The following is a 57671-nucleotide window of genomic DNA, read 5'->3' as shown; positions in this document are numbered from 1 at the left end:
TCGTGACCGGCGTGCCGATGACGGTGGTCATGTCCGGCAACGTGCCCAACCCGGACGTCGGCTTCGTCGAGCTCGATCAGGAGCTGGGCGCGCGGCTCGCCGTACGGCATCTGGTGGAGCTGGGGCACCGCCACATCGTCCACCTGACCGGCGCGCTGCGCACCTTCGACGCCCGAGCCCGCGTCGAGGGCTGGCGGGCCGCGCTGGAAGAGGCGCCGGAGGCCGGCGGCGAGTTCTTCGAGGGCGACTTCACCGGCAACAGCGGCTACCGGCTGGCCCACTACCTCGTCACCCGCCGCACCGGCGAGCGGCCGACGGCGATCTTCGCCGGCAACGACCAGATGGCCATGGGGGTGCTGGCGGCCTTCGCCGAGCTCGGCGTGAAGGTGCCCGGCGACGTCTCGCTCGTCGGTTTCGACGACATCGCGGGAGCGGCCTATCAGGTGCCCGCGCTGACCACGGTCCGCCAGGACTTCGTCGCTCTCGGCGCGCGCTCCATCGAGCAGGTGCTGCGCATGATGCAGGGTGAGTCGGCCTCGTGCGAGCGGATCGCTCCCGAGCTCGTGATCCGGCGCAGCACGGCACCGCCCAAGCCGCCCCGCCAGGCGCAGCCGCCCCGCTAGCCGGCCGTTTCGGGGTCGGGTTGGTATTCGAACCAGTGGACCCGCGCCCGTCCGGCGCTCGCCTGGCCGTTGCCGGTGGCGTACAGACCCAGATAGACCCCGACGAAACCGCCCGCGCGCTCGGTGCTGAAGAAGGACCGTTCGATCGTGGCCAGGCTGATCCACTGCGCCGCGGTGAGGTCCCTGACGCGGAAGGTGTAGCCGGCCTCGTCGCCGTCGACCGCCAGCAGCACCTCGCCGGTCGAGACCGGGACCGAGGCCCGGCGGGTGCTCGTGCCCGCCTCCCGGACCGTCAGCACGACCTGCGCCTGCCCGTCGCCGTCCACGGTGAGGGCGAGCGTGGCGTGGTGGTCCTGGTGCTGGAAGACGGTCAGCCCGGCCTCCTCCGACGGGCGGGCCGCGGCGAAGCTGATCCGGGTCCGCACGCCGAAGCGGACGTGCTGCTGGCGCCGGCCCAGGAAGGCCGGCACGCCGGTGGAGCCGAGGGCCTCGGGGGCGAGGCCGAGGTCGAGCCCGGACCCGTCGGCCGTGGGCCTGACGCGGTCGCCGGCGGGACCGCGCAGGCTGTTCCACTCCAGCCCGCCGAAGTGCGCCCGGCCGGCCGGAACAGCGGTGTCGCCGTCCGGTACGGCGGTGTCGCCGTCCGGTTGTCCGGCCGGTACGGCGGCGTCGCCGTCCGATTGTCCAGCCAGAACGGCGGCGTCGCCGTCCGGTCGGCCGGAGGCGATCGACGGGAGCCGCTCCGACAGTTGCACGGCTCCCGACTCAGGGGCGAAGACGGGCCCGTGGGCGGTCCAGGTCACGGGCACGAGGAAGACCTCCCTGCCCAGCGTGTGGGTGCCCGCGATCGGCCGCACGCCGAGCGTCACCGCCCACCACTCGCCGACGGGGGTGTCCACCAGGTCGGCGTGGCCGACGTTGTGGATGGGCTCGCCCGGGCCGCGGTGCCGGTGGGTCAGCAGGGGGCTGCGCGGGTCGGTGACGTAGGGTCCGGTGACGGTGCCGGAACGCGCCGCGGTGACGCTGTGGTTGCTCTCGGTGCCGCCTTCCGCGGCGATCAGGTGGTACACCCCGTTGCGTTTGTACAGGTGCGGCGCCTCCACCCACGCCCCGCGCACCGCGCCCTGCCACAGCACGTGCGTGGGGCCGACGAGCTTGAGCCGTTCCAGGTCGAGTTCGCGCATCCACAGCTCACCGGGACCGCCCTGGACCGCGTCGCGGCAGGCGGTGAGCCAGCACCGGCCGTCGTCGTCGAAGAACAGCGACGGGTCGATGCCCTCGGCCTCCAGCGGCACGGGGTCCGACCACGGCCCGGCGGGGTCGTCGGCGGTCACGACGAAGGTGAGGCTGCCCTGCCGGTTCACGGCCAGCGTGGAGACCACGTAGAAGGTGCCCTCGTGGTGGCGGATGGTCGGTGCCCAGACGCCGTCGGAGACGTCCAGGCCCTCCAGCGCGAGCAGCCCGGGCCGGTCCAGCACATGCGTGAGCTGACGCCAATGCACCAGGTCACGGCTGTGGAAGAGGGGCAGTCCTGGAAAATAGGTGAATGACGAGGTGACCAGGTAGAAGTCCTCGCCGACCCGGCAGATCGACGCGTCCGGATAGCACCCGGGCAGGACCGGGTTGCGGAAAGCAGGCACGGGGGGGCTCCGAGAGATCTCACAAAGAGGGGGCTTGACAGGATGACAACGTTAACATCAGGTTAGATCCCAACGCACGACCCGGCATTCCCGCCGAGGCGCACCACCCCTCGCCCTGGAGATCGTCATGACCCCACCGACCCCGCCCCGACGCCGCCGACCCCGGACGAAGCTCGGCGCCGCGGCGCTGGCGCTCGCCCTGGCGGCGTCGCTGGCCGCCTGCTCGTCCGCCGACACCCCCTCCTCGGAGACGGCGAGCGCAGGCGGGCCGGTCACGCTGGAGTTCTGGACCTGGAGCCTGAAAGGCAGCGATCCGGCGGCCAAGGCGATCGTCGACAAGTACCACCAGGAGCACCCCAACGTCACGATCAAGCTTTCGGAGGTCGGCGGAACCGCCGACACCGCCTCCAAGCTGCTGGCCGCGGACAAGGCCGGCGACACCCCCGACGTGGTGCAGCTGGAGTACCGCGGCCTGCCCGCCCTGGTCGTGGCCGGAGCCGTCAAGGACATCACCGCCGACGTGGCCGGCGCCAAATCCGGCATCGACCCCAACGTCTGGGCCTTGACCACCTTCAACAAGCAGGTCTACGGCGTGCCGCAGGACATCGGGCCGATGATGCTCACCTACCGCAAGGACCTGTTCGACAAGTACGGCGTCAAGGTCCCCACCACCTGGGCCGAGTACGCGAAGGCCGCCGAGCAGATCCACAAGAAGGACCCCGACGCCTACATCGCCGCCTTCGCCGCCACCCAGTTCGAGTTCTTCGCCGCCCAGGCCGCCCAGGCAGGCGCCCAGTGGTGGAGCACCGACGGCAACGCCTGGACGGTCGGCATCGACGGCGAGCCGTCCCTGAAGACCGCCGACTTCTGGGAGGACCTCGTGAAGCGGGACCTGGTCAAGGTCGAGCCGCTGCTCACTCCGGAGTGGAACGCCCAGGTCAACAAGGGCAAGATCCTCAGCTGGGCAGCCGCCTCGTGGGCGCCCAGCGTCATCAACTCCGTGGCACCCGACACCGCCGGCAAGTGGGAGTCCGCGCCGCTGCCGCAGTGGACGCCGGGCCAGACCGCCGTCCCGTTCCTGGGCGGGTCCGCCTACCTGGTGCCGTCCAAGTCCAAGCACGCCAAGGAGGCCGCGGCCTTCGCCGCCTGGCTCGGGGCCTCCGACGAGGGCTCCAAGCTGCTCCTCAGCCTTGACATCTTCCCCGGCGGCAACGCGGGCCGCCAGGCGACGCTGACCCACGAGCCGCCTAAGCTGATGCCGCAGCAGAAGGACTTCTACCAGGTCACCGACCAGGTGATCAAGAACACCACCATCCCGGTGACCTGGGGACCCAACGTGAACGTCGCCCAGAGCGCCTTCGGTGACGCGCTCAACAAGGCCGCGCTCGACAAGACCTCGTTCCGCGCGGTCTTCCAGTCCACGCAGCAGGCCGTCGTCGCCGACCTGCAGAAGTCCGGCTACACCGTCACCAAGTAAGACGCCGAGGGCCCGGCCGGGCCCTCGGTTCGACCCCTCCCTGGACATCTCATGCCCGCCAGCTCCACCGGGCGACGCCTGCGCGTCCGCGCCGTCGCCACCCCGTGGCTGTTCGCCATGCCCGCGATCGTCTTCTTCGCCCTGTTCCTGATCATCCCGATCTGCTACGCCGTCTACCTGAGCTTCCGCGGCTTCCGCATCGAAGGCGGCGGCGCGTTCGGGCGGCGGGTGGAAGCCTTCATCGGGTTCGACAACTACGCCGCCGCGCTCTCCGACCCCGAGTACGTCGCCGGGCTCGGCCGGGTCCTGCTCTACGGCGTCATCGCCGTCCCCAGCGTGCTGGGCCTGGCCCTGCTGTTCGCGCTGCTGCTCGACACCCCCAGGGTGCGGGCGCGCGGCTTCACCCGCACCGCGATCTTCCTGCCGTACGCGGTGCCCGGCGTGATCGCCAGCCTCCTGTGGGGTTTCCTGTACCTGCCCAGCACCAGCCCGCTCACCTACATCGCCAGGCAACTGCAGGCCGGGCCGCTGGACTTCTTCGGCTTCCCCGCCCTGTACTTCTCGCTGGCCAACATCGCGCTGTGGTCCGGCGTCGGCTTCAATATGATCATCATCTTCACGTCGCTACGCGCCATCCCCACCTCCATCTACGAGGCGGCCCGCATCGACGGGGCGAGCGAGTGGCAGATCGCCTGGCGCATCAAGATCCCGCTGGTCGCCCCCGCGCTCGTGCTCACCGGCCTGTTCTCCGTGATCGGCACCCTGCAGCTCTACAGCGAACCCGCCACGCTGCGGCCGATGACGACCACGATCAGCGCCACCTGGGTGCCGCTGATGAAGATCTACCAGGAGGCGTTCATGAACGACAACCTCGGCGGAGCCGCCGCCGCCTCCGTCGTGCTGGCCCTGGGCATCCTCGCCATCTCGCTGCTCCTGCTGCGCTTCTTCCAGCGCCGGACCTTCGGGGACAACGCATGACCGCCGTACCCCGTACCGGTGACCGCCAGTTTCACCGCCGCCGCCCGGGTGCGGCGCGGCGGCCACGCCTCCCGCTGGTCGTGCTGCTGCTCGGCGCGCTGTACTGCCTGACCCCGGTGGCCTGGGTGGTCATCGCCTCCTCCAAGACGCCGCGCGAGCTGTTCACCACCTTCTCCTTCGCGCCAGGCACCGGCATCCTCGACAACCTGGCCAACCTGAGCGCCTACGGCGACGGCCAGTTCTGGAAGTGGGGGCTCAACTCGCTGCTCTACGCCGGCGTCGGCGCGATCCTGTCGACGATGGTGTCGGCCATGGCCGGCTACGCGCTGGCCAAGTTCCGCTTCCGCGGGCGTGAGTTCCTGTTCTCGGTGATCCTCGCCGGCGTGCTCGTGCCCGGCATCGTGCTGGCCGTCCCGCAGTATCTGCTCATGGCCGCCGTCGGTCTGGCCGGGACCCACTGGTCGGTGCTGCTGCCGGTCATCATCAACCCGTTCGGCATCTTCCTGTGCCGGGTCTTCGCCGCCGCCTCCGTCCCGCAGAGCACGCTGGAGGCCGCGCGCCTGGACGGCGCCGGGGAGACCCGGATCTTCGGCGCCATCGTGCTGCCCATGATGGCGCCCGGGCTCGTCACGGTGCTCCTGCTGCAGTTCGTCGGCATCTGGAACAACTTCCTGCTGCCCTTCATCATGCTCTCCGACCAGGACAAATACCCGATCACCCTGGGCCTGTACACGTTCCTGGGCAAGGGCGCCGGGGACAGCGACCTGTACCCGCTGGTCATCATGGGCTCGGCCGTCTCCGTCATCCCGCTGATCGCCCTCGTTCTGGTGCTGCAGCGGTTCTGGCGCGCCGACCTGCTGGCCGGCGGATTGAAGGGATGACCTGCCGATGAAGTTCACCGACGGGCTCTGGCAGCTGCGCCCCGGCGTCACCGCGCTGTACGCGGCCGAGGCGTACGACATCTCCACCGAGGAGGGCGCGTTCACCGTCACCGCGCCCACCACCGTGATCAACCGCCGGGGCGACACCCTCAACCGGCCGGTCCTCTCGCTGCGGCTGTCGTCACCCCTGGAGAACGTGATCCGCGTCCGCGTCGAGCACCACCTGAGCGACGACCGCGGCTTCGACCTCGTCGGCGCCGAGGACGGCCACGGCATCGTCAAAACGGACGGCGCCACGACGCTCACCAGCGGCGCGCTCAGCGCGACCATGGCGCCAGGGGCCCCCTGGAACCTGTCCTTCCACGCCGACGGGCGCCCGCTGACCTCCAGCGGCCCCAAATCGATCGGCCACTTCCGGCTCGCCGGGGACGCGCAGGTCGATCCGGCGCCGGTCGGCGGCGCCCGTGCCTCCGTCCACCTCGCCCAGCAGCTCGCGCTGGACGTGGGCGAGGTGGTCTACGGGCTGGGGGAGCGCTTCGGACCGCTGGTCAAGAACGGCCAGACGGTGGAGATCTGGAACGCCGACGGCGGGACCTCCTCGGAGCAGGCCTACAAGAACGTGCCGTTCTACCTCACCAACCGCGGATACGGCGTCTTCGTGAACCACCCGGGGCACGTCTCGTACGAGATCGGGTCGGAGACGGTGCAACGCGTGCAGTTCTCGGTCGCGGGGGAGAGTCTCGAATACTTCGTGATCTACGGGCCCACCCCCAAGCAGATCCTGGAACGCTACACCGCGCTCACCGGCCGCCCCGCGCGCCTGCCCGCCTGGTCCTACGGTCTGTGGCTGTCGACCTCGTTCACCACCGACTACGACGAGCAGACGGTGACCTCGTTCATCGACGGCATGGCCGAGCGCGACCTGCCGCTGTCGGTCTTCCACTTCGACTGCTTCTGGATGCGCGAGTTCAACTGGTGCGACTTCCAGTGGGACCCGCGGGTCTTCCCCGACCCCGAGGGCATGCTGGCCCGCCTGCACGCCAAGGACCTGCGCGTCTGCGTGTGGATCAATCCGTACATCGCCCAGCGCTCACCGCTGTTCGCCGAGGCCGCCGGGCAGGGTTTCCTCCTGAAGCGCCCGGACGGGTCGGTCTGGCAGTGGGACCTGTGGCAGGCCGGGATGGGACTCGTCGACTTCACCAACCCCGCCGCGACCGGCTGGTTCCAGTCGAAGCTGCGCGCGCTGCAGGACCAGGGGGTCGACGCGTTCAAGACCGACTTCGGGGAGCGCATCCCGCTCGACGTCGCCTACTTCGACGGCTCCACCCCCGAACGCATGCACAACCTCTACACGCACCTCTACAACACGGCGGTGTTCGAGGTGCTCGAAGAGCGCCGGGGCCGGGGCGAGGCGGTGCTGTTCGCGCGGTCGGCGACCGCGGGCGGCCAGCGGCTGCCGGTGCACTGGGGCGGCGACTCGGGATCGACGTACGGGTCCATGGCGGAGAGCCTGCGCGGCGGCCTCTCGCTCGCGTTCTCCGGGTTCTCCTTCTGGAGCCACGACATCGGCGGCTTCGAGGGCACTCCCGACCCCGGCGTGTTCAAGCGCTGGGTCGCCTTCGGGCTCATGTCCTCCCATTCGCGGCTGCACGGCTCCACCTCCTACCGCGTTCCGTGGGCCTTCGACGAGGAGGCCGTGGAGGTGACCCGGCTGTTCACGAAGCTCAAGCTGCGCCTGATGCCGTACCTGTTCCAGGCGGGCGTCCAGGCGCACGAGAGCGGGACACCCGTGATGCGGCCCATGGCGATGGAGTTCCCCGGCGACCGCAACGCCGCCCACCTCGACACCCAGTACATGCTCGGCCCGGACCTGCTCGTCGCGCCCGTCTTCACCCCCGACGGGACGGTGGAGCTCTACCTGCCCGACGGCACGTGGACGAACTACCTGACGGGGGAGCGCGTCGAGGGCGGGCGCTGGCGCACCGAGCGGCACGGCTTCACCTCGATGCCGATCTACGTGCGCGAAGGCGCCGTCCTGCCCGTCGGCGCCAGGGACGACCGGCCGGACTACGACTATCTCGACGGCCTGACCCTGCGCGTCTACCCGGGGCCGGACGGGGAGGCCGCCCTCACCGTCACCGATCACGCCTCCGGCGAGCCCGCCCGGTTCACCGTCACCCGCTCCGGTGGCGAGGCGCGGGTCTCCTCCTCCCTCGCCTCCGGCTGGACGTACGAACTCGCCTGACGGCGCGGTCAGCGCACGGGGAGGAGCACCGCCGACGGGTGTTGCGGGTCGTGGAAGACCTGCTGGTCGGCGGTGCGGAGGGCGGTGGCGGTGGCCCGGGGCTCGCCGGTGCCGGGGTTGCGGTTGTAGCGGGGGAAGGCGCCGCTGGAGACCTGGACGCGGATGCGGTGGCCGCGCTTGAAGCGGTACGCGGTCGGCCACAGGGTCACCGTGGCGGGGGTGATCTCGTCGGCGCCGGTGAGGCTGATCAGGCCGTCGCAGACGTTGGTGGAGCGGCCGTCGGCGTCGACGTCGCACAGCCGGACGAAGACGTCGGCGTGGGGGAGGCTGGAGCGGAAGAAGATCTCGGCGCTCACCTCGCCGACGACCTCGGCGTCCTCCTCCAGCACGGACGTCGTGTACGTGAGGACGTCGGGCCGGGCCTCCAGGGCGGCGTTGTCGACGCGGCCGGCCTTCTCGCCGAAGGCCATGCGGACGCCGCCGAGGGCCGGGGTGGGGTCGGCCGGGTCGTAGCGGTAGCCGTCGGGGGACGAGCCGGCGGGAGCCTCGGTGGACAGGGCGCCGCCCGGCTGGAGATGGAAGCGCCGGGGCTCGTATCCCGGCGGCGGCCAGGACGGGAAGTCGCGCCACTTCTCCTCGCCCATGACGAACAGGCGTACCGGGGCGCGCTCGGCCGGCTCCTCGCCCCGGGCCAGCGCCAGGCCGAAGTCGAGGGCCTCGGCGGCGGCCGTCTGCCCGACGCCCATGGAGACGTGGGCCCAGGGGCCGACGGTGAGGCGGGCGAGGGGGTGTCCGGCGTCCTGCAGGGCCCGGTGGTCGCGGATCTGGCCGGGCAGGAAGATGTCGTACCAGCCGCCGACGCTGCTCACCGGCACCCGGATGTCCGAGACCCGGTGCCGGTGGTCCAGGCCCTGCCAGAACGGGCTGCCGGCGTCGTGGGCGAGGATGTTCTGGATGTAGTCGTCGTGGTGGCCCAGGGCGGCGGTGTCGGCCTGGGCCAGTGGCAGCGTGCGCAGGGCAAGCTGGACCTTCTTGGCCCGGAGCAGCTGGCGCGGCATCGCGAGCGGGCGTTCCTGGCCGGCGACCTGGACGCCCCAGACGAACGGGGTCTCCAGGGAGAAGGCGTCCCCGCGCAGGAAGTCCAGGGTGAGGGCCGATTCGGAGACCCCGGGGATCATGGCCTTGACCTGGGGCGGTAGGGCGTCGGCGACCGCCCACTGGACGAAGCCGAGGTAGCTGGAGCCGTACAGGATCATCGACTCGCCGAACCACGGCTGCCGGATCACCCAGTCGAGGGTGTCGAGCCCGTCCTCGCGCTCGCGGCGCAGCGGGTCGAAGGGGCCCTCGGAGCCGAAGGTCCCGCGGGTGCTCTGGATCAGCACCTGGAAACCCCGTTCGGCCAGCGGGCGGGCCATCGGGTCCGCGGTCATGCCGGCCCGGCCGTAGGGGACGCGGATGAGCGCGGTCGGCAGGCCGTCGCCGCCGGACTTGGGCGCCCAGCGGTCGGCCAGCAGGACGGCTCCGTCGCGCATCGGCACGCGCAGGTCGCGCTCGATCGTCAGGTCCCTGGTGAGGGGCGGGGGCAGGCGCAGCAGGCGCTGGACGAGATGGCTGTTCAGGTTCATCGCGGGCGACCTCCTGGGGTGCGGGCGAGGGTGGTCGAGAGGCGCAGCAGGCGGTCGGCCAGTTCGTCGGGGTCGAGAGGGTCGTCGGCGTCGATCAGCCAGTCGTTGACGATCGTGCCGGTCCCGCCCGCGATCAGCGCGGCCAGGTCCTGCGCGGTGGCGTCGTCGAGGTCGCCGAACACCTCGCGCAGGCCCGTCACGGTGATGAGCGAGCCGAACAGCCTGTTCAGGTCCCGGGTCATCGGGAACGCGCAGGATCCGGTGAGCATCGCGCGGTAGAAGGGCCGGTGCCGGGCGAAGTGCCGGGCCATCGCCAGCATGCGCGCGCGAGGCGGCGCGCCCTCGTCCCCGGCCTCGGGGAGGAGCTCCCGTTCGACCAGGTCGGTCGCGGCCGCAACGAGGAGCGCGTCACGGTCCCCGAACTGCAGGTACACCAGTTGCCGGCTGACGTCCGCGGCGTCGGAGAGCTCGCCCACGGGAAGGGCCGTGGTGCCGCGCTCGGAGACCAGGCGTACGGCGGCGGCCATGAGGGCGGCACGGGAGCGGCGCACCCGGCGGTCTTGTCGATCCTGCACGCCCGCAACTCTAGACATGTGTTAAAAAATGGACAACAGTTAAATCAGTCGATTTAGGCAAAGGAGCCGCCATGTCCGCAGCCGAGGAGCCCGAGGTCCGTACCGCCGCCGGCGTGGTGCGCGGCCGCACGGAGGACGGCCTGGCTGTCTTCCGCGGCATCCCGTACGCCGAGCCCCCGATCGGCGCGGCCCGCTTCCAGGCGCCGCGGCGCGTGCGCGGCTGGGACGGCGTACGGGAGGCGTTCACCTTCGGCCCGCCCGCTCCGCAGGACGCGAGCATGGCCGGCCGCGGCGGCGGTGACCTCTTCAAGGGCACGGGCGACGACTGGCTGACGGTCAACGTCTGGACGCCCGACCCCGACCCGGCGGCCCGCCGCCCGGTGATGGTGTGGATCCACGGCGGCGCCTACAAGCACGGCTTCTCCGGCAGCCCCGGCTACGACGCCCGGCACATCGCCCGCGACGGCGACGTGGTCTTCGTGTCGCTGAACTACCGCCTCGGCGTCGAGGGCTTCGCCCATATCGACGGCGCGCCCGCCAACCGGGCCCTGCTCGACCAGGTCGCCGCCCTGGAATGGGTGCGGGAGAACATCACGGCGTTCGGCGGCGACCCCGGCCAGGTGACCGTTCTCGGTGATTCGGCCGGCGCCGGGTCCATCGCCGCGCTGATGGTCATGCCGAGCGCGGCGGGCCTGTTCCGGCGCGCCGTCGGGCAGAGCCTGCCGGGCACGTACTTCTCCGACGCCCTGGCCCGGGACGTCGCGGCGGCGATCGCCGCCGAGGCGGGCCTGCGCCCGACGGCCGGGGACCTGTCGGGCGTGGATCCGCGGGAGCTGCCGGCGATCGGGCACGCCCTGGAGTCGAAGATGCGGCAGTACGAGGACCGCTGGGGCTCGTTCGCGCACACGCTCACCGCCTTCTCGCCCGTGGTCGACGGCGAGGTGCTGCCGGCCGCGCCCTGGCAGGCGCTGGCGGGCGGTGCGGGACGGGACGTGGAGCTGATCATCGGCCATACCCGCGACGAGTTCCGTACGTTCCTCCTCTTCTCCGGACAGCTCGGCAAGATCACCGAGGAGCAGGCAGGGGAGACGCTGCGCCGCTTCGGCCCCGGCGAGGACGGCGAGCGCGCCTACCGCGCGGCGTTCCCCGGCGCGTCCGCCGAGGAGCTCTACGAACTCGTGCAGACCGACTGGCTGTTCCGCATGCCGACGCTGCGCCTGGCCGAGGCGCAGGCGGCCGGGGGCGGCAGGGCCTACTTGTACGAGCTGGCCTGGCAGTCCCCGGGCAACGGCGGGGTGATGCGCGCCTGCCACGGGCTGGACGGCCCGCTGCTGTTCGGCACCTACGACGCCCACCTGGGCCCGGCGGCCATCGGCCCCGAGCACATCGCCGAGGCCCGCGAGCTGACGGCGCAGATCCGCACGGCCTGGACGTCCTTCGCGACCTCAGGCGACCCGGGCTGGCCCGCGTACGGCTCCGGGCAGCGCCTGACCCGGGTCTTCGACACGGTGCCGTCGGTCGCGGCGTACCCCGAGGAGACCTCGCGCCGCCTGTGGCAGGACCACGTCTTCGAGGCGCTTCCCCTGCTGACAGCCTGAGAGACCGGGCGTTCCCGCCCGGTCTCTCAGGGGTCACCTGGCGAGGGGCGTCAGTGCGATCCTGTCCACGATGGGGGCGTACTTCGATCGGAGCAGGATGTCGGGGAACGTGCCGGAGCTGTAGGAGTCGCCGTCGAAGTCCGGCAGCTCCTGCGAGGCGAAGGCGATCGTGTTGGCTCCCTTCGTGAGCTGGACCGGGATGGTCAGCTCCCAGAAGTTGCCGGCGTGGAAGGAGTGGGGGAACCAGGCGCGCCGCGGCTGGGCGCCGTTGACGGAGACGTCGGCGTGGCGGGCCAGCGGGTCGGGATTGTAGTGGGAGGCGGGAGACTGCTCGGGGTTGGAGTAGCGGACGGTCATGGCGTAGGCCCCGTTCCTGGGGGCGGTGACGTCGAAGGTGAGGGTGTTGGCGTTGCCGGGGGCGCCGCCGACGTCGGTGACGGCCCTGCCGCCGCCGGCCAGCGGGTAGGCGGCGACCTTGGCGGTGCCGGCGAGCCGGGCGGCCTCGGCCTCGTACCAGGTGGGCTTGAGCGTGCCGTCGGTGTTGGCGACGCGGAGGCGGTCGAGGCGGAGCGTGCCGGACTGGCCGGTGAGCGTGATCTTGTTGATGCCGCCGGACAGGAACGCCTTGACCTTGGTGTCGGCGTTGACGCCGGTGAGGCGTCGGCCGTTCACGTCGAGCCAGGCTCGGCCGCCGCCGAGGGTGTCGACGGCGAGGGTGGATTCGCCCTCGTCGGGGGAGTAGACCCAGAAGGTCGCGGTCTGGTCCTTGCCGATGGCGGCGTGGCCGGTCTTGCGCGTGTAGCCGGCGCGGGCGCCCGTGAGGGTGGCGTACTCGGCCTCGTAGATCGTCTCGGCCGCCGCGGGGTTGGCGAGGGAGAGGTCGATCTTGTCGACGAGCGCGTCGCCCTTGGTGGCGCGGGTGCCGTCGAGGCTCCTGGCGGCCAGGGTGAGGACGTGCTCGCCCTTGGTCAGCCTGACCTCGGTGTCGGCGTGGTCCCAGACCAGCCAGCGGTAGCCGAGGGGCAGGTGCAGCTCCTGCTCGGCCGCGCCGTCGACCCGGAGGAAGACGTTGGTGGGGCCCTGCTCCTTGACGGCGTCGGCGGTGTTCATGGAGTTGGCGAAGACGGACAGGTCGTAGGCGCCGTCCCGCGGCACCGAGATCTTGAAGTCCAGGGTGAGGTCGGAGCCGGTGCGCAGGCCGCCGACGTCATGGCCGCCGGAGGTGTAGTACTGGCCGACGTTGGACGGCGAGCCCTGCGGGCCCTCGCGGCGGTAGGCGCTGCCGGTGTGGGCGGCGTCCTCGGCCTCGTACGTGGCCTGCCAGAGCCTGGTCGGCGCGGCGGGGGAGGAGGCGTCGCGGCCGGGGCTGAGGATGATCTGGTACGCCGACGACTCCTTGAGTCTGGGCAGCGCCTGGCCGAAGTCGAAGGCCACGGAGCCGCCCTCGACCCGCCGGTCGATCTCGGCGAGGACCTCGGGCTGGGCGGAGTCGCCGAGCTGGCCGGTCCACGGGATCTCCTGGACCAGCGCGTGCACGGTGCCGCCGAACAGCGCGGTGTCCACGTTGTCGAACCGGATGCCGGCCTTGCCCGACGTGCCGCCGAACAGGACGCGGGCCTGCGCCTTGGCCCTGTCGAGGGTGGCGACACCCTGGAGGGTGTAGCTCACATCGGGGCGCGGCGGCGTGACCTTGACCGTGTCGCCGGTCATCTGGCCGTAGGCGTTGAGCAGCCACCACTGGCCGTTGCCGCGGCCCGCCTGCACGGCCGAGTCGGACAGGTTGCCGTCGATGTTCCAGTACGCGATGTCGGCGTCGACCTTCGACTCCTCGATGGCCGAGGCCCACTGGATCATCTGGCCGGGCACCGAGGTGTGGTAGTTGTGCGCGTACTCGTTGAGGTTGATCGGCAGCCGCTTGTCGCCGAGGATGGCGCGCTCCCAGCCGCGGTACCTGGCGACGTTCGTGCGGATGGCGGCCGGGTTGCTCAGCTCGTGCCAGGTGACGACCTCGGGGAGGGTGCCCGCCTGCGAGGTGTGCCGCAGGAAGTCCTGGACCCTGTCGTAGAGCACGCTGGTGTTGGGGCCGGCGATCCTGGCGTGCGGCATCTTGCCCTTGATCAGGGCGTGGACCTCGTCCCACGCCTTGAAGTAGGCACGGGGGTCGCTGAGCCAGCTCACCCGGTCGTAGCTCCACTCGCCCGTGCCGAACATGTTGCCCTCGGGCTCGTTGAACGGAACGAAGACGATGTTGTCCTGATATTTCGGGTCGAGCTTGAGGACCTGGTCGACCTGCTTGGCGATCTTGGCCTTGAAGTCGTTCAGCCTGGCCTCGGGGGTGCCGCCGGGCCACTGGTAAGGGAAGCCGCGGTAGATGTCGGTCATGTAGATGTACACGTCGCCGCCGGTGCTGTCGGCCAGCGGCTTGACCACTTCCAGGGCGTCGGCGCCCGGGTGTTGCGGGCCGTCCTGTGCCTTGGTCGAGACCGTGCGCAGGTTCATGCCTTCGAGGAGGTTGCGGGCTGGGACGCCGTCGCCGTAGACCCCGTACAGGGTGCCGGACGCGCCGCCGTGGAAGGCGCCGGTCTCGGCACCGAGGTCGACGGTGAGGTTGTTGCCGATCACCTTGACCGTGGCCTGGACGGCGGTGCCGTGCGCGGTGCCCTTGACGGTGAACTGGCCGGGCTCGGCATACCGGGCCGGATCGACGGCCTCCCAGGTGATGGGGACGCCGCGGCGGATGCCGTCGGAGAAGTCGGCGCTCGCGGTCTTCGGCAGTTCCGGCGCGATCTCGGAGTACGTCGTGACCTCGAAGGAGGTCTGCTCGATCTTCGTGATCGTGGCCAGGTGGTCGCCGGCCAGGTCGGCGACCTGGCCGGCGTCCATGGCGGCGTCGTACACGCGGAAGTCGTCCAGCTCGCCGTCCAGGAACGGGTGGCCGCCCCAGAACGGCTTGCCCAGGAAGCCGGAGGTGGTGTTGCCGTCGGCGTGCATCACCTTGGCCAGGTCGATCTCCGCCGTGGTGCTGCCGACGGCGGCGCCGTTGACGTAGTAGGTCAGGGTCTTGCCGTCGATCGTGGTGACGAGATTGACCCACTGCCCGGTCGGCAGTTTCTGCGTGCCGGGCACGCCCACCTCGGTGTTGCCGTTGACCGGCTTGATGGACGAGCGGGTGGTCGCGTCGCCGGCGAAGGAGGGGGTGACGAAGGTGGCGGTCCCGGCGTCCTTGCCGAGGTTGTAGACCCACTGGAAGTCAGGGCCGCCCGACCACTTCAGCCAGGTCGAGATCGTCATGGCGTGGCGGTCGCGGAACAGGCCGCCCGGGATCGTCACATAGGGGGCGGTGGTGGCGCCGGTCGCCCCGCCGGGCAGGGACAACGCCTTGGTGCCGTCGGGGCCCTCGGCGGTGGTGGCAGCGCCGGGGTTGGCCAGGGTGCCGTCGAGGCCGGAGGGAGAACGGTCCGTGACGGTGCCGCCGGACAGGTCCCCTTCGAAGTCGTAGTGCAGGACGAGGTTCGGGGCCGCCGCCTGTGCGGCGCCGAGCGCCGGTAAGGCGGCCGCCGGGATCGCGGTCAGCGCGAGCGTGGCGACGAGGACGGCGGTGCGTGCCCGCCGGGATGAGGGTTGAGCCATGCGTCTTTCCCGTTCGGGGAGTGTCGGGGATGAGGTCGAATCGATTCGACTGGACCATAAGCGTCTCCCGGCACGGCGGTCAAGAGCCGGAAACGTGGACGACATGCCGCCGTCACGCGGACGGCGGCTCTGGACCGATCAGTCGCGCGGCCGGGCGGGGCCGGTGGTGCCGCGCAGCGAGATGGGCGGGGCCACCAGCAGGTGGCGCTGCGGGGTGCCGGGGTCGGCGACGCGCTGGATGAGCAGCTCGACGGCGCGGGCGCCCAGCTCGTCGGCCGGGACGTCGGCGGCGGTGAGCGGCGGGTGCAGGTTCTCGGCCCAGTGCTGGGCCGCGACACCGGCGATGGAGAAGTCGCCGGGCACGCTCAGGCCCGCTTCGGCCAGCCCCCGGTACATGCCGGACACCGCCGCCTCGTTGATGGTGGCGACGGCGGTCAGCCCCGGGTGCTCGGCGAGGAGCTGCTGCAGGCAGGCCTGTCCGGCCTGGGCGTCGTCGGCGCAGCAGACCCGCACGCCGCGCAGGCCGCGTTCGGCGATGGCGCGGTCGAAGCCGGCCTGCGCCCGGTGGCCGGGGCCGTAGCCGGCGGCGACCAGCTCGGCGTTGCGGTTGACCAGCGCCAGCTCCCGGTGGCCGAGGTCGGCCAGGTGGTGGACGCACTTGGCGATCAGCGTCTCGTAGTCGATGTCCACCCAGGACATGTCCTCCGGGTGCCGGGTGCGGCCGATGCCGACGAACGGCAGGCCGAGCTCCTGCAGCCGGGCGACCCGGTCGTCCTCCAGCCGGATCTCCATGAGGATGACGCCGTCCACGCGCCGGCCGGTGACGACGCGCTCGAAGGAGCGGTCGTGCTCGCCGCCGGAAGGCGACAGCAGGACGTCCAGGTCGGCGCGGGCGGCGGCGTCGACCACGCTGGCCACGAAGCCGAGCTGCATGTCGGTCAGCCGCTGGCTGGCCGGCGGGATGACCAGGCCGATCGTGCGGGTGCGGCCCTCCTTCAGCGCCCTGGCCGAGGCGTTGGGCCGGTAGCCCAGCTCGTCGATGACCGTCAGGATGCGGCGCTTGGTCTCCTCCGACACCGGGCGCTTGCCGGTGAGCGCGTACGAGACGGTGCTGCGCGACACGCCCGCCCGCTTGGCGATCTCTCCGATGTTCACCCGTGCTCCTCGTCCGATTCCGCCGGTCGGCGACCATCGTAGGTCGAACCGGTTCATGACGTGGCACTCCGTCGCGACATCCCGCCCATTGACGCCTACGCCGGAGCGGGCCTATCTTCGGTCGAACCGATTCGGCGAATCGATTCGACTTCGTTCCGAAACAACCTCGTCACGCGTGTCAGCGGAGGTCAGCTCAATGAGATCAGCGGCAAGGAGCCGGCGTGCGGCCGGCGCGAGTCTGGCGGTCCTGGCCGCCGTGGGCGGGCTGGTCGCCTGCTCGTCATCGTCCGACGGCGGCCCGGCGACCGCCGGTCAGGCCACCGGGGGCGGGACGTACACGATCTGGGACCCGTACCCGCAGTACGACAAGAGCTCGGAGTGGGTGAAGCTGCTGGACAAGTGCGGCACCGACGCCGGGGTCAAGGTCGAGCGCACCGGCTACGACACCAGCGACCTGACGAACAAGGCGCTGCTGGCGGCCCAGCAGGGCAACGCGCCGGACGTGCTGATCGTGGACAACCCGGTGGTCTCGACGCTGGCCGAGGCCGGCGTCCTGACGACCACCGAGCAGAACAAGATCGACGTCTCCGCGATCGCGCCGAACCTGCTGGCCGCAGGTCAGAGCGGCGGCAAGACCTACGGCGTCCCGATCGGCGCCAACACCCTCGCCCTCTACTACAACAAGGACGTCCTGAAGAAGGCCGGGGTGGACATCGCCGCGGTGAAGGACTGGCCCTCGCTGACGGCGGCGCTGGAGAAGGTGAAGGCGGCCGGGAAGAAGGGCATCACCTTCTCGGCGATCGGCACCGAGGAGGGCAGCTTCCAGTTCCTGCCCTGGTTCTGGGGCTCCGGCGCCGCTCTCACCAAGCTCGACTCGCCCGAGGGCGTCTCGGCCGTGGCGCTGTGGAGCGACTGGCTGAAGAAGGGGTACGCCCCCAACTCGGTCATCAACAACACCCAGACGACGAGCTGGCAGGAGTTCGCCACCGGCGACTTCGCCTTCGCCGAGAACGGCACCTGGCAGCTCGCCAACGCCAAGAAGACCGGCTTCGAGTACGGCATCATCCCGGTCCCCGGCAAGGCAGGCGGCACCGCGCCCGCGCCCACCGGCGGCGAGTTCGTCAGCGTCCCGGTCCAGTCCGACACCGGCCGCTACGCCACCTCGCAGAAGCTCGTGACCTGCCTGACCAGCACCGACAACTCGCTCGCCACGACCACCACCCTGTCCTACATCGCGCCCACCGACGCGGTGCAGGCCAAGCAGGTGGCGGCCGACCCCGAGCTGAAGGTGTGGGTGGACGCGGTCAAGGCGGCCAAGGGCCGCACCAGCGACGACCTGGGCACCAAGTACCCGAAGATCTCGGAGCCGATGTGGGGCGCGGTGCAGGCGGCGCTGAGCGGGTCCAAGTCCCCGCAGGAGGCGATGACGGCGGCCCAGGCGGCCGCGGCGAGCGCGACCCGGTAGCCGGCATGAGCCGAGTCATACAGGAACCCGTGCGTTCCGCCCGGACGACGGCCCACGGTCACCGGGGGGCACGCGCGCGGTCGGGCCAGTGGGCGGCCTGGGCCTTCCTCGCCCCGGTCGTGCTCTACCTGCTGGCCTTCTGCGCCTATCCGCTCTACCGCAACGCCGAGCTGAGCCTGCGTAATTACACGGTGCGCTCGTTCGTGCAGGGCGACGCCCCGTTCGCCGGGTTCGCCAACTACGCCAAGGTCTTCGCGGACGCGACCTTCGCTCCCGCGCTGTGGCACACGGTGGTGTTCACGCTGGTCTCGCTGGCCTTCCAGTTCGTCATCGGGCTCGCGCTGGCGCTGTTCTTCCTGAAGAACTTCCGGCTGTCCGCCACGCTCAGGGGGCTGTTCCTGGTGCCGTGGCTGCTGCCGCTGATCGTGTCGGCCTCGACGTGGTCGTGGATGCTCAACAGCGACTCCGGCGTGGTCAACGCCGTCCTGGACTGGTTCGGGATCGGGCCGGTCAACTGGCTGACCTCGCCGGACTGGTCGCTCTGGTCGGTCATCATCGCCAACATCTGGATCGGCATCCCGTTCAACCTCGTCGTCCTCTACTCCGGGCTGCAGGCGATCCCGCCGGCCATCTACGAGGCCGCCGCGCTGGACGGGGCGGGCGGGTGGCAGCGGTTCTGGAAGGTGACGTTCCCGCTGCTGCGGCCGGTGTCGGCGATCACGCTGCTGCTCGGCCTGGTCTACACGCTGAAGGTGTTCGACATCATCTGGATCATGACCAAGGGCGGGCCGAGCGGGGCCTCGACCACGTTCGCGACCTGGTCCTACCGGCTCGGGTTCGGCAACCTGGTGCCCGCCTTCGGACCCGGCGCCGCCGTGGGCAACCTGCTCATCCTGACGGCGCTGGTCTTCGGGCTGGTCTACATCCGCGCGCAGCGCAGGCAGGCCCTGGCATGAGGCGCCTCAAGACCGCGATCGGGCTGGTGCTGACCGCCGTGATGCTGTTCCCGGTCTACTGGATGATCAACGTGTCGTTCACCCGTGACCAGGACATGCGCAAGAGCCCGCCGAACTGGTTCCCGGTCGACGGCACCCTGGACGGCTACCGGACGGTGCTGGACCGGCAGCTGCCCTATCTGGGGGTGAGCCTGGTCGTCGGGCTGGGGACGGTGGCGCTGACCCTGCTGCTCGCGGCGCCGGCGGCGTACTCGCTGGCCAAGCTGCGCCCGCGCGGCGGCGGAGCGCTGAGCTTCGTGCTGCTCGTCGCGCAGATGATCCCCGGGATCATCATGGCGATGGGCTTCTACGCCGTCTTCCTGTCCACCGGCGTGCTCAACACCGTTCCCGGGCTGATCGTGGCCGACTCCACCCTCGCCGTGCCGTTCGCGGTGCTGATCCTGACCACGTTCATGTCCGGCATCCCCGAGGAGCTGCTGCAGGCCGCCCGCACCGACGGCGCCGGGGTGATGCGTACGTTCGTCTCGATCGTGCTGCCCGTCAGCCGCAACTCGCTCATCACGGTGTCGCTGTTCGCCTTCCTGTGGGCGTGGTCGGACTTCATCTTCGCCTCCACCCTCGACCAGGGTGGCGACCACCAGCCCATCACCCTCGGCATCTACCACTACATCGGCAACAACAACCAGGAGTGGAACGCCATCATGGCCACCGCCGTGATCGCCTCCGTCCCGGCCACGATCCTGCTCGTCGTCGCCCAGCGCTACGTCGCCGCCGGCGTCACCGCGGGCGCCGTCAAAGATTGAGAAGGGACCCTCGCTTCATGACCGTCGCCGCTTCAGGCCCGGTGTTCTCCCTGCGGGAAATCCCGTTCAGCTACCGCGGATCCTGGTTCGGCTTCTCGCCCGTGGTGGCGGAGAAGACCTACGCCGAGGACGTGCACCTGGTCTCGCACCAGACCGGCATGCACGCGATCCTGCGGCTGATCCCCACCGCCGAGGCCGCCGTCACCGCCACCCCGCACCAGCTCACCTGGAGCGGTGGCGGCGGCCGGATCGACCTCGCCTACGAGAACGCCGACACCGTACGCGTGCGCGGCCGCGGCCTCGGGCTCCGCCTGCTGGCCGCCGACCCGGTCCTGACGCCGTTCAGCGGCCCGTACTTCTACCGGGACCCCGTCGACGGATCGTACGTCTTCACCGTCTACCAGACCGGCCGCCGCTACCGGATCACCCTCCTCGGCGGGCAGGCCGAACACCTCGGCGCGCAGACGCTGGGCAGCGCCGAACGCGGTCTCGTCCTCGGCGGCGAATGGGAGATCGCCATCGAGGAGTACGAGACCGCCCGCGCCCCCTACCTGAGCGGCCACGCCTTCGAGCAGGTGGTGAAGGCCGCGCGGGCCGAGTTCGACGCGTTCGCCGCGGCGGTCGCGCCCTGGCGCGGCGATCGCACGCCCGCCGCCGAACTGGCCGCCTACGTGCTGTGGTCGGCCACCGTACGCCCCGCCGGGTTCGTCACCCGGCCCGCCGTGCTCATGTCCAAGCACTGGATGGACAAGGTCTGGAGCTGGGACCACTGCTTCAACGCCATCGCCCTCGGCGAAGGGTTGCCCGACCTGGCCTGGGACCAGTACCACCTGCCCTTCGACCACCAGGACGCCGCCGGCGCGCTGCCCGACTCCGTCACCCACTCCGAGATCCTCTACAACTTCGTCAAGCCCCCCATCCACGGCTGGGCCCTGCGCCACCTCCCTCTGCCTCCCGACCCGGCCGAGACCTACCGGCTGCTGGAACGCTGGACCACGTTCTGGCTCGACGCCCGGCGCGCCCCGGGCCGGACGCTGCCGCACTACCAGCACGGCAACGACAGCGGCTGGGACAACGCCACCACCTTCGACCCCGAGCGCGTCGTCGAGACCGCCGACCTGGCCGCGTTCCTCGTGCTGCAGCTGCGCGAGCTGGCCCGCCTGGCCCCCGATCCGGGCACGTCCGCCCGGTGGAGTACGCAGGCCGACCGGATGCGCGACGCGCTCCTGGCCGAGCTGTGGGACGGCGAGAAGTTCGTCGCCCGGGGCGCGCTCTCGGGGCGTACCTGGTCCAGCTCCAGCCTGCTCGACCTCATGCCGATCGTGCTGGGGGAGGAGCTGCCGCACCCCGTCCGGGCGGCGCTGGCCGCCCGGATCGAGCGGCACCTGACCGCGTTCGGGCCCGCCACCGAGCTGCCCGGCTCGCCGCGCTACCTGGACGACGGCTACTGGCGGGGCCCCATCTGGGCGCCCTCGACCGTACTGATCGAGGACGGGCTGCGCCGCGCCGGTTACCCGGACCTGGCCGACGAGATCAGCGCCCGCTTCCGCGCGCTGTGCGAGGCGTCGGGGTTCGCCGAGAACTTCGACGCCCGCACCGGCGAGGGACTGCGCGATCGCGCCTACACCTGGACGGCCAGTGCCTACCTCCACCTGGCCGCCGCCCACGAGAGGCGCAGGACGTGACGCTCAGCGGCCCCAGAGCCGCCAGGTCTGGTTGAGCGGACCGGCCTGGCCGGCCGGGTTGCAGGTCCACTGGTGGACGGGAGCCCTGGGCGCGGTCGAGATGGTGCTGACGTCGACGCACTTGCCGCTGTGGCGGGCGACGAGCTGGTGGTCCCGGGGATCGTTGCCCGCGTAGGTGACCCTGCGCAAGGTGAACTGCTGGTTCGGCGCTCCGCCCGCGCACGTCCACTGACGCACCGGCGCGCCGTCGGCCGTGGCGGACGCGCTCACGTCGAGGCACTTCCCGCTCTGCTGGTTGACCAGCGTGTAGGTGTTCGCCACGCCGGCGACCGGCCGGAAGTTCCACAGCTGCTGGTCGCCGCCTTCGCAGTAGAACTGCTGCTGCACGTTGCCGTCGGCCGTGCCGAGGTCGGTGTTGTCCAGGCACTGCTGGGAGTGCTGCGCGACGGCGACGGACTGGAAGCCGGCGTCCGACGGCGGCAGCAGGGTGACGGTGAACGTGTCGTCGGCGTTGGTGTGCGGCAGGTTCAGCGTGGCGGCGTTGCCGGACAGCGTCAGGACCGTGTCCTGAACGGTGATCGGCCCCTGGACCGCGCCGCCGCCGTTGAACGGGATGCGCTGGACGACCGCGCGGAGCTGGTTGTTCTGCACGATGCCGCTGGTGGCGTCGAGCCGCCGGAGACCGACGGCGACGTTGCCGGTCGTCCCGCCGCCGCCCACGAGGACCTTGGCCGCGCCGGTCGTCCTGGTGGCGAAGGCGTCGTAGGACGTGCTCGGGGTCACCGAGACGATCTGGCCGGTCTGGGAGCCGTAGAAGCGGTAGACCCACCATTCGCCCTTGGGCAGGTGCTGGCCCGCGCTGTTGCGGACGAGCAGGCTCGCCAGATCGTTGTGCAGGTTGCCGGCGCTGGCCCAGTTCGCGCGCAGCCCGTCGGCGCCCGCCCGCTCCAGCCGGGCGATGTACCACGCGCCGTCTCCCGGGTTCTGCTCGTTGGCCGCGGCGTACTCGTTGATCTGGTACGGACGCGGATGCGGGATGCCGCGCGCGTCGAGCGTGGCGTTGGCGGCCGCCACGTTGGCCACCGGGTCGCCGGGCAGGGAGTGCCAGCTGACGATGTCGGGGACGACGTTGTTGGCGCGGACGAAGTCGAGGTAGGCGTTCCAGAAGGGGTGCGTGGTGGAGGGCACGCAGGCGCAGCTGGGGCCGACGATCAGGTGGCCGGGGAAGGCGGCGCGGATGCGCTGGTAGCTGCGGCGCCACAGCTCGAAGTACTGGGCCTGCGGGCGGTTCCAGAACAGGGAGAGGTTGGGCTCGTTCCAGATGTCCCACTGCACGGTGATCCCGGCGGCCCGCACGTCGTTGATCAGGCGGGTGAGGAAGGCGTCGTAGTCGGACCAGTCGCCGTTGTCGCCGGGGAAGCGCGAGATCGGATACCCGTCGGCTCCCCACAGGTCGTGCGGGAGGATGATGAACTGGCCGCCGAGCGCGATCGTCCGGCGGGCCTGGGCCAGCGTCGCGTTCCACCTGCGGTCGTAGGCGCCCGAGACCCAGCCGCCCGGCGAGCCGAGTTGCGCGCCGCCGGCCCGCATGTACCGGAACTTCACGTCGCGGAAGAAGTGGTCCGCCGGTCCTGACGCGTTCTCCGTCATGCCGTAGATCCAGCCGGACGCGCGGTAGGCCGGGGCGCCGCCGGCTACAGAGAAGTCGACGCTGATGGATTCGTCCGCGGCCTGCGCCGGCGCCGGGACGGCCTGGAGGGTGACGGCGATGAGCATCGCGGCCAATGCGCGGCGTGGGGTGGTCTTCATCTTGGGTGGCTCCTTCGAGGGATGGGGGGAGGGCCACGAAGGGAATCGATTCGGCATACCGGGGTGCAGGTATAACCAGGTGTTTCTAGGGATGTTAGCGAATCGATTCGATGAGATCGTAGATCTCCTTTCGGAGACGTGTCAACGGCGGCGGGCGCGGCGGTTCAGGCGGAGGTGCGGTTCACCAGGACGCGGGCCAGGACGAACGTGACGGCGCCGGCCAGGACGACGGAGAGCAGGCCGACGCGCAGGCTGGTGAGGTCGGCGACGAACCCGACGAGGGGAGGCGACAGCAGGAACCCTCCGCGCAGCAGCCAGCTGACGATGGTCAGTCCGGCGCCGGCGGGCAGGCCGGGCAGTTCGTCGGCGGTGTGCATGGCGGCCGGGACGAGGGTGGCGACGCCGAGCCCGGCGAGGGCGAAGCCGGCCAGCGCGGTCGGAACCGACGGCATGGCCAGGGCGGCGCCCATGCCGACCGCGGCCAGCGCCCCTCCGGAACGCACGACCGTACGCTGCCCGAAGCGGTCCACGACGCGGTCGCCGGTGAGGCGGCCGACGGTCATGGCGACCTGCAGGGCCACGACGGCCAGACCGGCGGTGGCGGCGTCGGTGCGCAGGTCGCCGCTGAGATAAAGGGCGCCCCAGGACGCGCCGGCGTCCTCGACGAGGGTGCCGCACGCGGCCAGTACGCCGAGCGCGGCAAGCATCCGTACGGCGGCGCCGGTGAACGAGCGCCGGCCGGCACGGCGGGCCGGCCGGCCGTCCTGGGGCTCGGCCCGGGCCGGGTGGCCGTCCTGGGCCTCGGCAGGGCGTTCGGCGTCTTCCGGGCCGGGGAGCAGGAACCGGTAGGCGACGAGGGCGGTCACGCTGAACAGCGTCGCGGAGATGCCCAGGTGGACCGCGAGGGGCATGTCGAGGCCGGCGGCGGCCGAGCCCATCAGGCCGCCCAGGACCGCGCCGATGCTCCACACGCCGTGCAGCGAGTTGACGATGGACCGGCCGTAAAGGCGTTGCACGCGCAGGCCGTGGGCGTTCTGCGCGACGTCGACGACCGCGTCGAGGGCGCCCACGACGAACAGCACGCCGCCGAACGCCACCCAGTTCGGCACAAGGGGGATGAACAGCGTCGCGACAGTGGTCACCACGATCCCCAGCGACGCCACGCGCGCGGAGCGGAAGCGGCGGATGGCGGCTCCGGCGAGCAGCCCGGCCAGCAACGCGCCGATCGGGTGCGCGGCCAGCGCGGTGCCGAAGACGGCGTTGCTCAGGCCGAGCTCGGCCTTGATCTGCGGGTATCGCGGGACGATGTTGAAGAACACGGCGCCGTTCGTGAGGAACAGCGCGGCGACGGCGGCGCGGGCCAGGCGGGCCTGGCGGGTGGGCGTGGTGGGAGGGGCAGCGGACATCGGCTTTCCGATCGCGTAGGCGCGTCGCGTAGGCGCGGCGGAGGGGATCAGCGCAGGTACCGGTGGATGGCGTGGCGGATCTGCTCGGGCGTCATCGGGTGGGTCGACAGGGCGCTGTGCAGCACGAGCCCTTCGATGAGCGCGTCGAGCTCGCGGGCGGTGGTGGCGTCGAAGTGGCGCTCCAGCGCCCGGCGGCTGCGCGCCATCCAGGCCTGGGTGACGACCCGCAGGGCCGGGTTGCGCGCCGCGGCCACGTACAGCTCCACGGTGAGGACGAGGTCGTGCCGCGAGCCGAGCAGGTCGTCCGAGACCAGCGTGATGACGGCCTCGGCCGCCGCGTCGCGGTCCCTTGCGGCGCTCAGGCGCTCGTCGAAGACGCGGGCCACCGAGTCGGCGTGCCGGGTGAACGCCTCGGCGAGCACCTCGTCCAGTGACGTGAAGTGGTAGGTCATCGAGCCCAGCGGCACGTCCGCGGCGCGGGCGATCTCCCGGTGCGTCGTCCCGGCGACGCCGCGCTCGGCGATGACGGTGAGCGCCGCGTCGATCAGCCGGTCCCGCCGCCCGGGGTCGTGCCGGCGAGGCCGCCGCGGGGTGGCGGGGCCGCTCACGGCGTGGCCGGCTCGATCGTGCGGATCACGCGCGCGGGATTGCCCACCGCGACGACGTTCGCGGGGAGATCCCGGGTGACCACCGCGCCGGCGCCGACCACGGTGTTCTCCCCGATCGTGACGCCGCCCAGGACGATCGCCCCGCTGCCCAGCCACACGTTGTCGCCGATGGTGATCGGCTCGGCGGCCTCCCACTTCGCCCGGCGGAGCTCCGGGTCGAGCGGGTGCGTCGGTGTCATGAGCTGCACGTAGGAGCCGATCTGCACGTCGTCGCCGATGACGATCGGCGCGACGTCCAGGGCGACGAGGCCGAAGTTGGCGAACGACCGGGCGCCGATGCGGAGGTGGCTGCCGTAGTCGACCCGCAGCGGCGGCCGGATCTCCGTGCCCTCGCCGATCGCGCCCAGCAGCTCGGTGAGCAGCCGGCGCCGCTCCCGCGGATCGCGGGCCGACGTCGCGTTGTACGCGTCCATCAGGTCCATGGCGCGCAGGTTGTGCTCGGCCAGCTCGGGGTCGTCGGCGATGTAGAGGTCGCCGGCGAGCATCCGTTCGCGCATCGAGCGGTCATCGAAGTCGGACATCATACGTACAAGCGTACACATCCAATGTACGCACGTACATATCGGCCCACATCGCCGTCCAAGGCCTTCCCGTCGATCCGGACGAGATCGACCGCCTGCTCGCCCCCGACGCCGTCGCTCCCGTCCAGCTCGTCCGCGCCGGGTGATCACGCGTGGCTTGTGCGTCTATTCCCTCTCGGATGGTCGGCTACGAGCCTGGCCCGCCCTGTTCTTCCTGCCCCTCTCGGTGCGCCGGCATCGGAGACCCGGCCGTTGGCGGGAGGGCCGCGGCGATGCAGTCGAGGACGCGCTGGAGCCCGTACCGGAGCTGGTCGTCGCGGCTCAGGTGCGGCTGGCGCGCCTCCATCACGATCTTGGTGAAGATCGGGTACTCCCCGCTCTTCACCAGCCGGTCGATGTACGGGTAGCTCCGCGCCATCCACTCCGACTCGCTGAGCCCGCTGCGGCGGAATTCCCTGGCCGAGCTGATCTCCTCGCGGACGGTGCCCTCGATGTAGCCGTTCAGCATGGCGATGAGGCCGAGGTTCTCGTCGATGGAGACGAAGGCGTCGAGCACTCCCATCAGCCGTTCGATCAAGAGCAGCTGGTTGGGGCCGAAGCTGGGGAGCGACCGCTGCACGGTGGAGATCCACGGGTGCCTCAGCCACATGGCCCGCAGCCCGTCGGCGTAGCGGGTCAGGTCGGCGCGCCAGTCGCCCGAGGGCATGCCCGTGACGTCGATCTCGCCCATCACCTGGTCGGCCATGAGCTCGACCAGGTCGTCGCGGCTCGGGACGTACCGGTAGAGGGACATCGCGCCGGCGCCGATCTCGGCGGCGATCCGCCGCATGGTGGCGGCCTCCAGCCCTTCGGCGTCGGCGATCCGGACGGCCGCCTCGGTGATCTGCGCGCGGCTGTAGACCGGTTTCGGCCCGCGGGCGGGGCGCTCGGGCCGCATCCAGATGCTCACGTACTCGGCGTCGGTCACCGTTCAACCTCCTTGTTGCGTACATAGTACCCAGTGGTTTAGCGTGACCGCCGTAACCGCGTACAAAGTACCCAGTGGAGAGGTCATGCCTGATCCGATCGTGGTCGCCGAAGGGCTGCACAAGTCCTTCGGCGACGCCCATGCCCTGCGGGGTTTGAACCTGAGCGTCCCGAGAGGAACGGTCTGCGGCGTGCTGGGGCCGAACGGCGCCGGGAAGACGACCGCGGTGCGCATCCTGGCGACCTTGTCCGATCCCGATGCCGGGCACGCCCGCATCGCCGGATACGACGTGGTCCGCGAGGCAGGCAAGGTGCGCGCCAGGATCGGGCTCGCGGGCCAGTACGCCGCCGTGGACGAGAAGCTCACCGGCCGTGGCAACCTGCGCATGTTCGGGCGCCTGTCCCACCTGTCCCGGCGCGAGGCGCACCGGCGGGCCGACGAGCTGCTCGAACGCTTCGGTCTGATGGACGCCGCCGATCGGCAGGTCGCCGGCTACTCCGGCGGCATGCGGCGCCGCCTCGACCTGATCACCAGCCTCATCCTGCGCCCCGAGGTGCTCTTCCTGGACGAGCCGACCACCGGCCTGGACCCGCGCAGCCGCGGCGAGATCTGGGACAACGTCCGCGAGCTGGTGGCGGACGGCACCACGGTGCTGCTCACCACGCAGTACCTGGACGAGGCCGACCAGCTGGCCGACGACATCGCCGTCGTCGACCACGGACAGGTGATCGCCACGGGCACTCCGGACGAGCTGAAGGCCACGATCGGCGACCGCCTCGACGTCACCCTCGAGGACCCCGCCGTGATGCCCGCGGCGATGACCGTCCTGAACACCCTCACCGGCACCGATCCCACGACGACGGGCGCCGATCGGCTCAGCGTCGCCCTGCCCGGCGGCGGCCTCCGGCTCGCCGACATCGTGCGCGAACTCGACCGCGCCGGAGTCGCCGCCGCCGACGTGAGCCTGCGCCGTCCCACCCTCGACGAGGTGTTCCTGCGCCTCACCGACCGCAAGGAGCCCGTCCGATGACCGCCCTCACCTCACCACTCGGTCGCCTGCGCTGGACCTTTCTCGACGGGCTGACCCTGGTCGGCCGCGAGCTGGGACGGCTGCGGCAAGAACCCGGACAGATCATCGCCGCGCTGGTCTTCCCGGTCATCATGGTGGTGCTGTTCGGGTACGTCTTCGGCAGCGCGATCCAGGTGCCGGACGGCGGCGACTACCGCGAGTACCTCATGCCCGGCCTGTTCGCGATGGTGACCTTCTCCGCGTGGTTGGGGGTCATGACGCGGATGGCCGGCGACGCCTCCCGCGGTGTGATGGACCGGTTCCGCTCCATGCCGATGGCGCGCTTGGCGGTGCCGTTCGGGCAGACCGGCGCCGACCTGCTGACCGGCCTGCTGATGCTGGCCATCATGGTAGGGACGGGCCTGCTGGTGGGCTGGCAGCCGCACCGCGGCCTGATCCCCACGGCCCAGGCGTTCCTGCTGATGATCGTGCTGCGGTACGCGCTGAGCTGGGTGGGCGTCTATGTGGGCCTGGCGGTGAAGAACGACCAGGTCGCCGACGCGATGGTGCCGCTGGGCCTGCCGTTCACGATGCTGTCGAACGCGTTCGTCCCGACCGACGGCATGCCGGGCTGGCTGCGCTTCCTGTCCGACTGGAACCCGGTGAGCGCGCTCACCGCCGCCTCACGGGAGCTGTTCGGCAACCCGGGCGCCCCGTCCGGAAACGTGGCCTGGCCACTCGCGCATCCCGTGACCGCCGTCCTGCTCTGGTCGGCCGCGCTGCTGGTGATCTTCGTCCCGCTGTCGCTCCGCGCCTACATGCGCAGAGGACGCTGAACGCTCCGCGTGTCCGAGCTGGAAGTGAGGACGCCCGTCGATCGCGGTCCCGGCCGGGCGTGGGTGGCGGGCCCGGCACGCGAGGCCACGGACGGCGGCGGAAGCCCATTCCAGAAGGGCTTCCGCCGCCGTTGCCGAACGCTATTTCTTGAAGGCGTCCTTCGCCTTCTCCTTTGCCTGCCGCAGATTGGCCTTGGCCTTCTCTGCCTTGCCCCTGGCCTGCAGAGACTCGTTGCCGGTGAGATCGCCGACACGCTCCTTGGCCATGCCCTTGATCTCCTCGGCCTTGCCCTTGGCTTTTTCCTTCCGGGACATATTCATCTCCTCCTGTGCGTACGAACGCACACGGTTTTCCGCTATCCAGGAACGAGTTCTTCCACTGCCCGGGCGTCAGGCGAATACACGCTTCGCGGGCCCAGGCCCCGCAGGCTCCCTGGCAGGGGAAATCGGACCTCCGTCGCAGACCGAAATCGGTCCTGTCACTCCGTCCAATCCGCCAGCAGCATGGTCAACGCACGCGATGCCCCTGAGAGAGGAAGAGACCGTGGGACGGACCTTCGCGGACATCAGCCCGCCGCCGGCCGGCTACGGCGTCGGTGTGGAGTCGCCCTTGAGCCTGGCCGGCCAGCGGCTGATCTCCTGGAACGGCGCCACCACGTCGGGTGGTGAGCACTGATGCCGACGGCGATCCTGCTCGCCCTGGCCGCCGCCGCCCTGTACGGCGCCTCGGACTTTCTCGGCGGGCTGCTGTCGCGCCGCAGCCACTACGCGCTGGTCGGGCTTGTCGGGCAGTCCGCCGCCGCGATCGGCGGGCTGGCCGCCGCGCTTGCTGTCAGCGTCCGCCCCGATATGGGCACGATCGAATGGGGGACCGGCGGGGCGATCGGATGGGGGATCGGCGCCGGACTCGGTGGGGCGGTCGGCACGCTGGCTCTCTACCGCGGGCTGTCCCGGGGGCGGATGAACGTGGCCGGGCCGCTGTCGGCCGTCGGCGCGGCCGGTCTGCCCATCCCGGTCGACCTGCTGTCCGGCGGTGAGTTCACCTCGCTCTCGGTTGTCGGCGTCGGCCTGGCCATCCCCGGGATCTGGCTGGTCGCCGCGCAGCCGGGCCGGCGCGGCGGCGGTGGGGTGGTCGAAGGGCTGCTGGCCGGGCTCGGGTTCGCCGCCCTGTTCGTCTGCCTCGACCGGGCCGGGGACACCGCAGGACTGTGGCCGGTGGCCGCGAGCCAGCTGTCCGCCGTCGCCGTCCTGGCCGTCTTCGTGCTGGCCGGCCGCCGGAGCGCAGCCCGAACCGCCGAAGCCGGCCGGACCGTCGACGTCGGCCGGACCGTTGACGTCGACCGGCCCGCCGGGGCGGCGCGGGTGCCGTGGGCGGCGGTCTGGCCGGGCGTCCTGGGCGTGTGTTCGACCGTGCTGTACGCCTTGTCCACCCGCGAGGCGACACTCGCCGTCTCGGCCGTGATCACCTCCCTCTACCCCGCCTTCACGGTCGCCCTGGCCGCCCTGGTGCTGCGGGAGCGGACCAGCCTGACGCACGCCGCCGGGCTGCTGTTGTGCGCGGCCTCCGTCGGTGCCTTCGCCGCCGGTTGAGCCTCGCTACGCTGCGACGGGTGAGCACGGTGAACTCGACCCTGGCGCACGATCTGCTGGTGGAGCTCGACCGGACCGGCGCCACGCCGCTGCACCGGCAGATCGAGGCGGTCCTGCGCGACGGCATCCGCACGGGCCGCCTGCGCCACGGTGCCTCGCTACCCTCTTCGCGCCGGCTCGCCACCGAGATCGGCGTCTCCCGCGGCGTCGTGGTCGAGGCCTACAACCAGCTCCTCGCCGAGGGCTACCTCACCAGCACCCCCGGCTCCTACACGCGGGTGGCCGCCGTACGCGGGCAGGCCGCCGCCGCGACCCCGCCGCCGCGGAGCGCCGGCCCGTACATCGACTTCGGGTACGGTCGCATCGACCCGGCCGGCTTCCCCCGCGAGGCCTGGCTGCGCTCGCTCAGGCGGGTGCTGACCAGCGCGCCGCACAGCCGGCTCAACTACCTCGACGGGTACGGTCTGCCCGAACTGCGCACAGCTGTGGCCGACTACCTCAACCGCGTCCGCGGCACTTCCGCCGATCCCTCCCAGGTGCTCATCACCAGCGGATACGGGCAGGCGGCCGCGCTGATCATCGGCGTGCTCGCCGGCCGCGGCGCGCGCCGGATCGCCGTGGAGGACCCGTCGACCGACGACATCCGGCTGCTCGCGGGCCTGCCCGGGCTCGACGTCGTCCCCCTGCCGGTGACCGGCGAGGGCATCGAACCGGCCGCTCTGGAGCGCGCGGACGCCGATCTCGTCGTCCTCACCCCTTCGCACCAGTGGCCGCTCGGCGGCGTCCTGCTCACCCGGCTCGCCGAGTCTCTTCCCGGCTTCGAACCCACCGGGGTGGCGGCCGGGCTGCACCTCGTGGTCTGGCTCCCGGACGGCATGGGGGAGGACGACGTGGTGGCGGCCGCCGCCGATCACGGCGTACGCGTCGCCGGCGTCGGGCCGTACCGGCTGGCCGGACCGGGACGCCAGGGACTGATCCTCGGCTACGGCGACCTGACCGAAGGCCGGATCGCCGAAGGGGTGGAGGCACTGGCGGCCGCGGTACGCAGCCTCGGGCAGGCGCAATGTCGCTCGCGGTCTCTTGACGAGCCCGATGAGGTCGTTAACACTCCCGAAATGTGGGCCTGGAAAGAAGCGCGACGCCTTCGACCTGAGCCGACGTAACAGTCCCCATCGACTACGCGGACCAGCTCCAGAGGCGTAAATGTTAGCGCTACCATTCCGCGGCCCACATGCCCTCCCCCATCGGATCCCGAGCGACGAAGAGGACAGTGCGATGTCAGAAATGGTGCCCAGGCGCGAGGCCCTTCGACTGGCGGTGTTAGCGGTCGCCACCCCGTCCGCGCTCGCGTTGGCGACGTCCACCGGAACGGCCCGGGCCGCGGCCCGCATGGTGGCCCCGCTGCAGCAGAACGACCCCCCGGTGCCCGGCAGCTGGATCGTGAAGCCGTTCGCGAACGGCCAGGTCACGCTGGGCGCGAGCCTGTTCACCGCCAACCGGGATCGGATCCTGACCTTCCTGCGGTCCTATTCGGCCGACCGGATGCTGGCCAATTTCCGGGCCAACGCCGGTCTGGACACGCTGGGCGCGCAGCCGCCCGGCGGCTGGGACGACGCGACCGGTAATCTGCGCGGTCACTACAGCGGGCACTTCCTCAGCGCCCTCGCTCTGGCCTACGCGGGCTCCGGCGACGCCTTCTACAAGAACAAGGTCGACTACATGGTCACCGCGCTGGGCGAGTGCCAGAACGCGCTGGCCGCGAAGGTCGGGCAACCCGGCGGGCCGAGCCACCCCGGCTTCCTGGCCGCCTATCCCGAGACGCAGTTCATCCAGCTGGAGCAGTACGCGACCTATCCCACGATCTGGGCGCCGTACTACACCTGTCACATGATCATGAGAGGGCTGCTCGACGCCTACCAGTACGCCGGCAACGAGCAGGCGCTCGAGATCGTGCTCAAGATGGGCGACTGGGTCCACAGCAGGCTGGGCAACCTTCCGCGGGCCCAGCTCGACCGGATGTGGGGCATCTACATCGCCGGCGAGTACAACGGCATGAACATCGTGATGGCCGACCTCCACGCCCTCAGCGGCAAGGCGGAGTATCTCGCGACGGCCAAGTGCTTCGACAACACCGCCCTCCTCGCGGCCACCGTCGACAAGCAGGACACGCTCAACCGGAAACACGCCAACCAGCACATCCCCCAGTTCATCGGATACCTGTCCGTCTTCGACCAGAACCAGGAACGCCGCTACTTCGACGCGGCCGCGAACTTCTGGGACATGGTCGTCCCGCACCGCACGTTCACCGACGGCGGCCTGGCCGGTCCGTCCGACAACGGCGAGCTCTTCGGCGCACGCGACGTCATCGTCGGCACCCTGGGCGCCAACAACGCCGAGACCTGCTGCAACTACAACATGCTCAAGCTGAGCCGGGCCCTGTTCTTCCACACCGCCGACCCGAAATACATGCAGTATTACGAACGGGCACTCTACGGCCAGATCCTCGCCTCCCGCCGCAACACCGACAGCACCACCAATCCGCTGCTGACCTACTTCATCCCGATGCGGGCGGGTTCGGCGCGCAGTTACGGCAACCTCGGCACCTGCTGCGGCGGCACCGGGCTGGAGAGCCACACCAAGTTCCAGGACTCGATCTACTTCCGGTCCGCCGACGATTCGACGCTCTACGTGAACCTCTACATGGCCTCGGAGCTCAACTGGGCGGAGAAGGGCTTCGTGATCAGGCAGGTCACGAACTATCCGGCCGACCCCGCTGGGGTGACGACGCTGACGGTTACGGGCAACGGCCGGCTGGTGGTGAAGCTGCGGGTGCCGTACTGGGTGGAAAAGGGCTTCACGGTGCTGGTCAACGCGACCGACCAGCAGCTGGACGCCAAGCCCGGCGAGTACGTCACGCTCGACCGGCAGTGGCGGAGCGGCGACACGGTGAGGATCACGATGCCGTTCTCGCTGCGGATCGAGAAGGCGCTGGACATCCCGACCATCCAGAGCATCGCCTACGGGCCGGTGCCGATGGTCGCCAAGAGCAACCAGACCACCTACCGCCAATTCTCGTTCTACCGGGACTTCACCCTGTCCGGGGACCTCGCGCGCGCCGTCACGTCCACCGGGCCGATGAGCTTCACGGCGAACGGCCTGCCGCTCGTCCCCCTCTACATCAACAACACCGACCGCTACCACGCCTACTTCCGGCGCGTCGAGCCGACCGTCGTCTTCGGCAGGATCGACTCCGGCGTGCCCAACCGCGAGCGGGCGGATTCGGTGACGTTCCTCGACGCGGTCTGGAAGAACGCGCCGTTCGCGAGCCAGGGAGCGTTCGTGTCCACCGTGACCCGCACCGCGGAGGAGTGGGTCACGGCCGGCCTGATGACCTCGGCCCAGAAGGACACGGTGGTCTCCACTGCCACCCAGGCCAGGCTCCCCAGCTAGCGGTCGCGGGCGAGCCGTCGATCTGACAGCGGCGATCAGAATCTCCTGACTGAAATGCCAAAAAATCTCTTCTCCGCGGCTCCGGAATGGCCTATACCCGTGAGTACGGATGATCGGAGGTCCCCATGCGGCTGCTCGGCCGGCTCTTCCTCGTGTTCACCGCGACCGCGGTCTGCCTACCCGCGGCCGGTGCGGAGCCGGCGGCGGCCGCCGTGGCCCCGACGGCCGTGATTCGCGCCGACTTCCCCGATCCGGACGTGATCCAAGTCGGCTCCACCTTCTACGCCTACTCCACCAGCAGTTCGGCCGGGCGCATCCAGGTCGCCAGCGCCTCGTCGGCCACCGGCCCGTGGACCGTGCGCGGGGACGCGCTGCCCGCCAAACCGTCCTGGGCGGGGAACGGCGGGTTCTGGGCACCCGACGTCTCCCAGCTTCCCGACGGCCGCTACCTGATGTACTTCACCGGCCCCAGCACCGCTACCGGGCGCATGTGCATCGGCGCCGCGACCTCGGCGAACCCCCTCGGCCCCTTCCAGCCGACCAGCGGCTCACCGCTCGTCTGCAACGCGGGCGAGGGCGGCGACATCGACCCGTCGAGCTTCGTCGACACCGACGGCAAGCGGTACCTCGTCTACAAGAACGACGGCAACGCCGTCGGCCGGCCCACCGTTCTGTGGCTGCAGCAGGTCGGCGCGGACGGCGTCACCTTCGTCGGCGGCCGCACCGAGCTCATCCGCAACGACCGTCCCGAGGAAGCCGGGGTGATCGAGGCTCCCGTGCTCGTCAAGCGGCCCTCCCAGTACGTGCTCTTCTACTCGGCCGGCTCCTACGCGGGAAACAGCTATTTCACCGGCTACGCCGTTTCCTCGACTCTCACCGGGCCCTACACCAAGGCGTACCGGCCGCTGATGACGACGGCCACCTTCGACGGCGCCGTTCAGGGCCCCGGCGGGACCGACGTGCTCGGGAGCCGGGTCTTCTTCCACGGCTGGGTGGGCAACGCGCGCCACATGTACACCGCGGAGCTGGGCTGGGCCAACGACTACCCGGTCGTGCGCGGCAGCCGGGTACGGTACGAGGCCGAGCGCGGCACGCTCAACCATGCGGAGGTGCGTACCGGCGCGGCCGGGGCGTCACAGGGGGCCGTCGTGGCAAAGATCGACTATGCGGACAGCTGGGTCGACGTCCAGGTGTTCGCGCCGGTCGCCGGGGCCTACACCGCGTACGTGGCCTATGCCGCCGGATACGGCGACGCGCAGCACCTGGTGACGGTGAACGGGGGAACGCGGTTCACGCTGAGCTATCCCGACCGCGGCTGGGACAACTGGACGCAGGTGCCTGCCCAGCTCACGCTGAACGCCGGATGGAACACCCTGCGCTTCCAGTACCAGGCGCGTTGGGCGGAGCTGGACCACATCGAGATCGCCTGATCCATCCGGCCATCCGCTCATGGCTCCGCTCAGCAGTCGGCGCCCATTACCGGCACATGCACCGGTAATGGGCGCCGGGATCGTCGACCAGCGTTGCCGCGGCTTCCGAGCGGTGTTCTCGAGGGGCCATGACGCGATCGGCACCCGATCTACTGGGGATCTTGACCGGCTTCGGGGGCGCCTTCGAGGGTTTCCGGCGTGATCAGCTCTACCCCGTTCTCCGTCAGCGCGTCCAAAAGGTCAGGCGGCGGCGTGGAGTCTGTGACGAGGAAGTCGGCGCCCCCGAGCTCGGACACCTGGGCGAAGAGCCGGCGATCGAACTTGGACGAGTCGGCCAGGATCGCCACGCGCGCCGCCCGCGAGATCATCTCTCGCATCATTGCCGCCTCGGCGAGGTTGCTCGTCGTGTATCCGGCCGCCGAAACGGCGCCGACCCCGATCAACGCCAGGTCGCAGCTGATGTCCAGCTCGCTTCCGTCGGATGCCCGGAAGCTGACGGGGCCGATGGTGGCCAGCGTGAGAGTGCGGACCGCGCCGCCGAAGACGTACACGTCGCGGACGGCTGAGGGCGGCAGCGCCGGGGGTACGAGCAGACTGTTCGTCACCACGGTCAGGTCCCGATGGTTGCGCAGGTTCCGGGCCACGGCGAGAGTGGTCGTACCGCCGTTGATCATGATGATCGACCCATCTTTGACCAGTGACGCGGCAAGTACCGCGATCTTCTCCTTCTCGCGTTCTTCCATCTTGAGCCGCACGTCCACGGCCCGGTCGACCCGAGATAGAGTGGCCTGACTGACCGCTCCGCCATAGGTGCGGACCAGGACACCGTCGGCGCTGAGCTGGTCCAGGTCCCGCCGGATCGTGTCGATGGAGACGCCGAAGCGCTCTGCGAGTGCGCTGACCGTGACCTGCCCGGCCTCCGCGACGTATGCAGCCAGCTGGGCCTTACGTCCTGCAGGTAGACGACGCTGCCGGTCGTCTTCGTCAAGGGTCACTGACCCTCCCATCTCTGCGGTAGTTGCGTTACTGATCAACGCAACAGAGGGGTGATACAGGCCTAGAACTGCAGACTACCGCATAACACTGCCCCTTTCGGGCGAGATGCCGCCTACTTCGAGGGTCCCGGCGCTCAGAGTCTCGTGATCGAGCACGACTCTTCCGCATGAATGCCGGACTGTGCGGTTCCTAGCGGGTTTTTGCGTTACTAGGTCTTGTGGGCTAGCGACACGCGTTGTTAATGTGGCGGAAACCGGCAAAGACCGGTAACACCTGTACAGCAAGGAGGTCGCGATGACCGGAGGCAGCACCCGGTTGCAGGGCCGGACGAGGCGACTACTCGGGGTGATGGCGGTGGCGATGATCGGCGCCACGGCCGTGGGGTGTGGTTCCGGCTCAGGAGCAAGCGCGGGATCGAGCGGCGACGGGACCGTCACTCTGGAGTTTGCGCAGTGGTGGGCGCCGGAGCTGCCGGCGGGATCGTTCGACAAGCTTATGTCGGAATTCACGGCGCAGAACCCGAACATCAAGGTCAAGCTGTTGAGCGGCCCGTACGCGTCCACGAAGCAGCAGTTGGTGGCCGGCGCGGCGTCGAGGACGCTGCCTGACGTCGTCGGCCTCGACGGCGCATGGGTGAGTGACTTCGCCAAGCAGGGCGCCATCGCTGACCTCTCCGCGCTCATGACGACCGCGAAGTACGACTCGAGCCAGCTCGCGAGCCAGATCCAGATCAAGGGGAAGACCTACATGATCCCCGTGGTCAACTTCGTCTACCCCCTGTTCGTCAACAATGATCTGCTCGCGAAGGCGGGGGTCAAGACGCCTCCGAGCACGCGCACGGAGTTCTTGGAGGCGGCCAAGAAGGTCAGCGCGCTCGGCGGCAACGTCAAGGGCTGGGCCCTGCCGCTCGACACCGCCGTTCCCAACGGCGTCCAGAATGACGTGATGTCATGGCTGTGGGCATCGGGCGGCAGCATGCTCACCAAGGACGGGAAGCCCGACCTGACCGGCCCCGGCGTCAAGAGCACCGTCGAATACGTCAAGAGCCTGAACGACGCGGGCGTCATCGCGCCCGGAGCGCTGACCATGAAAGAGCAGGACAAGGTCGAGAAGTTCTCCACCGGCCAGGTCGGCATGGTGATCGATTCCTTGGCGCACATCGGGCTGATCAAGAAGAACAATCCGAAGCTCGACTTCACGGTGGTGCCGATCCCGGCCGAGGACGCCTACACCGGCAAGCGCGGCATCCCGTACGCGTCCTGGGGCATCGGCGTCGCCGAGTCCTCGGAGCACAAGGCCGAGGCGTTCAAACTGGTCCAGTTCTTGATGGACAAGAAGGCGAATGCGCAGCTGAGCACGTTGGCGAACGGCTTCCCCGGCAACAAGACGGCCGAGCCTGACTTCAGCACGAGTGACCCGCTGTTCAAGACGGCCTTCGACATCTACAAGGCGGGCTATCCCGCCAACGAGTTCGTGGGGCTGCCGAAGTCCGAAGACCTCATGCGCAGCTTCGATGAGCAGCTGCAGCTCGCGCTCACCGGCAAGCAAAGTGTCGACGACGCGCTCAACAAGGCGCAACAGGCCTGGGCACCGGTGCTCTGACCTTCCGTACTTCGTGGGCCGCGCCGACCGTGCGGCGCGGCCCCCGAACCAAGGAGACATCGATGGAAACCGCGAAACTCGATCCGGCGGCCTCCCCGGGAGCCGCAAAATCGGCATCGGAATCCTCTGCGGGCCGACGGAGAAGGACGCGGCCTTTCCCCGTGCAGGGTGTCGTCCCGTACGGCTATCTCTCGCCGACGCTGATATTGATCTTTGTACTGATGATCATCCCCATCGCGATGGTGGTCAGCTACTCGTTCAAGGACAACGTGATCGTCGAGCAGAATCCGGTCTTCGCCGGGCTCGCCAACTACGCCACGGTGCTCACCGATCCCGACTTCCTGGCAGCGCTGAAGAACACGTTCATCTTCATCACCGTGAGCACCGTCGCTCACCTCGGCCTGGGGCTGGCCTTCGCGACGATGCTCAACACCCCATTGCTGGGCGGAGTGACGAAAGCCATCTTCCGCATCGTCTACATCCTGCCCTGGCTGTTCACGGTCGCCGTGATCGCGGTCATCTGGCGGCTCATGCTGGACCCGTCCGGGGTGGTCAACTACATCCTGACCACGATCGGCGTGATGCGCGAGGAAGTGACCTGGCTCTCCGAGCCGAACACGGCGCTCTGGGCGTTGACATTCATCAACATCTGGGCCGGCTTCCCCTTCTTCATGATCAGCATCCTCGCCGGGTTGCAGGGAATCTCGCCCGTTCTGTACGAGGCGGCCTCCGTCGACGGCGCAAGCACTTTCCGCCAGTTTCGCAACGTGACGCTTCCACAGCTGAAACCGGTGCTCCTCAGCATGGCCGTGCTCGATCTCATCTGGACCTCCCAGCAGTTCGCCCTCATCTGGATGACCACCGGTGGTGGCCCGCTGAATGCCACCGAGATGCTCAGCACGTACACCTACAAGCAGGCCTTCAGCAGTTACGAGTTCGCCACCGCGTCCGCCGCCGCCGTCATAGTCCTGCTGCTCACGATGATTCTGGCCTTCTTCTACGTTCGCCTGCAAAAGGAGAGGTGATCACCGTGCTCACCCGCAAAAGGCGGCGCCTCGGCGCGAAGATCGCCGTGCTCGCAGGCCTGTGCGTCGGCGCGGCCTTCGCCGGCCTTCCGGTCGTGTGGATGCTGTCGACGTCGTTCAAGACCAACGGGGAAGTCTTCCAGGTTCCGCCGCGGCTGATCACCGAGAACTTCTCGTTCGACGCCTACAAAGTGATCCTGGCCGACGCGACCCAGTTGAGGTTTTTCATCAACAGTTACATCGTCGCGCTGTCGGTGACCGTGCTGACATTGTTCGTGGCGATTCTCGCGGCGTATGGATTCAGCCGCTACAACTTCCCGCTGAAGCGATCCGTCAACGCCGTGATCGTCACCGTCCAGGCTGTGCCGCCAATCACACTCGTCATTCCCTATTTCGGTCTCGTGGTGGCGCTCGGCCTGTACAATACTTATCCGGGGCTCATCCTCACGCATATGGTGTTCACCTTGCCCTATGCGATTATCATGATGACCGCGTACTTCAACACCCTGCCGCGAGAACTGGATGAATCCGTCAAGGTGGACGGGGCGTCGAGCTGGACGGCTCTCTGGCGGATCCTGGTGCCCATTTCGGTGCCCGGGCTGGTCGCCGTCGGCGTCTACACCTTCATGATCTCGTGGAACGAATACCTGTTCGCGCTGACCCTCACGCGTACCGATGACATGCGAACCGTTCCCATCGGCATCCAGCTCCTGATGGGCCAGCACTCCTACGAGTGGAACCAGATGATGGCCATGAGCATCCTGGGGTCCATCCCGGTGCTCGTGTTGTTCCTCCTCTTCCAGCGGCGATTCATCGGCGGCCTCACCTCCGGCGCGGTCAAATCCTGAAACGTCGTCCCCGTCCCGAGTGACAATCAACTGATCAGAAGGAGAAATACAGCAATGCTGACGACCGGCAAGGTGCTCTTGGCTGTCGCGAATGAAAGAAACTTCGCCGTGCCCGCCTTCAACATCAGTGACTACGCCATGTTCAACGGCATCGTGGACATCAGCGAGGAGAAGAACGCGCCGCTTTTCATCGGGATCCACCCCGACGAGGTGCGGCACATCGGAGTGGACGTGATCGCCGCGATGACCCAGCGGGCCCATCGCTCGTCCGTGCCGATCGCGATTCACTGGGACCACGGCGCGACCTATCAGGAGATGCTGACCGCGATCCGGATCGGCTTCACCTCGGTGATGATCGATGCCTCGATGAAGTCGTTCGAGGAGAACATCGCGATCTCCAAGAAGGTCACGGAAACCGCGCACGCGGTCGGCCTGTCGGTCGAGGCGGAGCTGGGGACGATCGGCAAGACCGACAGCGAGGCCGAAGACGGCAGCGACGCGATCATCTACACCGACCCGGCGGACGCCGTGACCTTCGTGCAGGCGACGGGGGTGGACAGCCTCGCCGTGGCCATCGGCACCTATCACGGCCTCTACCCGAAGAACCTGAAGCCGGAGCTGAAGCTCGACCTGCTGAAGGAGATCAAGGACCGGGTCAAGATCCCCCTGGTGCTGCACGGCGGCTCGGGCAATCCCGACGACGAGATCGCGGAGTCGGTCAAGCTCGGCATCAACAAGATCAATATCTCCAGTGACATCAAGGCCGCCTACCACATGAAGATGCGCGAGGTCCTGGCCGATGAGGGCCTGCGTGAGCCGAACTCCATCCAGCCGCCGTGCATCGAGGCGATGAAGGTGGTGGCCGGGCAGAAGATCGACCTCTTCGAAGCGGCCGGCAAGGCATCTCTCTACTGACATGACCAGCCGTGTAGTCCTGGGCTTGGGGGGATGCGTCGACTACGAACTCAAGCTGTCCTCGTCGATCTTGGAGCAACTGGTCGGCGAGTATCAGATCCGCGATGCCGAGCTGACTTCGTCGGTCACCGTGACCAACGAGCGTGAGCTGGTCATCTCGATTCTCACCTACCTCAAAAAGGGCGGAGGAGGCGAGCACTTCGTCGCCTCCTCCGAATGCCTGGACGCATTCGCCGGGCGGTTCCCCAAACGAACGACTCTGGGCGGGACCTCCGTTCGGGCGGCGATGGAGATGAGCCGGCTCGGCGTACCGTCCACCCTGCACCTGGTCAGCCTCAACGACATCGTCCGCCGCCTGCTGCCGGCAAGCTGCGACTACATCTGTAGCGGCGACCAGGACACCCTCTATCCGCACCTGATCGTGCAGTACGACCAGGGCATGCGGGTTCGAGCAGGTGACATCGACATCGACACGCCGTTTCCGAACAGACTGATCTACGTCAACGACCCGGACAACGAGTCCATGCTGCTGAGTGATGAGCTGGGCTCGTTGCTCGGCGACGCACGGGTCTTTCTGATCTCGGGATTCAACGCGATACGGGACCGGCGAACACTCGACCGGCGTCTTTCCGCGCTGCGAAGGCACATGCGACAACTGCCGGCCGAGGCGGTCGTCTACTACGAGGATGCCGGATTCCACGAGCCGGGCCTCAGCCAACGGGTCCGCGACGCGCTTCTGGAAGTCATCGACGTCTACGGGCTGAACGAAGACGAGATGCAGTCGCATCTGGGCTACGCCGTCAACCTGCTCTCCGTGACGGAGGTGGCACGTGCCCTCGAATCGCTGCAGGCCCTGATCCCCGTGGAGACCCTGGTGGTGCACACCAAGTACTGGTCGGCGGCATTCGGCGAAAGAGCCGGCGAGTACGCGGAGCCACTGAACGAGGGCATCGTGATCGCCAGCACCCGCTACTGCCACGGCGATGCGTACACGGACCACCAGTACGAACTCATGCAGAACCGGCCGAGGCGAACGGAGGCGGTGGAGTTCGCCGCGGCTCTGGAACGCCGAATGGGCGAGGTTGTTCGTTGCCTGCCCGGCTTCGAGCTTGACGTCGCCGCGCCCACGACCATCGGGCTCGGCGACGCGTTCGTCGGCGGTTTCCTCGCCGCGGTCTCCCAGGCCGGTTCAAGCGGTCAGAGCATCACGTGAGCTGATCCGCGCCCGCGTCTCCCGGTCGTACGGGCAGGGCGCGGTGAGCACCAGGCCCGCGGCCCCGTAGATCTCCGCCGTGCCGGGCGTCAGGCGTCCGGCGGGCGTCGGAAGGTCGCCGCCTGGCCCACGAGCAGGCCGTCGCCGTCCACCAAGTTCCACATTGTCACGTCCTCGATCCAGAACCGGCCGCCGGACTTGGCGATGCGCTGTCCCCGATAACCGGTCGCGAAGCCGTCCCGACGCACGGCGTCCAGGAGCGCCCGGCGGTCCTCCCGCCGGTCCGGCTCCGCCGAGAGCCGGGAGGGCAGGCCGACGAACTCCGCCAAGCCGTACTCGAATTAACGAAGGTGGGCAGGGGTCGGATGTCGTGGCAGCGCGTGCTTGCGGGCGCGACGGCGGCAGGGGCGGTAGCCGTGGTGTTCGCCGGCTCGGTGATCGCCACCCCCGCGGCCGCCGCGTCCCAGACCATCAGGGCGACCGCGCACGGCCACACGACCAGCTCGCCCAAGTACTACTTCGCCGCCGGGCTCCTCGGCCGGAACGAGGTGCCCGAACGGGGCAAGAAGGTCAACGACTCCAACGGCGCGGCCGTCGCCAAGTTCCGCATCAGCGGCGACCGCTTCTATTTCTTCGTGCAGTGGAGGAACACCGGAAGGCCGACCGCCTTCCACATCCACCGGGGCAAGGCGGGCGTGAACGGCCCCGTCGTCATCGACCTGCTGTCCAACGGCCGCATTCGCGGCAACACCGCTTCCGGCTCCGTTCGCGTCAAGAGCAGCCTGCTCAGGGACATCAAGAACAAGCCCAAGAACTGGTACGCCAACCTGCACACTTCCCAGTTCCCCGATGGCGCGGTCCGTGGCCAGCTCCATAAGGGCGGCCGCTGGTAGACCGATCTCTGCGAGGTGAAGCCCCGTGTGGGCCGGCGTCCTGAGGACTCGGGAAGGCCGGCTCGCACCCACGGGAGATGTGGTCGAGACCGGTGTGGACCTCGTCGAACTCCTCGTCCTGGTTGGCCTCGTGGTGATGCAGCCCGATGGCCAGTCCGGTACGGGGTTCGATGACCAGATTCGCGTATCCGGTCCATTCACGGCCGTAGTGCGGCAGGTCGCCGTCCACCAACGTGGCCTGGAAGACCTTCTGGTACCAGGCGATGCTCGCCTCGAGATCCCGCACGGTCAAGGCGAAGTGGTGCAGCCCGCTGATGGGCGGTGTGGTCGGTTTCCCCTCCTGGAAGCCCCCGGCTGACTGTTCTCGCATGCTTCAGAGCGAAGGTCGGCAGGGCCACTTGACGATGACTGGATACGCGTGCGCGGGAAACGGGGGGCGGTGATCCGCCTCGGACCGGCTCGAGAACGGATCCAGTGATCCTTCACTCTTCATCAAGTGATCCTGCGTAACTTCACGGGAACAGCGCTGATCCGCTATGACGAGGCGCGCGAGGGGCCACGGAGCCTGACCGACCTGTGACATATCGCCGCACGGAACCACCACACTCGCCCGAAAGGAGGCTCCCTTTGCTCAACAGTGCCTATCGAGCGCAGTGCGACGCCGAGGAAGCGCGCCACACGCCGGACTGCGCCACCAGGAACACGAAGCTCACTCTGCTCGCTCTCGCGCTCGGCACCTTCGCCATCGGCACGGGTGAATTCGGCAGCAACGGCATCATCCAGCTCTTCGCCGCGGACATGGGCATCTCGATCCCGCAGGCGACGTACGCCGTGACCGCCTACGCGGTCGGCGTCATGATCGGGTCCCCTGTCATCACGATCGTGGCCGCCCGGCTGAACCGCAAGCAGTTACTCCTGGCACTCATCCTTCTCTTCATCGTCGGGAACCTGCTGTCGGCGCTGTCCGCGAACGTCGGCATGCTGATCGCGGCCCGGTTCATCACCGGCACGGTGCAAGGCGCCTACTTCGGTGCCGGCGCCGTCGTCGCCGCCTACGTCTACGGTCCGGGCAAGGGCGGAAAGGCGTTCGCAACCGTCATGGCCGGCCTGACCATCGCGACGATCGTCGGCTCGCCCCTCGGCACCTTCGTCGGACAGCAGGCCGGCTGGCAGGCGCTGTACGTCGTGGTCGCGGTGATCGGCCTGGCCGCCGGTGCCGCCATTCTCCTCTGGGTGCCCGCCACCTCCGACCTCGACGGCGGGCCCATCGCGCAAGAGCTGGGCGCCCTGCGCCGCCCGATGGTCTGGGTGATCATGGTCGTCGCCGCGCTCGGCATTTCCAGCATCTTCGCCGTCTACACCTTCATCGGTCCCTATGTCACGGACGCGGCACGGGCCGATGAATCGCTGATCCCCGTGGCACTCGCCGTGTTCGGCGTCGGCATGGCGGTGGGTAACCAAGTCGGTGGCCGCCTTGCTGACCGCTATGCGTACCGGGGTCTCGTCCTGGGCTACGGGAGCGTCCTGCTGTTCCTCATCGCGATCGCCGCAACAGGCGAAACGATCTGGCTGCTCATGCCCGCCCTTTTCGGAGTCGGCGCGACCATGATGCTCGCCATCCCGACGATTCAGGTGCTGCTCACCAAGAACGCCCCCGAGGCGCCCACATTGATGGGGGCGCTCAACCTGGCATCGCTCAACCTGGCCAACGCGCTGGGAGCCGTCGGTGGCTCGATCACGCTCGGCGCGGGCCTCGGCACCCTCTCGACGGCATGGGCGGGCCTGGTGCTGACGGTCGCCGGTCTCCTTCTGTTCGCCATCACTGTCCGTCATGCGGTGCCGCCGCGGCGCGTCGAGACGACAGCGGCGGCGGCTTGAACCGCTCGAACGTGATCGTGTGCCGAGATTGGAGGAGTTCGAGAGGCTCGGCCACATTCGCTACGCGGCGACCGAGCTCGACGCGCGCGATGGCGAGTCGCAGTCCGTCACCGTGGTCGGAGGTGCCAACTCACCTGATCCGGCGGCACGACCTATGCCACGGAGTAGTCAGTGTTGGCGTTGCGTACCGAACTCAAGGTGATGCAGCGCACGCTGAGGCATGACGGCGTCGTGCTGACCGCCGACACCTACGTCTCGGTACTGCCGCACCTATATCACGACAGTGTCCGGATGACCGCGCGGCTGGTGCTGAAGGCGGTGCGGGTGATCTCCCGGAAGGTCGGCAAGGCGCGGGCGGGGGTCGGAGTGGTAGGGCGCGCCCGGGGCTCAAACCCGGAACCTACGGATCAAAAGAGTCGACACGCGGGTGTCGGGTCGCCGACTACCTCGAACTCAACGCCTACGCCGTGACCGCACTTCGACGCGTCGTTCACGCCTGACATGCGGATGTGTGCGCCACGGGAGGGGACATCTCAGGGACGGTGATGTCTGTCGCTGTCCCTGATCAGCAGGACGCCGTCATCGGCCCTGCAGTACTCTCTCAGCGTTTGATCTTGAGGGTAGGCGCGAGCGCTGTCTACAGCGGCGACGGCCGGCGGTCGAGTGCGGCCAAGGCTGTTCAAAACCTGGAGGAGAACAGGAATGCGAAGAACCTGGCCAGTGGCGTTGGTGGCCCTAGCCACGGTTGTCATGGGCGGCGCGACGTCGGCGAGTGGCGACGCGGTCGATTCGGCAGCCGATTCGACGACGGCAACGGCAACGGCAGCGGTCTGCGGCAGCTCGTCGCTGAACGGCCCGACCACACCGCCCTCCGGCGCGGTCGTGGTCCCTGCGGGCGACAACAGCGGCGTGAACTTACGCCAGGCGAACACCACGTACTACTTCGAGACCGGCACACACACGCTGGGCACGGACCAGTACGCCCAGATCATGCCCGGCAACGGCGCGACGTTCATCGGCGCGCCCGGCGCGGTACTGGACGGGCAGCGGCTGAACCGGTACGCGTTCACCCAGCAGGCGACCGGCGTCACGATCCGGTACCTGACCATCACCGGATTCGTCGCGCCGCGCGATCAGGGTGTGGTCAACCACGACTCCGGCGACGGCTGGGTCGTGGAGCACAACACGATCCGCAACAACTCCGGCGCGGGGCTGATGGCCGGGGCCACGAACAAGATCCGTGGCAACTGCCTCAAGGACAACGGGCAGTACGGCCTGAACGCGTACAAGGCCGGCAACACCATCACCGGCCTGGTTGTGGCGGACAACGAGTTCACCGGCAACAACACCGACGACTGGGAGCACCAGGAACCTGGGTGCGGATGTACCGGTGGCATGAAGTTCTGGGCGGTGAACGGTGCCGACGTGACCGGCAACTGGATCCACGGCAACCACGGACCGGGGGTCTGGGCGGACACCAACAACAACGACTTCCTCATCGAGGACAACCTCATCGAGGACAACGAGTCGCTCGCGATCTTCTACGAGATCAGTTACAACGTCGTGATCCGGAACAACACCATCCGCCGCAACGCCTGGGCCTCCGGCGCCGAGCGGGCAGCGAAGGGCGACCCGTTCCCCGAAGCGGCGATCTACCTGTCCGAGGCGGATGGTGAGCCCCGCGTGCCAGCGCGGACCAGCAAGATCGAGATCACCGGCAACCGGCTCGAGAACAACTGGGGCGGGATCACCGCATGGGCGAACGCCGACCGGTTCTGCAACAGCCCGGCCTCGACGACCGGCGACTGCACGCTGATCGTCGGACCGACCAACACCTCACAGTGCTCGGCTCCTGCCATCGCCAGTGAGCCGCTCTACACCAACTGCCGCTGGTGGACGAAGAACGTCGACATCCACCACAACACGTTCGCCTTCGACCCCAGCGCCGTCAACGGCGGCTGCCCGACGCAGTACTGCGGGCACATGGCCCTGCTGTCCAACTGGGGTACGTACCCGGACTGGTCCCCGTACAAGGGCGCCGTGATCCAGCAGTCGATCGTCCACGACTCGCACAACTCCTGGCACGACAACACCTACACAGGACCGTGGCAGTTCAGGGTCACCGACATGGGCAATCGCATCGTGCCCGGGCTGTGGGTCGGCCCCCAGTACGGCCAGGACGCCGGTAGCACGTTCGACGGTGGCACGCCCGTCCCGCCGGCGATCGCCGAGCAGGACTTCGAGTCCGGCTCGACGGTCGCGCCCTACGCCCCGTGGTACGGGGCCAGCCTGGCGCACCAGACCGGCGGCGCGCATGGTGGCACAGGCTCGCTGCAGATGACCAGCGCCCAGGCGTCCGGCAGCGCGGTGGCGCTTGACAACTTCCCCGGATACAGCGGTGTGGTCGCCGGTACGAGCTACCAGGTGTCGCTGTGGTACCGGGAGGCCGTGGCGACCATGCCTGCCGTCACGTGGAATGTGCGGTGGCGCGACGAGTCCGGCACGGTGCTGCGTACCGACGCCATCTCCCTGGCCCAGAAGACCGCCTGGACCGAAGCAGCCGGCACGTTCACGGCGCCCGCAGGCGCGACCCGCGTCGACTGGACCTTTGTCTGGAACGCGAGCACCGCCGGACCCGCGTTCCAGATCGATGACGTGGCAATCCGTCCCGGGAAGCTTTAGCAAAGGACCTGAAGAACATGAGCCCGGTGACGGCGCTCCGCCCGCCTTCCTGGGAAAGAGCGGCTGTAACACGGAACCCCGTGTTGCAGCCGCTCTGATGGGAGCATCAACCCCCGAGAAGGCGCGCGAAGCACCCGTTCCGAAGGCCGGCGCTACGAGCGGGTTCTGGCACCGGACAGGCGCCGTCGATCTGCTCGTGGAGGATGCCGGCATGGCCGGGACCGACCTTCGCACGGGCCACCGGCCTCGACGACCGCGCGTTGACCCGCTACCGGGTCAACGCGCGGCGACGGGTTCAGTCCAGCCAGCGGCCGACGCCACGCACGGTGACCTCAAGCAGTTCTGCCGGATTCGCCGGATCAGGGTAGTAGATGATCATGGTCGTGCCGGCCGGAAGCAACATCTTGATGGCTTGGACGCACCCGGCCACGACCTGTCGCTGCTGGTCGGGCGCGGTGCCGTTGATCGGCACCGCGTCACAGACACCGCCACGGTTGTTCATGACCAGCCGGAGCGTGTTCTCGCGTAGCTTCACCTCCCGCGTGGCGACGCGATAGGCGAGCTGTGTCTCGAGGTGCCATGCCGGGGGCGCCATGGGCAGCCCGAACTCCTGCCTGTACAGCAGGCCGAGACGGTCTTCGAGGGCCGCCAGGTCGTCGTGCAGCCCGCTTTCGACCGTATAGTTCGCCCATTTCTCGAGATCATCGATCTGTGGCAGGCTCGCGATCGGCAGTCCGCTCGCATCGAGCACCCGCCCGGACTCGTCGACGATATAGCCCTGGTTGTTCAGCAGCTTGATCGACTCGCTCACGTTCCTGAGCTGTTGCGCGGTAGCCGCGTACGGGCACTGCCCGCCGTCCTGAACGCATCCGATCGGAAGGATGCGCAGGAGTGATGTCGCCAGGTCGGACTCGTGAATCGCCGAGAGAATGGTCCGGTCCGACAGGTGCTCGCGCAGGTACATCGTTCCCCATTCCGAGTTGTACTCGGCGAACCGCAGCTCCTCCGGGACGAGCGACTCCACGAAGGTGCCCTTCCACTGGCTCGAATACTTGTCCCAGTCGGGATCTTCGGACAGGTCCAGGGCGCCGGTGATGCAGTCCGAGAACTTCTTCCCCCCGGTCACGACGCCTCCCTTGACGGCGTTCTTGCACTTGTTCGCCAACGACCATTGGGAGGCGCCGTTGAGCAGGTCCAGTCCGGTCAGGGCCATGTACTCCTCGGCGAGGCGATGGGTTTCGGTCTCCCGGTCGGAGATCCCCCTTGCCGCGAAGGTGAAGAGCGGGCTCAGGACGACGGACATGCAGGCGTCCAGGGCCTTGCCGACGAACTGGTTCCTGCAGTGCTGGATCCGTTCCTGGGCGTAGCCGTCCGGGTCGTGGAGTGGCCCCTTGGGATCGTTGAGAATCTTTTCGACGTAGGCATTGCAGTCGTTGTATCCGGGCAGGCCGTCCTCGGGCCCCCACTTGCAGTGTCCGTACCACTCGGCCTTGAGTTCGCTCAGCCGGGCCTTGGCCTCTTCCCGATAGTCTTCGAAGACCTCGGCAGCGATGCGGGCCGCTTCTGACGCGCTCTGGCCGGCCAGGATCTGCGCCTTGTACGCGGTGTCGTAGGCGGCGAAGGCGCTTGCCGCGTCCTTTGCCGCCGAAGCAGCCGAGGCGCGTGCCCAGCGGGCCGAGAGGGACGCCTTCCCGGCCGACTGCTGGGCCTGCTTGGTCGCGGCGGCCGCGGTGCGAACGGCCTGCGCGGCTCGTTCGGCGGACGTGGCGGCGTCGCGGGCTTGGGCGACGGCCTCGGTTGCGTACGTCCGCGCCTGGTCGGCGGCTTTGCCGGCGTCGTCCGCGTAACCGATGGCCTCCTCCGCCGCACCGCGGGCCTCTGCCGCCGCGGCCTGCGCGGTGCGCGCGAACTCGACGGCGCGCTCCGCGATCTGCGAGGTCTCGATCATCAAGGAGGTGGCGATGTAGTTGTGTGTGGCCGTGGCGTAGTCGCGTTCGGCCGCACGGTGCCGATCCACCTCCAGGAACTCGACCTGCATCGCCGTCGTGCCGGCGAGCGCGATCTGGGCGCCGTTCCGCACCTCGGTGCCGTAGGAGTCATCCCCGGCGATCGCGCCGACCCTCGACCGGATGTCGATCGTGTACGTGGTGTTGTGCGTCACTTCCAGGAACTTCTCGAGCGCGTCCGGATCGTCCGAGCGCAGGGCGGTGTTCGCCGCTTTCTCGGTCTCGGCGTTGCCGGCGCTGCGGGCGTCGGCGAGGATCCGCCCGACCTGCTCCCGCTGTTCGGCGGCTCGCTCGGGGTAGTCCGGTTCGTTGAGGAACGCGATGACGCCGGGCCACCCGCCATCGAGAGTGTGCTGGGCAGCGGCTCTCATGGCCGGGGTGCCGGTGACCATGAGACCGGTCAGCGTTGTGCGGTCGTCCTGCTCCTCGGCGGCTGCGAGCCCGCTCCTGACGAACTGGAGGACGAGGACGTCATCGTCCTCGCCGAGCGCGGACATGGCCGCCGAACTGGTCCACGTACCGGGCACGGTCGCGAAGTATCGGGCCACTTCCCGCGCCTTGCCGACCGCCAGTGCGGGATCGGTCCGCGTGTCGGCGGCCTCGGCGATCAGCGCATCGATCTGCGGAGTGTGATAGCGGCCCATCGGCACTCCGAAGCCGCGAGCGTCCTGCAACTTGGCCTTGGCGGCTTCCGCACTGATGTGCCGGGCGAAGGACAACTCGAGCTCGAGCTCGTTCTTGAGCCGTTCGGCGTCTGCCTCGCGCGCCGACTTGTAGACGGCTTGGGCGGTCTCGGCCGCCTGCAACGCGTCCTCCGCCGCACGGTAGGCATTGTTCGCGTGCTGCGTCGCCAGCTCGGCCGCGTTGACGGCGCTGCCCGCATGCTGGGCCGCGCTCGCCGCGGCGCTCGCCGCCGCCTCCGCATAGGACACCGCTCGCGTCGCGGCATCTCGCGCCTTGCCGGCCGCGTCCTGGGCGATGTCCGCTTGACGCACCGTTTCCGCGGTGGCGCGCTTCGCCCGTTCCGCGCTTGCTCCCGCCCGCGCGGCCGCGGCGAACGCGGCCCGTGCCTCGGCGCTGGCTGCCCCCGCATAACGGCCGGCGGCCTCGGCCGCGCGTCCGGCGGCCTCGGTGTTCGCCCGCGCCGAATCGGCGGCGGCGACCGCGGCATATGCCTGCTGCGTCACGGCGGTGATCTGGTTGATGGGCGAGATCCAGGCGGAGATCTGTGGACCGATCTGCTGCATGACGCGGTTGTGCATCTCCGCCGTGGCGGCGGCGGCCGCGTTCAGCTCCGCCGCTGACGCGGCCGCCCACGCCTCGTCGGACTTCGTGTGCGCCCGCGCCGCCGCGGTCGCCGCGCGTCCGGCGGCTCCGGCGGCCGCGCGCGCGGCGTCCGCCGCCGCCCGCGCGGCTTGTACGGCGACGCTGGATGCCACCGCGGCGCGGTCGGCCGCCTCAGCCGCACGCTGGGCCTGACGCTTGGCCTCCGCCGACTCCTGTCCAGCCAGCGAGGCGAGGCGTTGTGCCTCCAGCGCGTCGTTCTTGGCCGCCAGGGACTCGGCCTTCGCGCGCTCCGCCTGCGCGACTGCGGAGATCGTCTCGAATGCCGCACGGCGAGTCGCCTCTGTGGCGCTCGCCCGGAGATCGCCCAAGGTCTGGTTCTCGTTGTCCCGGGCCTGGGCCACCCCCCAGTCGATCTGGATGAATCGTTCCTGCATCTCCAGGCTGCCGTCCTGGAGCGCCCGGTTCGCCGCGGCCTGCACCTCCGGGCCGCCGTCGGCCATCGCACGATTGACGATCGCCCGCAGGTCCAGCCTGTACGGCAGCCGCCATCCCGACTCGATGAACTGCCCCAAGGCCGTACGCGACCCGTTGCGCAGCACCGCGTTCGCGGCAGCCTTGACCTCCGGTCCACCGGCCGCCTTCATCTCGTTCACGCTGGCGCGCAGGTCGATCTCCCGAGCGGTCTCCCAGCCGCCGTCGAGAAACGCCACCACGGCACCGGAGTTGTCCGAGACCAGGGCGGCGTTGGCAGCGGCGGACACCTCGGCGCCTCCGTGGGCCTTGATGCGGCCAACCTGCTCACGATCGTCCTGCGTCGCGAGCCGGGGAAGCTGCGCGAGGAAGGCGCAGATCTCCGCCTGCCCTCCGAGCAGCGCATCCTCCGCGGCCGGACGGACGTTCACACCGCCCGTGACCCAGGCCTCCAGGACCACCTGGCGTTCGCATGCCGGCGCGCGAGGTGGGTCCGCCTCCGCCGCCGCGGCCCGTGCCTCGACGATCGGGCTGCTCACGAGAAGCAGCGAGAGCACGGCGCCGACAACACTCGTCGTCTGCCATAAAGCCCTGCCGCGCCACGCGCGAATCGCCTTCATCGCAGTCTCTCCACCTGTCCTGTCGATGCTTCCAAAGGAATGGGCTGGACGGCCGACCGGCTGTCACATGCCGGTCGGCCGTTCCGTTCTCAGCTGACGACCCGCAGTTCCAGGAGGGTCTCTCGGCAGTTGTCCGGATAATCCGGGTGGTTCTCGTCACAGGTGGTGTCCGTACGTCCGAACTGCTCACTCTCGTCCCGCTCGACGCGCTTGGTGCGCTCCGCGCCGGACGTCACGTTCACAACGGTCGCGTCCACGTCATGGCCGGCTCCCGGTGAGCGGCTGTCCCCCTGGACCTCGTAGACGTTCGGGATCCGGAGCTTCACGTATCCCGCGGGTCCGATGACCTTGAAGCACACCGCCGTCACGCCGAGGTGCGGCTCGCCGACCTCGGTCTGGCCGTTCAACAGGCCCGGGAACACCTTGATCACGCCGACCCCGTTCTCCGGGGACGCGGTGCACGAGACCCAGATGATCCCGCCGTTCCCGGAGATCAGCTGGAAGTTCTTCGCCTCGGCCTCGTCCGTACCCCAGTCGTCCTGACCGGACGTACCTGCGAACTCGTGATGGAAGTCCACGGGATAGGCGAAGTTCTCCACGATGGAGTCCGGGCGGATGACGGGCCACACGGTTTCCAGGATCGGCCGCCCAGGCGGATAGGCCCGGCCCACGACCCACGCGATCCCGTCCATCGGCCGGTAGAGGAGCAGATGGCTCTGCCCGCCCGACCCCTGGAAATCGAAGGCGATGATCCGGTCCCTCGTGCTCTTCAGGTCATAGCCACCGATGCCGGTCGAGCTGTGGAACACCGCTCTGAACGTGTTGCCCGCGCCGTGTTGGAGGACCCAGGCCGTCTCCGAGCCCGGACGGTAGAGCAGCAGATGATCCAGCTTCCCCGAATTCTCGTAATCGAAGGCGATGATCTGATCCGCCGTGCCCTTCAGGTCGTAACCACCGATCCCGCCGGCGGCTGAGGAGTAGACCGGCGCGTAGGTGCCGTCCGCGCCTCGCTTGAGGATGGAGACCATCCCGGCCCCCGGCCGGTACAACACCAGATGATCCAGCTTCCCCGAACCCTCGTAATCGAAGGCGGTGATCCGGTCCGCCGTGTTGAGCAGGTCATAGCCACCGATGCCGGCCGAGCTGTGGAACACCGCTCTGAACGTGTTGCCCGCGCCGTGCTCGAGGATCCAGGCCGTGTGCCCGCCCGGACGGTAGAGCAGCAGATGATCGAGCTTCCCCGAGCCGTCGTAATCGAAGGCGATGATCTGATCCGCCGCGCTCTTCAGGTCATAGCCGCCGATCCCACCGTCGGCCGAGGAGTAGACCGGCGTGAACGTGGCACCACTGCCGTGCTTGAGAATGTGCACCATTCCGGTCGCCGGCCGGTACAACACCAGATGATCGAGCTTCCCGGAGCCGTCGTAATCGAAGGCGGTGATCCGGTCCGCCGGGTTCTTCAGGTCATAGCCGCCGATCCCACCGTCGGCCGAGGAGTAGACCGGAGCGTAGGTGCCGTCCGCGCCCCGCTTGAGGATGGAGACCATCCCAGCTCCCGGCCGGTACATCAGCAGGTGATCCAGCTTCCCCGAATGTGCATAGTCGAACGCCACCACCTGGTCGCGGGCGTCCTTCAGGTCATAGCCGCCGAGCCCGGTCGAACTGGGGCCGTACGTCCGGAAGGTGGCGGTGGGCTCGGCCGCGACCAGGCTGATCCAGCTCGCCAGGTCGTCCACCCGCACCGCGTCGGCGCCGCGCGGCCCGTCGCCGGCCGCACCGAGGCAGCCCCCCTGCCCCGCGCCGATGCTGAGCCCGACGAGCTCCGGACGGCTCCCGCCCGTACGGAACACCGGGGCACCCGCGTCGCCCTGACAGGCGCTCGCCTCGCCGCCGCTCGCTCCGGTCCAGCCGAACGAGCCGGCGGCCACGGCCCCGGCGGTGACCGGCGCGGCATGCAGCCGGTTGGGCGCCCACTCCTCAGCGGTCCGGCCATAGCCGGCGACCTGTAGCGCGTCCCCCGCGGCGGGAACGGTGGAGCTGACCGCGACGGGTGTCACGTCGAGTACCCGCAACGACAGCCGGACCAGCACGACATCCCGGTCATGGTGCGGGTGGATCCACTCCACGGGTAGCACCCGCCCGCCCGAGCCGAACAGGTCCGTCCTGCCGACCGTCACCGTCGTCGCCTCCGTCGGCGCCCCGCTCTTGACGGGCTGCCCCTCAGCGGCGAAACAACTGGTGGCCGTGATGACCCACTGCGGGCTGACCAGGGCTCCCGTGCATGCGTGCTTCTCACCGACGTTCACCTTCGCCACGAAACCCCACGTACCGTCGGCGACCGGGCTCCCGCCCCGCACCGCATACGCCGGCGTCGCCCCCGCCCAGAGCACCGCCGAGGAGATGGCCATCAAGAACGAGAGGGCTGTGATGTGTAATAACCGGATCATTCGCTGGAGGTTCACGGCACGATTGTGAGATTCGCGATCTCTGCGAACCAGGGCATCTACCGGACATAAAGCGGCCATTTGCCCAGCGGAGAGCTCCTTTGCACTCGTCATGTGCGCCTCTGTGTCACTGCGCATCCCACGGGAGAATGGGTCACCCAGCTCGGCTGCAATCTCGCCATGGACCTGCAGGACGCGGGCACTTCAGCGAAGTTCCTCATCCGTGACCGAGATGCCAAGTTCGCCACGGTGTTCGACGAGGTCTTCGCCGCCGAGGGCATGAGGGTGGTGAAGACACCACCGCGCATGCCGCGGGCCAACTGTTATGCCGAGCGGTGGGTGCGCACCGTACGGGCCGAGTGTGCCGACCGCATGCTGATCTACAACGAACGACGCCTACGGTCGGTGCCGGCCGAGTATGCCGATCACTACAACGGTCACCGGCAGCAACGTCTCCCGGACATCGCAGCGCAGCCCTCCCAAGACGTGACCGAACTCAGCGACCAGCGATCCATCCGCCGAAAACCCGTCGTTGCAGGCGTGATCAGCGAATACCGCCACGCCGCTTAACCGCAGCTCAGGTCACGTAACTCAATATTCGAGCGCTACACGCTGAAACTTTTTTAAGTTGGCGCGTAATGATGGGCTCGCTCGACACATAGGAGGCATGTCTGTATTTCGTGCTGACAAAGGAATCGCTCATGGGAACCGCCCGTGCCTGACGAACGGCTGGCCAGATTCGAGGCCGTCTACCGGGAGACATATGGCCAGATCACAGCGTATGCCGTGCGCCGCTGCGACTCGCCGCAGGATGCTGCGGACGTGGTGGCGGAGACCTTCACGATCGCCTGGCGGCGGATGGACGATCTGCCGTCAGGAGAAGAGGCCACGTTATGGCTCTACGGTGTGGCACGCAACGTGCTGGCCAACCACCACCGTAGCGAGAGTCGCCGCAAGGCCCGCAGTGCCGAGCTCGATGTGAAGATGGCCGACCGTTACGCCGATTCTCCCGATAGCAGGCTCGAACGGGAAGCGATCGCCCAGATATTTCGGGCCCTGCCCGACGACGACCGGGAATTGCTGGCGCTGGTCGCCTGGGAGGGCCTCGACCACAAGGACATCGCCACGGCGCTGGGCCTGTCGCGCAACGTCGTACGCGTCAGGCTCCACCGCGCTCGCCGGCGCTTTTCCCGCGCGCTGACCGATGCGGGCATCCGTTCAACCCCGGAAAGCCGGCTTGCGCCGGCGGAGAGGTCGCTGTGAAGAACACCGACGAGATCGACGCCATGACGAGGGCGCTGGCCCGGGTCGCGCCCGAACAGCCGGGAGGTCACCCTTCCGACGCGGAGGCACAAACGCTGTTCACCTTGATCACAGCTGAGGACCCCGCCACAGCCGCTCCCCAAACGCGTCCTGCCAGTCTCCAGGGTATCCGGCGCCTGCCGTGGCGGGCGGGTGCCGTCGGGCGCAGCGGTCGGCTCCTGCCGGTGCTGGGCATGGTGGTCGCCGTCGCAGTGGCCGTCGCCGTGATCGTTACCAGCCTGGTTCCGCCCGCCGCCGCACCGGTCTCGGGCAGGGACGTCCTGCTCATGGCCGCGGCCAGCGCCGAGCACATCCCCCAGGGCACGGGGACCTATTGGCACATCACGCGTACGTGGCAGGGCCCGGACGCGCCCCAGATACAGGAGAACTGGACCACCCGCGACGGCCACCGCTGGTCCAGGAACGAGCCGTACGCCACTCCCGGCGCCGTCGTCGAGGACCCGGCCCCGTTCACGCTCATGGGCGCCGAGATCGGTTTCGAGGAGCTCGAAGGGCTCCCGGCGGATCCGGAGAAGCTGAAGGAGCGCATCGCCGGGCTACCCCGCCATGACAGCGCCATGCTCCCCGCCGACCGGCAAGGCGAGCTCGTCTCCCCGCTGATCACCCTGATCACGGAGCTGCCGACGCCCGCACAGGTCCGTTCGGCGGCGTTCGAGGCCCTCGCCGCGACGCCGGGGGTCAAGAACGCGGGGCCGGTCGAGGGCGGGCAGGAACTGCTGATCCCGCTCTCCGGGAGCCTGGAGATCAGGATGGTCGTCGACCCCGAGGCCGCCCGGGTGGCGCGTGCCAACATCTTGCTGACCGCCGAAGGGGGTTCGGCGATGAGCAACTCGTATATCTCGGTGACCACCGAGTGGACGGACGAGCTCCCGCGGTGAAAACCCCGCTGCCGCCTACATGACGACGATCACCAGTATCACCATGGTGTCGTGCCTCGCGTGTGCATGGGCGGCCGCCGGAGTCGGCCATCGCCATTCGGTCAGGTTGTGGTCAGGCTGGAATCCCACAGCGGTGAACCGAGCAACCAGCCATGATCAACAACGAGCCCGGAGGCTGGCGAGGATCGAGAAACCCCAGGTGGAACGCGGTATTGATGAGTCGAGCATCCGCCCGCGCTTCCGGTCGTCGAGCTGCTCGCCGGTCTTGGACAGCTCGCCGCCGAACCGGTCGCTTCCGAGTCCGACGCCGAGGGTGAGACGGCCGTCGCTCAGCTGATCCAGTGTCGAGCCCGTAGCCGTCGTGAACGTCTGCGGGTGCGAGGGCCTGTCCGCTTGTGGCCACCTGGCCCTTCCGGGGTGGACGGGCGGGGATGTAGCACTGATGCTGGTGGACAGTACTGTCGTGATCATCGGCCGACTGGGAGAGCCGTATGAAGACCCGTACCTGGACTCACCGTGCCGCCGCTTCGGCCGTCGGCATGGCCGCCGTGCTGGTGCTGGGTATCACTCCTGCGCATGCGGATACCGTGATCCGCAAGCCGCAACAACCATCACCGCCAGGGGCCATGGTGCTGGCCGACGGCGAATCGGGTGCCAAGCGCCCGGTGTGACGCGCGGCGGTCCATTGTCCCCCTGCTGCCCAAGCCACAGCGTCTCCGGAGCAACCCGCCCCAGGGCACACATTGAGTACGAGGTACTCAGGCCATGCCGGCCCTGCGCCCGCACGCTGGTCACATGAAGTCACACATTCTTCGCGCGGCAGCCGTCATCGCTCCCCTCCTCGCCCTCGGCGCGACCACCGCCACTCCGGCCGGCCGGGCTGCCGGTGTGACTGCGTTCGCTGGTCCTACGGCAGTTGCGGGCTGTCGGCCGGGGATGTGAGTCGCCACCTCGCGCTCCGCGGGCCAACACGTTCGCCGAACGCTGGATCGGCGGCCTGCGCCGAGAACTCCTCGATCGGATCCTCATCGTCAACGCCCGCCATTTGCGGCGCGTGCCGGCGACCTACGAGGCCCACTTCAATGAGCATCGCCCGCATCGCTCCCTGAGCCAGGCCGCTCCGCTGCGAGCCCTTCCCGATCCTGTTGAGGGCGACAGCAAGGTCATCCGACGTGATCGTCTCGGTGGACTGATCCACGAATACGTGCAGGTCGCATAGGGTAGCCGAGTTCTTGGCACCCACACCTGGAGCGGCCCCGGTCCGCGTGGATGGACCGGGGCTGTTCGTCGTCGGCGGGCTTGGTCTGCCTCTCCTTGGGAGGCTGCGGGTCACAGGCTGCGGGCGGTGATGTCGCCGTTGGAGGTGGTGGCGTGGATGTCGAGTTCGGCGGTCCCGTCGTTCTTGAGGGCGTTGGTGATACGGCCGTAGGTGGTGCCGGCATCCAGCGCGGCCGAGACGCCGGCGGCGGCGGCGATCGCGATGTCGCCGGACTGGGTGCGGAGCACGACCTTGCCGCCGGTGGCCTCGGTGATGCGGATGTCGCCCCGTGCGGTGCTGATCTCCGCGG

48 protein-coding genes (1 of these 48 running past the window's edge) are annotated in these 57671 nt (G+C 69.2%); 30 read left to right on the top strand and 18 right to left on the bottom strand.

Going from position 1 to position 57671, the window contains the following annotated elements; all coding sequences use genetic code 11:
* Positions 1 to 623, top strand: the 3' portion of a protein-coding gene (locus ACWDRB_RS48250; RefSeq protein WP_449905988.1) for a LacI family DNA-binding transcriptional regulator. The gene continues 415 nt to the left of window position 1, outside the view; only the last 623 of its 1038 coding nucleotides appear in the window; its start codon lies beyond the left edge, outside the window; it ends in the stop codon at positions 621 to 623.
* Here ACWDRB_RS48250 and ACWDRB_RS48245 read toward each other — a convergent pair.
* The gene (locus ACWDRB_RS48245) at positions 620 to 2263 is read right to left on the bottom strand and encodes a glycoside hydrolase family 43 protein (RefSeq protein ID WP_449905985.1); all 1644 of its coding nucleotides are present in this window, start codon (positions 2261 to 2263) and stop codon (positions 620 to 622) included. The two genes, ACWDRB_RS48250 and ACWDRB_RS48245, sit on opposite strands and share 4 nt — an antisense overlap.
* A 127-nt stretch (positions 2264 to 2390) precedes the next feature.
* Between ACWDRB_RS48245 and ACWDRB_RS48240 the strand changes: the two genes are divergently transcribed.
* The 4 genes from ACWDRB_RS48240 to yicI are packed head-to-tail and all read left to right on the top strand — an operon-like array spanning position 2391 to position 7844.
* On the top strand, positions 2391 to 3740 hold the full coding sequence (locus ACWDRB_RS48240) for an ABC transporter substrate-binding protein (RefSeq protein WP_449905982.1): 1350 nt from the start codon (positions 2391 to 2393) through the stop codon (positions 3738 to 3740).
* A gap of 51 nt (positions 3741 to 3791) precedes the next feature.
* Positions 3792 to 4718: a carbohydrate ABC transporter permease gene (locus ACWDRB_RS48235; protein WP_449905979.1), complete on the top strand. Its 927-nt coding sequence runs from the start codon at positions 3792 to 3794 to the stop codon at positions 4716 to 4718.
* Complete coding sequence (locus ACWDRB_RS48230; RefSeq protein WP_350732938.1) at positions 4715 to 5599, top strand: carbohydrate ABC transporter permease; 885 nt, start codon at positions 4715 to 4717, stop codon at positions 5597 to 5599. Before ACWDRB_RS48235 ends, ACWDRB_RS48230 begins: the two co-directional genes overlap by 4 nt.
* 7 nt (positions 5600 to 5606) lie before the next feature.
* Positions 5607 to 7844: an alpha-xylosidase gene (gene yicI / locus ACWDRB_RS48225; RefSeq protein WP_449905975.1), complete on the top strand. Its 2238-nt coding sequence runs from the start codon at positions 5607 to 5609 to the stop codon at positions 7842 to 7844.
* Positions 7845 to 7852: 8 nt separating this feature from the next.
* Here yicI and ACWDRB_RS48220 read toward each other — a convergent pair whose 3' ends face one another.
* Both ACWDRB_RS48220 and ACWDRB_RS48215 read right to left on the bottom strand, forming a co-directional pair.
* A complete protein-coding gene (locus ACWDRB_RS48220) occupies positions 7853 to 9469 on the bottom strand; it encodes a CocE/NonD family hydrolase (protein ID WP_449905972.1) in 1617 nt (538 codons plus the stop codon).
* Positions 9466 to 10044 (bottom strand): TetR/AcrR family transcriptional regulator, encoded by a 579-nt coding sequence (locus ACWDRB_RS48215; protein ID WP_449905969.1) that lies wholly within the window; start codon positions 10042 to 10044, stop codon positions 9466 to 9468. The genes ACWDRB_RS48220 and ACWDRB_RS48215 overlap by 4 nt, the downstream gene beginning before the upstream one ends.
* A 71-nt stretch (positions 10045 to 10115) precedes the next feature.
* Here ACWDRB_RS48215 and ACWDRB_RS48210 point away from each other — a divergent pair, with 71 nt between their 5' ends.
* The gene (locus ACWDRB_RS48210; RefSeq protein WP_449905968.1) at positions 10116 to 11642 is read left to right on the top strand and encodes a carboxylesterase/lipase family protein; all 1527 of its coding nucleotides are present in this window, start codon (positions 10116 to 10118) and stop codon (positions 11640 to 11642) included.
* Positions 11643 to 11675: 33 nt separating this feature from the next.
* On the opposite strand, the gene ACWDRB_RS48205 is transcribed toward ACWDRB_RS48210, so the two are convergent.
* On the bottom strand, positions 11676 to 15272 hold the full coding sequence (locus tag ACWDRB_RS48205; RefSeq protein WP_449905965.1) for a LamG-like jellyroll fold domain-containing protein: 3597 nt from the start codon (positions 15270 to 15272) through the stop codon (positions 11676 to 11678).
* 138 nt (positions 15273 to 15410) lie between these two features.
* Positions 15411 to 16427 (bottom strand): LacI family DNA-binding transcriptional regulator, encoded by a 1017-nt coding sequence (locus tag ACWDRB_RS48200; RefSeq protein WP_449905962.1) that lies wholly within the window; start codon positions 16425 to 16427, stop codon positions 15411 to 15413.
* 196 nt (positions 16428 to 16623) lie between these two features.
* On the opposite strand from ACWDRB_RS48200, the gene ACWDRB_RS48195 reads away from it, so the two are divergent.
* From ACWDRB_RS48195 to ACWDRB_RS48180, 4 genes are read left to right on the top strand one after another with little or no spacing between them, the layout of a single operon-like run.
* Entirely contained in the window at positions 16624 to 17892 is a 1269-nt protein-coding gene (locus ACWDRB_RS48195) for a sugar ABC transporter substrate-binding protein (protein WP_449905959.1), read from the top strand.
* Positions 17893 to 17921: 29 nt separating this feature from the next.
* On the top strand, positions 17922 to 18848 hold the full coding sequence (locus tag ACWDRB_RS48190; protein ID WP_449905956.1) for a carbohydrate ABC transporter permease: 927 nt from the start codon (positions 17922 to 17924) through the stop codon (positions 18846 to 18848).
* Positions 18845 to 19651, top strand: a complete 807-nt coding sequence (locus ACWDRB_RS48185) for a carbohydrate ABC transporter permease (RefSeq protein ID WP_449905953.1) — start codon at positions 18845 to 18847, stop codon at positions 19649 to 19651. Before ACWDRB_RS48190 ends, ACWDRB_RS48185 begins: the two co-directional genes overlap by 4 nt.
* A gap of 17 nt (positions 19652 to 19668) precedes the next feature.
* Complete coding sequence (locus ACWDRB_RS48180) at positions 19669 to 21336, top strand: amylo-alpha-1,6-glucosidase (protein WP_449905951.1); 1668 nt, start codon at positions 19669 to 19671, stop codon at positions 21334 to 21336.
* A 3-nt stretch (positions 21337 to 21339) separates the two neighbouring features.
* Here the strand turns inward: ACWDRB_RS48180 and ACWDRB_RS48175 are convergent, their stop codons facing one another.
* The 5 genes from ACWDRB_RS48175 to ACWDRB_RS48155 all read right to left on the bottom strand — a co-directional run bounded on the left by ACWDRB_RS48175 (position 21340) and on the right by ACWDRB_RS48155 (position 26707).
* Positions 21340 to 23145, bottom strand: coding sequence for an RICIN domain-containing protein (locus ACWDRB_RS48175; protein WP_449905948.1), 1806 nt, complete (start codon positions 23143 to 23145; stop codon positions 21340 to 21342).
* Positions 23146 to 23309: 164 nt separating this feature from the next.
* Complete coding sequence (locus ACWDRB_RS48170) at positions 23310 to 24551, bottom strand: MFS transporter (RefSeq protein WP_449905945.1); 1242 nt, start codon at positions 24549 to 24551, stop codon at positions 23310 to 23312.
* Between the two features lie 47 nt (positions 24552 to 24598).
* The gene (locus tag ACWDRB_RS48165) at positions 24599 to 25159 is read right to left on the bottom strand and encodes a TetR/AcrR family transcriptional regulator (RefSeq protein WP_449905942.1); all 561 of its coding nucleotides are present in this window, start codon (positions 25157 to 25159) and stop codon (positions 24599 to 24601) included.
* Entirely contained in the window at positions 25156 to 25743 is a 588-nt protein-coding gene (locus ACWDRB_RS48160; protein ID WP_397374678.1) for a sugar O-acetyltransferase, read from the bottom strand. The genes ACWDRB_RS48165 and ACWDRB_RS48160 overlap by 4 nt, the downstream gene beginning before the upstream one ends.
* 184 nt (positions 25744 to 25927) lie before the next feature.
* Positions 25928 to 26707, bottom strand: a complete 780-nt coding sequence (locus tag ACWDRB_RS48155; protein ID WP_449905939.1) for a TetR/AcrR family transcriptional regulator — start codon at positions 26705 to 26707, stop codon at positions 25928 to 25930.
* Positions 26708 to 26792: 85 nt separating this feature from the next.
* On the opposite strand from ACWDRB_RS48155, the gene ACWDRB_RS48150 reads away from it, so the two are divergent.
* On the top strand, positions 26793 to 27737 hold the full coding sequence (locus ACWDRB_RS48150) for an ATP-binding cassette domain-containing protein (protein ID WP_449905936.1): 945 nt from the start codon (positions 26793 to 26795) through the stop codon (positions 27735 to 27737).
* Positions 27734 to 28552: an ABC transporter permease gene (locus tag ACWDRB_RS48145; protein ID WP_397374681.1), complete on the top strand. Its 819-nt coding sequence runs from the start codon at positions 27734 to 27736 to the stop codon at positions 28550 to 28552. The genes ACWDRB_RS48150 and ACWDRB_RS48145 overlap by 4 nt, the downstream gene beginning before the upstream one ends.
* Before the next feature lie 141 nt (positions 28553 to 28693).
* Here ACWDRB_RS48145 and ACWDRB_RS48140 read toward each other — a convergent pair whose 3' ends face one another.
* Positions 28694 to 28867, bottom strand: a complete 174-nt coding sequence (locus tag ACWDRB_RS48140) for a CsbD family protein (RefSeq protein ID WP_350732907.1) — start codon at positions 28865 to 28867, stop codon at positions 28694 to 28696.
* A gap of 229 nt (positions 28868 to 29096) precedes the next feature.
* Here ACWDRB_RS48140 and ACWDRB_RS48135 point away from each other — a divergent pair, with 229 nt between their 5' ends.
* From ACWDRB_RS48135 to ACWDRB_RS48115, 5 genes are all read left to right on the top strand, one after another.
* Entirely contained in the window at positions 29097 to 29228 is a 132-nt protein-coding gene (locus tag ACWDRB_RS48135; protein WP_449905931.1) for a hypothetical protein, read from the top strand.
* Positions 29228 to 30142 carry an EamA family transporter gene (locus ACWDRB_RS48130; RefSeq protein WP_449905928.1) on the top strand — a complete coding sequence of 305 codons (915 nt, stop codon included), beginning with the start codon at positions 29228 to 29230 and terminating at the stop codon, positions 30140 to 30142. The genes ACWDRB_RS48135 and ACWDRB_RS48130 overlap by 1 nt, the downstream gene beginning before the upstream one ends.
* A 20-nt stretch (positions 30143 to 30162) precedes the next feature.
* Positions 30163 to 31305: an aminotransferase-like domain-containing protein gene (locus tag ACWDRB_RS48125; RefSeq protein WP_449905925.1), complete on the top strand. Its 1143-nt coding sequence runs from the start codon at positions 30163 to 30165 to the stop codon at positions 31303 to 31305.
* 112 nt (positions 31306 to 31417) lie between these two features.
* On the top strand, positions 31418 to 33592 hold the full coding sequence (locus ACWDRB_RS48120; protein WP_449905922.1) for a beta-L-arabinofuranosidase domain-containing protein: 2175 nt from the start codon (positions 31418 to 31420) through the stop codon (positions 33590 to 33592).
* 125 nt (positions 33593 to 33717) lie between these two features.
* Positions 33718 to 35022, top strand: coding sequence for a family 43 glycosylhydrolase (locus ACWDRB_RS48115; protein ID WP_449905919.1), 1305 nt, complete (start codon positions 33718 to 33720; stop codon positions 35020 to 35022).
* Between the two features lie 149 nt (positions 35023 to 35171).
* Here the strand turns inward: ACWDRB_RS48115 and ACWDRB_RS48110 are convergent, their stop codons facing one another.
* Positions 35172 to 36017, bottom strand: a complete 846-nt coding sequence (locus tag ACWDRB_RS48110; RefSeq protein ID WP_449905916.1) for a DeoR/GlpR family DNA-binding transcription regulator — start codon at positions 36015 to 36017, stop codon at positions 35172 to 35174.
* A gap of 295 nt (positions 36018 to 36312) precedes the next feature.
* Here ACWDRB_RS48110 and ACWDRB_RS48105 point away from each other — a divergent pair, with 295 nt between their 5' ends.
* From ACWDRB_RS48105 to ACWDRB_RS48085, 5 genes are all read left to right on the top strand, one after another.
* The gene (locus ACWDRB_RS48105) at positions 36313 to 37620 is read left to right on the top strand and encodes an ABC transporter substrate-binding protein (RefSeq protein WP_363982527.1); all 1308 of its coding nucleotides are present in this window, start codon (positions 36313 to 36315) and stop codon (positions 37618 to 37620) included.
* Positions 37621 to 37682: 62 nt separating this feature from the next.
* Positions 37683 to 38645, top strand: a complete 963-nt coding sequence (locus ACWDRB_RS48100; RefSeq protein WP_449905912.1) for a carbohydrate ABC transporter permease — start codon at positions 37683 to 37685, stop codon at positions 38643 to 38645.
* Positions 38642 to 39493: a carbohydrate ABC transporter permease gene (locus tag ACWDRB_RS48095; RefSeq protein ID WP_350732893.1), complete on the top strand. Its 852-nt coding sequence runs from the start codon at positions 38642 to 38644 to the stop codon at positions 39491 to 39493. The genes ACWDRB_RS48100 and ACWDRB_RS48095 overlap by 4 nt, the downstream gene beginning before the upstream one ends.
* 54 nt (positions 39494 to 39547) lie before the next feature.
* Positions 39548 to 40408 (top strand): ketose-bisphosphate aldolase, encoded by an 861-nt coding sequence (locus tag ACWDRB_RS48090; RefSeq protein ID WP_350732891.1) that lies wholly within the window; start codon positions 39548 to 39550, stop codon positions 40406 to 40408.
* A gap of 1 nt (position 40409) precedes the next feature.
* Complete coding sequence (locus tag ACWDRB_RS48085) at positions 40410 to 41621, top strand: ADP-dependent glucokinase/phosphofructokinase (RefSeq protein WP_449905908.1); 1212 nt, start codon at positions 40410 to 40412, stop codon at positions 41619 to 41621.
* A gap of 89 nt (positions 41622 to 41710) precedes the next feature.
* Here the strand turns inward: ACWDRB_RS48085 and ACWDRB_RS48080 are convergent, their stop codons facing one another.
* Positions 41711 to 41950, bottom strand: coding sequence for an MEKHLA domain-containing protein (locus ACWDRB_RS48080; RefSeq protein ID WP_449905905.1), 240 nt, complete (start codon positions 41948 to 41950; stop codon positions 41711 to 41713).
* Positions 41951 to 41986: 36 nt separating this feature from the next.
* Here ACWDRB_RS48080 and ACWDRB_RS48075 point away from each other — a divergent pair, with 36 nt between their 5' ends.
* Positions 41987 to 42514: a CHRD domain-containing protein gene (locus ACWDRB_RS48075; protein WP_449905902.1), complete on the top strand. Its 528-nt coding sequence runs from the start codon at positions 41987 to 41989 to the stop codon at positions 42512 to 42514.
* Here the strand turns inward: ACWDRB_RS48075 and ACWDRB_RS48070 are convergent.
* Positions 42417 to 42884: a VOC family protein gene (locus ACWDRB_RS48070; protein ID WP_449905899.1), complete on the bottom strand. Its 468-nt coding sequence runs from the start codon at positions 42882 to 42884 to the stop codon at positions 42417 to 42419. The two genes, ACWDRB_RS48075 and ACWDRB_RS48070, sit on opposite strands and share 98 nt — an antisense overlap.
* Positions 42885 to 43141: 257 nt before the next feature.
* Between ACWDRB_RS48070 and ACWDRB_RS48065 the strand changes: the two genes are divergently transcribed.
* Positions 43142 to 44392, top strand: coding sequence for an MFS transporter (locus ACWDRB_RS48065; RefSeq protein ID WP_449905896.1), 1251 nt, complete (start codon positions 43142 to 43144; stop codon positions 44390 to 44392).
* Between the two features lie 533 nt (positions 44393 to 44925).
* Here ACWDRB_RS48065 and ACWDRB_RS48060 read toward each other — a convergent pair.
* A complete protein-coding gene (locus tag ACWDRB_RS48060) occupies positions 44926 to 45324 on the bottom strand; it encodes a hypothetical protein (protein WP_449905893.1) in 399 nt (132 codons plus the stop codon).
* Here ACWDRB_RS48060 and ACWDRB_RS48055 point away from each other — a divergent pair.
* Positions 45302 to 47074 (top strand): right-handed parallel beta-helix repeat-containing protein, encoded by a 1773-nt coding sequence (locus ACWDRB_RS48055; protein ID WP_449905892.1) that lies wholly within the window; start codon positions 45302 to 45304, stop codon positions 47072 to 47074. The genes ACWDRB_RS48060 and ACWDRB_RS48055 overlap by 23 nt on opposite strands.
* Positions 47075 to 47369: 295 nt before the next feature.
* On the opposite strand, the gene ACWDRB_RS48050 is transcribed toward ACWDRB_RS48055, so the two are convergent.
* Positions 47370 to 51458: a DddA-like double-stranded DNA deaminase toxin gene (locus ACWDRB_RS48050; RefSeq protein WP_449905890.1), complete on the bottom strand. Its 4089-nt coding sequence runs from the start codon at positions 51456 to 51458 to the stop codon at positions 47370 to 47372.
* Positions 51459 to 51547: 89 nt separating this feature from the next.
* On the bottom strand, positions 51548 to 53920 hold the full coding sequence (locus tag ACWDRB_RS48045; protein WP_449905887.1) for a S1 family peptidase: 2373 nt from the start codon (positions 53918 to 53920) through the stop codon (positions 51548 to 51550).
* 162 nt (positions 53921 to 54082) lie between these two features.
* On the opposite strand from ACWDRB_RS48045, the gene ACWDRB_RS48040 reads away from it, so the two are divergent.
* From ACWDRB_RS48040 to ACWDRB_RS48020, 5 genes are all read left to right on the top strand, one after another.
* Entirely contained in the window at positions 54083 to 54472 is a 390-nt protein-coding gene (locus tag ACWDRB_RS48040) for an integrase core domain-containing protein (protein ID WP_449905884.1), read from the top strand.
* A 144-nt stretch (positions 54473 to 54616) separates the two neighbouring features.
* Complete coding sequence (locus ACWDRB_RS48035; protein ID WP_449905882.1) at positions 54617 to 55165, top strand: RNA polymerase sigma factor; 549 nt, start codon at positions 54617 to 54619, stop codon at positions 55163 to 55165.
* Positions 55162 to 56103, top strand: a complete 942-nt coding sequence (locus tag ACWDRB_RS48030; RefSeq protein WP_449905879.1) for a CU044_5270 family protein — start codon at positions 55162 to 55164, stop codon at positions 56101 to 56103. Before ACWDRB_RS48035 ends, ACWDRB_RS48030 begins: the two co-directional genes overlap by 4 nt.
* A gap of 491 nt (positions 56104 to 56594) precedes the next feature.
* Positions 56595 to 56774 carry a hypothetical protein gene (locus tag ACWDRB_RS48025; RefSeq protein ID WP_449905876.1) on the top strand — a complete coding sequence of 60 codons (180 nt, stop codon included), beginning with the start codon at positions 56595 to 56597 and terminating at the stop codon, positions 56772 to 56774.
* A gap of 245 nt (positions 56775 to 57019) precedes the next feature.
* Positions 57020 to 57322, top strand: a complete 303-nt coding sequence (locus ACWDRB_RS48020) for an integrase core domain-containing protein (RefSeq protein ID WP_449905873.1) — start codon at positions 57020 to 57022, stop codon at positions 57320 to 57322.
* 110 nt (positions 57323 to 57432) lie between these two features.
* On the opposite strand, the gene ACWDRB_RS48015 is transcribed toward ACWDRB_RS48020, so the two are convergent.
* Positions 57433 to 57671, bottom strand: a 239-nt coding sequence (locus ACWDRB_RS48015) for a DUF4097 family beta strand repeat-containing protein (protein ID WP_449905870.1), incomplete at its 5' end; no start/stop codon positions are given.

It is taken from the genome of Nonomuraea sp. NPDC003707 (assembly GCF_053587055.1).
The sequence above is the reverse complement of the archived record's forward strand: the minus strand, read 5'-3'. Positions and strand labels throughout refer to the sequence as shown.

Coding starts and splice junctions, on each gene's coding strand:
- ACWDRB_RS48100 (WP_449905912.1), top strand. CDS start 37,683: ATGGAAACCGCGAAACTCGATCCGGCGGCCTCCCCGGGAGCCGCAAAA.
- ACWDRB_RS48170 (WP_449905945.1), bottom strand. CDS start 24,551: ATGTCCGCTGCCCCTCCCACCACGCCCACCCGCCAGGCCCGCCTGGCC.
- ACWDRB_RS48085 (WP_449905908.1), top strand. CDS start 40,410: ATGACCAGCCGTGTAGTCCTGGGCTTGGGGGGATGCGTCGACTACGAA.
- ACWDRB_RS48145 (WP_397374681.1), top strand. CDS start 27,734: ATGACCGCCCTCACCTCACCACTCGGTCGCCTGCGCTGGACCTTTCTC.
- ACWDRB_RS48185 (WP_449905953.1), top strand. CDS start 18,845: ATGAGGCGCCTCAAGACCGCGATCGGGCTGGTGCTGACCGCCGTGATG.
- ACWDRB_RS48050 (WP_449905890.1), bottom strand. CDS start 51,458: ATGAAGGCGATTCGCGCGTGGCGCGGCAGGGCTTTATGGCAGACGACG.
- ACWDRB_RS48160 (WP_397374678.1), bottom strand. CDS start 25,743: ATGATGTCCGACTTCGATGACCGCTCGATGCGCGAACGGATGCTCGCC.
- ACWDRB_RS48070 (WP_449905899.1), bottom strand. CDS start 42,884: ATGCGAGAACAGTCAGCCGGGGGCTTCCAGGAGGGGAAACCGACCACA.
- ACWDRB_RS48210 (WP_449905968.1), top strand. CDS start 10,116: ATGTCCGCAGCCGAGGAGCCCGAGGTCCGTACCGCCGCCGGCGTGGTG.
- ACWDRB_RS48150 (WP_449905936.1), top strand. CDS start 26,793: ATGCCTGATCCGATCGTGGTCGCCGAAGGGCTGCACAAGTCCTTCGGC.
- ACWDRB_RS48195 (WP_449905959.1), top strand. CDS start 16,624: ATGAGATCAGCGGCAAGGAGCCGGCGTGCGGCCGGCGCGAGTCTGGCG.
- ACWDRB_RS48090 (WP_350732891.1), top strand. CDS start 39,548: ATGCTGACGACCGGCAAGGTGCTCTTGGCTGTCGCGAATGAAAGAAAC.
- ACWDRB_RS48230 (WP_350732938.1), top strand. CDS start 4,715: ATGACCGCCGTACCCCGTACCGGTGACCGCCAGTTTCACCGCCGCCGC.
- ACWDRB_RS48025 (WP_449905876.1), top strand. CDS start 56,595: ATGAAGACCCGTACCTGGACTCACCGTGCCGCCGCTTCGGCCGTCGGC.
- ACWDRB_RS48175 (WP_449905948.1), bottom strand. CDS start 23,145: ATGAAGACCACCCCACGCCGCGCATTGGCCGCGATGCTCATCGCCGTC.
- ACWDRB_RS48180 (WP_449905951.1), top strand. CDS start 19,669: ATGACCGTCGCCGCTTCAGGCCCGGTGTTCTCCCTGCGGGAAATCCCG.
- ACWDRB_RS48140 (WP_350732907.1), bottom strand. CDS start 28,867: ATGTCCCGGAAGGAAAAAGCCAAGGGCAAGGCCGAGGAGATCAAGGGC.
- yicI (WP_449905975.1), top strand. CDS start 5,607: ATGAAGTTCACCGACGGGCTCTGGCAGCTGCGCCCCGGCGTCACCGCG.
- ACWDRB_RS48220 (WP_449905972.1), bottom strand. CDS start 9,469: ATGAACCTGAACAGCCATCTCGTCCAGCGCCTGCTGCGCCTGCCCCCG.
- ACWDRB_RS48205 (WP_449905965.1), bottom strand. CDS start 15,272: ATGGCTCAACCCTCATCCCGGCGGGCACGCACCGCCGTCCTCGTCGCC.
- ACWDRB_RS48235 (WP_449905979.1), top strand. CDS start 3,792: ATGCCCGCCAGCTCCACCGGGCGACGCCTGCGCGTCCGCGCCGTCGCC.
- ACWDRB_RS48130 (WP_449905928.1), top strand. CDS start 29,228: ATGCCGACGGCGATCCTGCTCGCCCTGGCCGCCGCCGCCCTGTACGGC.
- ACWDRB_RS48115 (WP_449905919.1), top strand. CDS start 33,718: ATGCGGCTGCTCGGCCGGCTCTTCCTCGTGTTCACCGCGACCGCGGTC.
- ACWDRB_RS48075 (WP_449905902.1), top strand. CDS start 41,987: ATGTCGTGGCAGCGCGTGCTTGCGGGCGCGACGGCGGCAGGGGCGGTA.
- ACWDRB_RS48105 (WP_363982527.1), top strand. CDS start 36,313: ATGACCGGAGGCAGCACCCGGTTGCAGGGCCGGACGAGGCGACTACTC.
- ACWDRB_RS48040 (WP_449905884.1), top strand. CDS start 54,083: ATGGACCTGCAGGACGCGGGCACTTCAGCGAAGTTCCTCATCCGTGAC.
- ACWDRB_RS48120 (WP_449905922.1), top strand. CDS start 31,418: ATGTCAGAAATGGTGCCCAGGCGCGAGGCCCTTCGACTGGCGGTGTTA.
- ACWDRB_RS48240 (WP_449905982.1), top strand. CDS start 2,391: ATGACCCCACCGACCCCGCCCCGACGCCGCCGACCCCGGACGAAGCTC.